60 protein-coding genes, 2 pseudogenes and 1 riboswitch (1 of these 63 only partly in view) are annotated in these 54,921 nt (G+C 64.8%); of the genes and pseudogenes, 43 read left to right on the forward strand and 19 right to left on the reverse strand.

Annotated features, from left to right (window positions below):
• A partial coding sequence (locus KVY23_RS01550) for a transposase (RefSeq protein ID WP_230555050.1) occupies nucleotides 1-597 on the forward strand: 597 nt, incomplete at its 5' end.
• A gap of 34 nt (nucleotides 598-631) precedes the next feature.
• On the opposite strand, the gene KVY23_RS01555 is transcribed toward KVY23_RS01550, so the two are convergent.
• Nucleotides 632-1,228 (reverse strand): hypothetical protein, encoded by a 597-nt coding sequence (locus tag KVY23_RS01555; RefSeq protein WP_230555051.1) that lies wholly within the window; start codon nucleotides 1,226-1,228, stop codon nucleotides 632-634.
• A 134-nt stretch (nucleotides 1,229-1,362) separates the two neighbouring features.
• On the opposite strand from KVY23_RS01555, the gene KVY23_RS01560 reads away from it, so the two are divergent.
• From KVY23_RS01560 to KVY23_RS01570, 3 genes are all read left to right on the forward strand, one after another.
• Nucleotides 1,363-1,779, forward strand: coding sequence for a DUF3151 domain-containing protein (locus KVY23_RS01560; RefSeq protein WP_075838420.1), 417 nt, complete (start codon nucleotides 1,363-1,365; stop codon nucleotides 1,777-1,779).
• A gap of 52 nt (nucleotides 1,780-1,831) precedes the next feature.
• Nucleotides 1,832-2,929, forward strand: coding sequence for an aromatic acid exporter family protein (locus KVY23_RS01565; protein WP_206509198.1), 1,098 nt, complete (start codon nucleotides 1,832-1,834; stop codon nucleotides 2,927-2,929).
• 72 nt (nucleotides 2,930-3,001) lie between these two features.
• Nucleotides 3,002-3,928: a cation diffusion facilitator family transporter gene (locus KVY23_RS01570; RefSeq protein WP_075838384.1), complete on the forward strand. Its 927-nt coding sequence runs from the start codon at nucleotides 3,002-3,004 to the stop codon at nucleotides 3,926-3,928.
• On the opposite strand, the gene KVY23_RS01575 is transcribed toward KVY23_RS01570, so the two are convergent.
• The 3 genes from KVY23_RS01575 to KVY23_RS01585 form a co-directional block, all read right to left on the reverse strand.
• The gene (locus tag KVY23_RS01575) at nucleotides 3,918-4,907 is read right to left on the reverse strand and encodes a GGDEF domain-containing protein (protein ID WP_206509197.1); all 990 of its coding nucleotides are present in this window, start codon (nucleotides 4,905-4,907) and stop codon (nucleotides 3,918-3,920) included. The two genes, KVY23_RS01570 and KVY23_RS01575, sit on opposite strands and share 11 nt — an antisense overlap.
• 63 nt (nucleotides 4,908-4,970) lie before the next feature.
• Nucleotides 4,971-5,438 carry a pyridoxamine 5'-phosphate oxidase family protein gene (locus KVY23_RS01580; protein WP_206509196.1) on the reverse strand — a complete coding sequence of 156 codons (468 nt, stop codon included), beginning with the start codon at nucleotides 5,436-5,438 and terminating at the stop codon, nucleotides 4,971-4,973.
• Between the two features lie 21 nt (nucleotides 5,439-5,459).
• Nucleotides 5,460-6,125 (reverse strand): hypothetical protein, encoded by a 666-nt coding sequence (locus KVY23_RS01585; RefSeq protein ID WP_206509195.1) that lies wholly within the window; start codon nucleotides 6,123-6,125, stop codon nucleotides 5,460-5,462.
• A gap of 198 nt (nucleotides 6,126-6,323) precedes the next feature.
• Here KVY23_RS01585 and KVY23_RS01590 point away from each other — a divergent pair, with 198 nt between their 5' ends.
• The 13 genes from KVY23_RS01590 (at nucleotide 6,324) to KVY23_RS01650 (ending at nucleotide 18,056) form a co-directional block, all read left to right on the forward strand.
• On the forward strand, nucleotides 6,324-7,619 hold the full coding sequence (locus KVY23_RS01590) for an adenylosuccinate synthase (protein WP_075838380.1): 1,296 nt from the start codon (nucleotides 6,324-6,326) through the stop codon (nucleotides 7,617-7,619).
• Nucleotides 7,620-7,935: 316 nt separating this feature from the next.
• Nucleotides 7,936-8,490 carry an alternate-type signal peptide domain-containing protein gene (locus KVY23_RS01595; protein WP_230555052.1) on the forward strand — a complete coding sequence of 185 codons (555 nt, stop codon included), beginning with the start codon at nucleotides 7,936-7,938 and terminating at the stop codon, nucleotides 8,488-8,490.
• 6 nt (nucleotides 8,491-8,496) lie between these two features.
• Nucleotides 8,497-9,048, forward strand: a complete 552-nt coding sequence (locus tag KVY23_RS01600; RefSeq protein WP_230555053.1) for a hypothetical protein — start codon at nucleotides 8,497-8,499, stop codon at nucleotides 9,046-9,048.
• Nucleotides 9,045-9,644 carry a signal peptidase I gene (locus KVY23_RS01605; RefSeq protein WP_230555054.1) on the forward strand — a complete coding sequence of 200 codons (600 nt, stop codon included), beginning with the start codon at nucleotides 9,045-9,047 and terminating at the stop codon, nucleotides 9,642-9,644. The genes KVY23_RS01600 and KVY23_RS01605 overlap by 4 nt, the downstream gene beginning before the upstream one ends.
• On the forward strand, nucleotides 9,641-10,147 hold the full coding sequence (locus KVY23_RS01610; RefSeq protein WP_230555055.1) for a hypothetical protein: 507 nt from the start codon (nucleotides 9,641-9,643) through the stop codon (nucleotides 10,145-10,147). Before KVY23_RS01605 ends, KVY23_RS01610 begins: the two co-directional genes overlap by 4 nt.
• On the forward strand, nucleotides 10,147-10,764 hold the full coding sequence (locus tag KVY23_RS01615; RefSeq protein WP_230555056.1) for a SipW-dependent-type signal peptide-containing protein: 618 nt from the start codon (nucleotides 10,147-10,149) through the stop codon (nucleotides 10,762-10,764). The genes KVY23_RS01610 and KVY23_RS01615 overlap by 1 nt, the downstream gene beginning before the upstream one ends.
• Before the next feature lie 2 nt (nucleotides 10,765-10,766).
• Nucleotides 10,767-12,413, forward strand: a complete 1,647-nt coding sequence (locus KVY23_RS01620; RefSeq protein ID WP_230555057.1) for a signal peptidase I — start codon at nucleotides 10,767-10,769, stop codon at nucleotides 12,411-12,413.
• Between the two features lie 93 nt (nucleotides 12,414-12,506).
• On the forward strand, nucleotides 12,507-12,917 hold the full coding sequence (locus KVY23_RS01625; protein ID WP_230555058.1) for an LGFP repeat-containing protein: 411 nt from the start codon (nucleotides 12,507-12,509) through the stop codon (nucleotides 12,915-12,917).
• Between the two features lie 244 nt (nucleotides 12,918-13,161).
• Nucleotides 13,162-13,794, forward strand: a complete 633-nt coding sequence (locus KVY23_RS01630; protein WP_230555059.1) for a SipW-dependent-type signal peptide-containing protein — start codon at nucleotides 13,162-13,164, stop codon at nucleotides 13,792-13,794.
• A gap of 3 nt (nucleotides 13,795-13,797) precedes the next feature.
• Nucleotides 13,798-14,430: a hypothetical protein gene (locus KVY23_RS01635; RefSeq protein WP_230555060.1), complete on the forward strand. Its 633-nt coding sequence runs from the start codon at nucleotides 13,798-13,800 to the stop codon at nucleotides 14,428-14,430.
• 16 nt (nucleotides 14,431-14,446) lie between these two features.
• Nucleotides 14,447-15,007 carry a signal peptidase I gene (locus KVY23_RS01640; RefSeq protein WP_230555061.1) on the forward strand — a complete coding sequence of 187 codons (561 nt, stop codon included), beginning with the start codon at nucleotides 14,447-14,449 and terminating at the stop codon, nucleotides 15,005-15,007.
• Nucleotides 15,004-16,407, forward strand: coding sequence for a hypothetical protein (locus tag KVY23_RS01645; RefSeq protein ID WP_206509187.1), 1,404 nt, complete (start codon nucleotides 15,004-15,006; stop codon nucleotides 16,405-16,407). The genes KVY23_RS01640 and KVY23_RS01645 overlap by 4 nt, the downstream gene beginning before the upstream one ends.
• A gap of 170 nt (nucleotides 16,408-16,577) precedes the next feature.
• A complete protein-coding gene (locus tag KVY23_RS01650; protein WP_230555062.1) occupies nucleotides 16,578-18,056 on the forward strand; it encodes a PLP-dependent aminotransferase family protein in 1,479 nt (492 codons plus the stop codon).
• A gap of 61 nt (nucleotides 18,057-18,117) precedes the next feature.
• Here the strand turns inward: KVY23_RS01650 and KVY23_RS01655 are convergent, their stop codons facing one another.
• Nucleotides 18,118-19,194, reverse strand: coding sequence for a CaiB/BaiF CoA-transferase family protein (locus tag KVY23_RS01655; protein WP_230555063.1), 1,077 nt, complete (start codon nucleotides 19,192-19,194; stop codon nucleotides 18,118-18,120).
• Between the two features lie 87 nt (nucleotides 19,195-19,281).
• Between KVY23_RS01655 and purT the strand changes: the two genes are divergently transcribed.
• Together purT and KVY23_RS01665 are read left to right on the forward strand one after the other, a co-directional pair.
• Nucleotides 19,282-20,496 (forward strand): formate-dependent phosphoribosylglycinamide formyltransferase, encoded by a 1,215-nt coding sequence (gene purT / locus KVY23_RS01660; RefSeq protein ID WP_268994634.1) that lies wholly within the window; start codon nucleotides 19,282-19,284, stop codon nucleotides 20,494-20,496.
• Entirely contained in the window at nucleotides 20,493-20,981 is a 489-nt protein-coding gene (locus KVY23_RS01665) for a DUF456 domain-containing protein (RefSeq protein ID WP_230555064.1), read from the forward strand. The genes purT and KVY23_RS01665 overlap by 4 nt, the downstream gene beginning before the upstream one ends.
• Here the strand turns inward: KVY23_RS01665 and KVY23_RS01670 are convergent.
• A complete protein-coding gene (locus KVY23_RS01670) occupies nucleotides 20,974-21,708 on the reverse strand; it encodes an amidohydrolase (RefSeq protein ID WP_230555065.1) in 735 nt (244 codons plus the stop codon). The two genes, KVY23_RS01665 and KVY23_RS01670, sit on opposite strands and share 8 nt — an antisense overlap.
• 66 nt (nucleotides 21,709-21,774) lie before the next feature.
• On the opposite strand from KVY23_RS01670, the gene KVY23_RS01675 reads away from it, so the two are divergent.
• Entirely contained in the window at nucleotides 21,775-22,644 is an 870-nt protein-coding gene (locus tag KVY23_RS01675; RefSeq protein ID WP_371829821.1) for an SMP-30/gluconolactonase/LRE family protein, read from the forward strand.
• 68 nt (nucleotides 22,645-22,712) lie between these two features.
• On the opposite strand, the gene KVY23_RS01680 is transcribed toward KVY23_RS01675, so the two are convergent.
• Nucleotides 22,713-24,074 carry an FAD-dependent oxidoreductase gene (locus KVY23_RS01680; RefSeq protein ID WP_230555066.1) on the reverse strand — a complete coding sequence of 454 codons (1,362 nt, stop codon included), beginning with the start codon at nucleotides 24,072-24,074 and terminating at the stop codon, nucleotides 22,713-22,715.
• Between the two features lie 173 nt (nucleotides 24,075-24,247).
• Between KVY23_RS01680 and KVY23_RS01685 the strand changes: the two genes are divergently transcribed.
• The 3 genes from KVY23_RS01685 to KVY23_RS01695 are packed head-to-tail and all read left to right on the forward strand — an operon-like array spanning nucleotide 24,248 to nucleotide 26,450.
• On the forward strand, nucleotides 24,248-24,775 hold the full coding sequence (locus KVY23_RS01685; RefSeq protein ID WP_206509180.1) for a hypothetical protein: 528 nt from the start codon (nucleotides 24,248-24,250) through the stop codon (nucleotides 24,773-24,775).
• 35 nt (nucleotides 24,776-24,810) lie between these two features.
• Nucleotides 24,811-25,224, forward strand: a complete 414-nt coding sequence (locus KVY23_RS01690; RefSeq protein ID WP_206509179.1) for a rhodanese-like domain-containing protein — start codon at nucleotides 24,811-24,813, stop codon at nucleotides 25,222-25,224.
• Nucleotides 25,221-26,450 carry an O-succinylhomoserine sulfhydrylase gene (locus KVY23_RS01695; RefSeq protein ID WP_230555067.1) on the forward strand — a complete coding sequence of 410 codons (1,230 nt, stop codon included), beginning with the start codon at nucleotides 25,221-25,223 and terminating at the stop codon, nucleotides 26,448-26,450. The genes KVY23_RS01690 and KVY23_RS01695 overlap by 4 nt, the downstream gene beginning before the upstream one ends.
• Here KVY23_RS01695 and KVY23_RS01700 read toward each other — a convergent pair.
• Nucleotides 26,435-27,544 carry an isochorismate synthase gene (locus KVY23_RS01700; RefSeq protein WP_268994635.1) on the reverse strand — a complete coding sequence of 370 codons (1,110 nt, stop codon included), beginning with the start codon at nucleotides 27,542-27,544 and terminating at the stop codon, nucleotides 26,435-26,437. The genes KVY23_RS01695 and KVY23_RS01700 overlap by 16 nt on opposite strands.
• Nucleotides 27,544-28,302: an HAD-IIA family hydrolase gene (locus KVY23_RS01705; protein ID WP_187346716.1), complete on the reverse strand. Its 759-nt coding sequence runs from the start codon at nucleotides 28,300-28,302 to the stop codon at nucleotides 27,544-27,546. The genes KVY23_RS01700 and KVY23_RS01705 overlap by 1 nt, the downstream gene beginning before the upstream one ends.
• A 135-nt stretch (nucleotides 28,303-28,437) precedes the next feature.
• Here KVY23_RS01705 and KVY23_RS01710 point away from each other — a divergent pair, with 135 nt between their 5' ends.
• The 3 genes from KVY23_RS01710 (at nucleotide 28,438) to fgd (ending at nucleotide 30,840) form a co-directional block, all read left to right on the forward strand.
• Nucleotides 28,438-29,376, forward strand: coding sequence for an NADP-dependent oxidoreductase (locus tag KVY23_RS01710; RefSeq protein WP_230555069.1), 939 nt, complete (start codon nucleotides 28,438-28,440; stop codon nucleotides 29,374-29,376).
• A 27-nt stretch (nucleotides 29,377-29,403) separates the two neighbouring features.
• A complete protein-coding gene (locus KVY23_RS01715) occupies nucleotides 29,404-29,751 on the forward strand; it encodes a YidH family protein (protein WP_230555070.1) in 348 nt (115 codons plus the stop codon).
• 75 nt (nucleotides 29,752-29,826) lie between these two features.
• On the forward strand, nucleotides 29,827-30,840 hold the full coding sequence (fgd, locus tag KVY23_RS01720) for a glucose-6-phosphate dehydrogenase (coenzyme-F420) (protein WP_230555071.1): 1,014 nt from the start codon (nucleotides 29,827-29,829) through the stop codon (nucleotides 30,838-30,840).
• 209 nt (nucleotides 30,841-31,049) lie between these two features.
• Here the strand turns inward: fgd and KVY23_RS01725 are convergent, their stop codons facing one another.
• Entirely contained in the window at nucleotides 31,050-31,559 is a 510-nt protein-coding gene (locus KVY23_RS01725) for a nitroreductase/quinone reductase family protein (protein ID WP_230555267.1), read from the reverse strand.
• Nucleotides 31,560-31,619: 60 nt separating this feature from the next.
• Between KVY23_RS01725 and pta the strand changes: the two genes are divergently transcribed.
• Together pta and KVY23_RS01735 are read left to right on the forward strand one after the other, a co-directional pair.
• Entirely contained in the window at nucleotides 31,620-33,695 is a 2,076-nt protein-coding gene (gene pta, locus KVY23_RS01730) for a phosphate acetyltransferase (RefSeq protein WP_230555072.1), read from the forward strand.
• Nucleotides 33,692-34,882 (forward strand): acetate kinase, encoded by a 1,191-nt coding sequence (locus KVY23_RS01735; protein WP_230555073.1) that lies wholly within the window; start codon nucleotides 33,692-33,694, stop codon nucleotides 34,880-34,882. Before pta ends, KVY23_RS01735 begins: the two co-directional genes overlap by 4 nt.
• Here KVY23_RS01735 and KVY23_RS01740 read toward each other — a convergent pair.
• Genes KVY23_RS01740 through KVY23_RS01750 form a run of 3 tightly spaced genes read right to left on the reverse strand, consistent with a single transcriptional unit; the run spans nucleotide 34,860 to nucleotide 39,504 of the window.
• A complete protein-coding gene (locus tag KVY23_RS01740; protein WP_230555074.1) occupies nucleotides 34,860-37,202 on the reverse strand; it encodes a serine/threonine-protein kinase in 2,343 nt (780 codons plus the stop codon). The genes KVY23_RS01735 and KVY23_RS01740 overlap by 23 nt on opposite strands.
• A gap of 14 nt (nucleotides 37,203-37,216) precedes the next feature.
• Nucleotides 37,217-38,200: a glutamate ABC transporter substrate-binding protein gene (locus KVY23_RS01745; protein ID WP_206509171.1), complete on the reverse strand. Its 984-nt coding sequence runs from the start codon at nucleotides 38,198-38,200 to the stop codon at nucleotides 37,217-37,219.
• Nucleotides 38,197-39,504 (reverse strand): hypothetical protein, encoded by a 1,308-nt coding sequence (locus KVY23_RS01750; protein ID WP_230555075.1) that lies wholly within the window; start codon nucleotides 39,502-39,504, stop codon nucleotides 38,197-38,199. The genes KVY23_RS01745 and KVY23_RS01750 overlap by 4 nt, the downstream gene beginning before the upstream one ends.
• A gap of 78 nt (nucleotides 39,505-39,582) precedes the next feature.
• Here KVY23_RS01750 and KVY23_RS01755 point away from each other — a divergent pair, with 78 nt between their 5' ends.
• Nucleotides 39,583-40,422 carry an NUDIX hydrolase gene (locus tag KVY23_RS01755; protein ID WP_230555076.1) on the forward strand — a complete coding sequence of 280 codons (840 nt, stop codon included), beginning with the start codon at nucleotides 39,583-39,585 and terminating at the stop codon, nucleotides 40,420-40,422.
• On the opposite strand, the gene thiE is transcribed toward KVY23_RS01755, so the two are convergent.
• Nucleotides 40,419-41,117 carry a thiamine phosphate synthase gene (thiE, locus tag KVY23_RS01760; RefSeq protein ID WP_230555077.1) on the reverse strand — a complete coding sequence of 233 codons (699 nt, stop codon included), beginning with the start codon at nucleotides 41,115-41,117 and terminating at the stop codon, nucleotides 40,419-40,421. The two genes, KVY23_RS01755 and thiE, sit on opposite strands and share 4 nt — an antisense overlap.
• Nucleotides 41,118-41,144: 27 nt before the next feature.
• A riboswitch (TPP riboswitch) is annotated at nucleotides 41,145-41,258 on the forward strand.
• Here thiE and thiO point away from each other — a divergent pair.
• From thiO to KVY23_RS01795, 7 genes are all read left to right on the forward strand, one after another.
• Nucleotides 41,258-42,310 (forward strand): glycine oxidase ThiO, encoded by a 1,053-nt coding sequence (gene thiO, locus KVY23_RS01765; protein WP_230555078.1) that lies wholly within the window; start codon nucleotides 41,258-41,260, stop codon nucleotides 42,308-42,310. (Overlaps the previous riboswitch by 1 nt.)
• Nucleotides 42,307-42,504, forward strand: coding sequence for a sulfur carrier protein ThiS (thiS, locus tag KVY23_RS01770; RefSeq protein ID WP_230555079.1), 198 nt, complete (start codon nucleotides 42,307-42,309; stop codon nucleotides 42,502-42,504). Before thiO ends, thiS begins: the two co-directional genes overlap by 4 nt.
• Entirely contained in the window at nucleotides 42,497-43,255 is a 759-nt protein-coding gene (locus KVY23_RS01775) for a thiazole synthase (protein ID WP_294635057.1), read from the forward strand. The genes thiS and KVY23_RS01775 overlap by 8 nt, the downstream gene beginning before the upstream one ends.
• A 133-nt stretch (nucleotides 43,256-43,388) precedes the next feature.
• Nucleotides 43,389-44,333, forward strand: coding sequence for an ABC transporter ATP-binding protein (locus KVY23_RS01780; protein ID WP_230555080.1), 945 nt, complete (start codon nucleotides 43,389-43,391; stop codon nucleotides 44,331-44,333).
• Nucleotides 44,333-45,130: an ABC transporter permease gene (locus KVY23_RS01785; protein WP_230555081.1), complete on the forward strand. Its 798-nt coding sequence runs from the start codon at nucleotides 44,333-44,335 to the stop codon at nucleotides 45,128-45,130. Before KVY23_RS01780 ends, KVY23_RS01785 begins: the two co-directional genes overlap by 1 nt.
• A 25-nt stretch (nucleotides 45,131-45,155) precedes the next feature.
• Entirely contained in the window at nucleotides 45,156-46,661 is a 1,506-nt protein-coding gene (locus KVY23_RS01790) for a M20/M25/M40 family metallo-hydrolase (protein ID WP_230555082.1), read from the forward strand.
• A gap of 31 nt (nucleotides 46,662-46,692) precedes the next feature.
• Nucleotides 46,693-47,499, forward strand: coding sequence for an adenylate/guanylate cyclase domain-containing protein (locus tag KVY23_RS01795; RefSeq protein WP_230555083.1), 807 nt, complete (start codon nucleotides 46,693-46,695; stop codon nucleotides 47,497-47,499).
• On the opposite strand, the pseudogene thiD reads toward KVY23_RS01795, so the two are convergent.
• Nucleotides 47,479-48,315 (reverse strand): annotated as a pseudogene (gene thiD, locus KVY23_RS01800) (bifunctional hydroxymethylpyrimidine kinase/phosphomethylpyrimidine kinase); the annotation flags it as partial. The gene KVY23_RS01795 and the pseudogene thiD overlap by 21 nt on opposite strands.
• A gap of 260 nt (nucleotides 48,316-48,575) precedes the next feature.
• On the opposite strand from thiD, the gene KVY23_RS01805 reads away from it, so the two are divergent.
• From KVY23_RS01805 to KVY23_RS01815, 3 genes are all read left to right on the forward strand, one after another.
• Nucleotides 48,576-48,902 carry a GNAT family N-acetyltransferase gene (locus KVY23_RS01805; protein ID WP_230555084.1) on the forward strand — a complete coding sequence of 109 codons (327 nt, stop codon included), beginning with the start codon at nucleotides 48,576-48,578 and terminating at the stop codon, nucleotides 48,900-48,902.
• A gap of 113 nt (nucleotides 48,903-49,015) precedes the next feature.
• On the forward strand, nucleotides 49,016-49,342 hold the full coding sequence (locus tag KVY23_RS01810) for a GNAT family N-acetyltransferase (RefSeq protein ID WP_075838355.1): 327 nt from the start codon (nucleotides 49,016-49,018) through the stop codon (nucleotides 49,340-49,342).
• A 100-nt stretch (nucleotides 49,343-49,442) separates the two neighbouring features.
• The gene (locus KVY23_RS01815) at nucleotides 49,443-50,048 is read left to right on the forward strand and encodes a hypothetical protein (RefSeq protein ID WP_230555085.1); all 606 of its coding nucleotides are present in this window, start codon (nucleotides 49,443-49,445) and stop codon (nucleotides 50,046-50,048) included.
• Here KVY23_RS01815 and KVY23_RS01820 read toward each other — a convergent pair.
• The 3 genes and pseudogenes from KVY23_RS01820 to KVY23_RS01830 all read right to left on the reverse strand — a co-directional run bounded on the left by KVY23_RS01820 (nucleotide 50,018) and on the right by KVY23_RS01830 (nucleotide 51,718).
• Nucleotides 50,018-50,818 carry an exodeoxyribonuclease III gene (locus KVY23_RS01820; protein ID WP_230555086.1) on the reverse strand — a complete coding sequence of 267 codons (801 nt, stop codon included), beginning with the start codon at nucleotides 50,816-50,818 and terminating at the stop codon, nucleotides 50,018-50,020. The genes KVY23_RS01815 and KVY23_RS01820 overlap by 31 nt on opposite strands.
• Nucleotides 50,819-50,893: 75 nt before the next feature.
• Nucleotides 50,894-51,100, reverse strand: a pseudogene (locus tag KVY23_RS01825) (GNAT family N-acetyltransferase); the annotation flags it as partial.
• A 24-nt stretch (nucleotides 51,101-51,124) separates the two neighbouring features.
• Nucleotides 51,125-51,718, reverse strand: a complete 594-nt coding sequence (locus KVY23_RS01830) for a peptide deformylase (protein ID WP_230555087.1) — start codon at nucleotides 51,716-51,718, stop codon at nucleotides 51,125-51,127.
• Between the two features lie 273 nt (nucleotides 51,719-51,991).
• Between KVY23_RS01830 and KVY23_RS01835 the strand changes: the two genes are divergently transcribed.
• The 4 genes from KVY23_RS01835 to KVY23_RS01850 all read left to right on the forward strand — a co-directional run bounded on the left by KVY23_RS01835 (nucleotide 51,992) and on the right by KVY23_RS01850 (nucleotide 54,830).
• A complete protein-coding gene (locus KVY23_RS01835) occupies nucleotides 51,992-52,321 on the forward strand; it encodes a DUF3263 domain-containing protein (protein ID WP_075838352.1) in 330 nt (109 codons plus the stop codon).
• Between the two features lie 45 nt (nucleotides 52,322-52,366).
• A complete protein-coding gene (locus tag KVY23_RS01840; RefSeq protein WP_230555088.1) occupies nucleotides 52,367-52,897 on the forward strand; it encodes a LytR C-terminal domain-containing protein in 531 nt (176 codons plus the stop codon).
• Between the two features lie 88 nt (nucleotides 52,898-52,985).
• Entirely contained in the window at nucleotides 52,986-53,696 is a 711-nt protein-coding gene (locus tag KVY23_RS01845) for a superoxide dismutase family protein (protein ID WP_206509226.1), read from the forward strand.
• Nucleotides 53,697-54,830, forward strand: coding sequence for a glutamate--cysteine ligase (locus tag KVY23_RS01850; RefSeq protein WP_230555089.1), 1,134 nt, complete (start codon nucleotides 53,697-53,699; stop codon nucleotides 54,828-54,830).
• Nucleotides 54,831-54,846: 16 nt separating this feature from the next.
• Here the strand turns inward: KVY23_RS01850 and mnhG are convergent, their stop codons facing one another.
• Nucleotides 54,847-54,921 carry the 3' portion of a monovalent cation/H(+) antiporter subunit G gene (gene mnhG / locus KVY23_RS01855; RefSeq protein WP_075838351.1) on the reverse strand. 252 nt of this gene lie beyond the right edge of the window, so 75 of the gene's 327 nt are visible here — the last part of the coding sequence; its start codon lies beyond the right edge, outside the window; the stop codon is at nucleotides 54,847-54,849.

Raw genomic sequence — 54,921 nt, forward strand, 5'->3', positions numbered from 1 at the left:
CTCAAATCCGCCGTCGTCAACGCACCAGAAACGATCCGGGAACAGCTACGCCCCCTCACCAGCACCACGCTGGTGAAGGCATGCGCACTCCTACGTCCAGGCACCGTCGCTCCAGGCGAGATAGACGCGGCAGTCAAGACAGCACTGCGATCGACAGCGCGACGAATCCAGTTCCTCGACCAGCAAATCAAGGCCCTCGAGGCGCACCTGAAAGTGCTCATCGACGCCACCGCCACAGGCCTGGTCACCACGTTCGGAGTGGGCTACGAGACAGCCGCGCAACTGCTCATCACCGTCGGCGACAACCCGCACCGCATCGCCGACGAAGCCGCATTCGCCAGCCTCTGCGGTGTCGCACCGATCCCGGCATCATCGGGGAAAACGAACCGCCACCGACTCAACCGAGGCGGCAACCGACAAGCCAACCGAGCCCTGCACATCATCGTCATGGCCCGCCTCAAACACGACCAACGCACCCGCGACTACCGCGACCGACGACTCGCCGAAGGCAAAACCAAACGCGACATCATTCGCTGCCTCAAACGAGCCGTCGCCCGCGAAATGTTCCAACTCCTCACCCACAAAACCACCGCTTGACACTCATAGGAGCATCACATGCGGCGGAGCCGCCTCAACAGACCTTCCACTCCTCATCGACCAACCGCAGGTCGAAGGTGCGCGGCGACTTCTCGCCTGGATTCGCCTCGGTATACGCCTCAACCTGGGCGATTGCGCTCTCGCCATTGATCTGCACGGCTTCCACTGCCTCGACGATCGGGATGTTTCCCTGCTCGACCGCAGCGCGATGGACCTCCGCGAAATCGGCGTCGGAAATTTCCCGGTAATAGGTTTGGAGATCCCCGCACGAAGACGTACGCAACGTCTCCAGATCCCCTGAGCTCAGCGCCTCGGTGAAGGACTCTATCGACGTCCTGATCTGATCCTGCGTCGTATCCTCGGCGCGGTCGCCGGAAAGATAGACCAAGCCTGCGACACCCACGGCAGCGAAAACCATCAGAGCGGCGAGAACCCCGCCGAGCCAACGACGGCTGACCTTCCCCTGCTCGGGAGCGCCGACCCGCTGCGGTGACGCTGCTGAGGAGGCAGACTGCGAACGAGCTGCCTCGCCTCGCGCCGGAATGCGCTGGGGGCCGACGGGCTGCTTCGGCTTCGCCCCGCTGACAGGCTGTTTCGACGCCGAGTCCGGCTTGTCCTGCTTATCCGACACCCTTGTGCTCCCAACTGGACGAGACGTCCTGGTACAGCTCTGCGAAGCACCGAGCCTAACGGCAGGACCGAGGTCTCTCGTCGCACCCGTGCGTCGGTGTCGCGGCGCGCGGGCGACGGGGCACAATGGTCGACATGACATCTTTCGGAGACCTGCTCGGACCACAGCCGACGCTGCTGCCCGGTGACGAGGAAGCGGAGTCCGCGCTGCTGGATCACAAGGATCCAGCAGCGGTGGCTGCGGACTACCCGACTGCGTCCATTGCCTGGGCGTACTTGGCAGAGGCGGCGCTCGAGGCCGGTCGGACAATCACGGCGTACGCGTACGCCCGGACCGGATACCACCGGGGACTCGATCAGCTGCGTCGCAATGGATGGAAGGGATTCGGGCCGGTCCCGTACAGCCATGAGCCCAACCGAGGATTCCTCCGCTGCGTCGCCGTCCTCGCCAAAGCCGCGCGGGACATCGGGGAGAACGACGAGTACGCCCGATGCCTCGACCTCCTGGAAGACAGCGATCCCAAGGCTGCGGAAGCGCTCGGCCTCGGCTGATCGGTCTCTCGCGGAGGGGCTTCGCCCGACCGCCCGGCGTGGACGAGCACGTATGCGCGCCGGCCGCGCCCGTCTGCAACTGTCATTGTTGCCGATCATTCAGTGTGCGCTCGCGGCCGGTGTCGCATGGTTCGTCGCCACCGATCTCGTCGGTCACGAGCGGCCGTTCTTCGCTCCGATTGCAGCGGTTGTCTCGCTCGGGGTGTCTCTGGGTGCCCGGACGCGTCGCTCGGCGGAGTTGGTGGCGGGCGTCACCGTGGGAATCGGCGTCGGCGACCTGATCATCTCCGCCATCGGCAGTGGGCCGTGGCAGATCGCGCTGGTCGTCGTGCTGGCGATGGCGACGGCGGTCTTTCTCGATGGTGGTCCGATCATCGCGATGCAGGCAGGTTCATCTGCTGTGCTCGTGGCAACGCTGATACCGCCGGGGGATTCGGGTGGCTTCGACCGCATGGTCGACGCTCTGATCGGCGGTCTCGTCGGGATCGCGATCGTCGCTCTGATCCCGACGCATCCGGTGTGGCGGGCTCGCAAGGACGCGGCGAACGTGATCGGAACGGCTTCGGAGGTGCTGCAGAAGGTCGCCGACGGGCTCGTCGCCAACGATCCCAAGCCGATCGAGGAGGCGCTGCGGAAAGCCCGTGCGACACAGTCCGATATCGACACGTTGCGGACCGATCTCAAGGGTGGCCACGAGATCGCCCGAATCTCGCCGTTGTACTGGGGTCACCGCAACCGCTTGGCGGGCTTGGCGAAGACTGCCGATCCCATCGACAACGCCATCCGAAATATCCGGGTACTCGCGCGTAGGTCGCTGACGCTGGTGCGTGACGACGAGATTCTCGATCCGCGATTGGTCGACGAAGTGGAGAAGCTGGCGCAGGCGATGGAGGTGCTGCGTCGCATGGTTCTCGCGGATCCGGGGGAGCAACCAGATGCGGCTGAGGCAGCCCGGGTGCTTCGGTCGGTAGCGTCCGGGGCCAAGGCGGAGTTGATCACCAACTCGGGGCTGTCGGCGACGGTGGTGCTCGCGCAGATTCGCTCCATCATCGTCGACCTGCTCCAGGTGGCGGGGTTGAAGAGGATCTCGGCGTTGGCGACGCTGCCGCCGACCGTCGAGAAGCCGAGTGTGGAACCGGACCTGTTCTGACCCCCTTCCATTGCACACATGCGCATGTACGCATATGGTGAAGCTCGGCATTCGACCGAACGAAGGGGAGTCATGGGCGCGGGGCACGGGCACAGTCATGGAATGACGGGTGCAGGCGGCGCGGCGCAGGCGTCGACCAAACGCATCCGCAACATGGTGATCGCGCTGGCGATACTCATCGCCTTCCTGGTGCTCGAAGCCACGGTGGCGTTGTGGATCAACTCGCTCGGCTTGCTTGCCGACGCCGGCCACATGCTCACCGACGTGCTCGGAATGTCGATGGGACTCATCGCGTTGCTGCTCGCCCGACGGGGGAGCGCCGCGGCTGCTCGCACGTTCGGATGGCATCGCGCCGAGGTGCTCACTGCCATCGCAAATGCCGTTCTGCTCCTCGGTATCGCGGCCTTCATCATGTACGAGGCGATCGACCGGATCGGCGACGCTCCGGACATCCCAGGTCTCGCGCTGATCCTCACCGCCACCGCGGGACTGCTCGCCAATCTCGTTGTCATCCTGCTCATTCGTGGCGACGCGAAGGACAGCATCGCAGTGCGCGGTGCTTACATGGAGGTGCTGGCCGACGCGGTCAGCAGCGTGGGAGTGCTCGTCGCCGGGATCGCGATGCTCGTTTTCGGCTGGACCTGGGCGGACATCGTCGTCGGCGTCCTGATCTCGCTGTGGGTCGTGCCCCGGGCGATCAAGCTCGCCGGATCGGCGCTGCGCATTCTCACGCAGGCCAGCCCTGATCATGTCGATGTCGAGGCTGTCCGCGCAGACCTCGCCGCCCTCCCCGGCGTGGTCGGTGTACACGACCTGCACATCTGGACGCTCACCACCGGAATGGACGTCGCGACAGTTCATCTCGAATGCGACGGAGCCGGCTCGGTACTGCTGGCACGGGCCAAGGCGGTGCTCGCCACCTACGGCCTCGATCACGCGACCGTTCAGGTGGAACCGACCGCTGAGGGGGCAACGTGCAGGGACGAGCTCACCTGGTGAATCGAGCGCGTTTGGCGCGGTACAGCTCCGCGTCCGCGCGGGCGAGGACATCGGAGATCGGCTCCTCGACGTCCGTCGACGTCGCCACCCCGATGCTCGCGTAGGGCAACGACGCGACGGTGGCGCGAACGAACTCGTCCACTTCCGCCGTCGACTGCTCGGTCAGAAGGGCGGCGAACTCGTCGCCGCCGACTCGTGCGATGACAGCGCCCTCTGGGGCCGATTGCGCCCAGGTCGCCGCCAACCCCACCAGCAACTCGTCCCCGGCGCGATGACCGTCGGTGTCGTTCACCGTCTTGAAATCGTCTACGTCGACGATCGCCACCGTCACCGGAACAGTCGACGCATCCTCACGTCGAGCGCGCAGGCCCGTGACCGCATCTGCGGTGGCGATCTCCCACCCGGCGCGGTTGAACACTCCTGTCAGCGGATCGGTGCACGACGCTGCGATCAGCGCTTTCGTGACGGTGCCGAACGTTTCCGCCGCTGCGAAGACAGCGACCGCGAAGATCAGGTAGGTGATCGGATAGACGGGCGCCGGTGACCGCAGCACCGCGAGCAGCACCAGCGCCACGAGGATCCCGACCAGGATGCGGGCATCGCGGTCGCGATGAAAGGCGCGGATGTACATCGCCAGAAACATCGCCGCGATCAGGCACGGGAATTGCGCTGCCGTGAGTACATGGAACGCCATCACAGCCGGCGTCGCCAGCATCGCTGCGGCCAACGCGACGCCGTGCCCGGCGGTCGTGCGGGGACGCATCCACAACATGAGGACACCGATGACACCCAGGCACAGCGCGATCACCCCGCCGGTGATGTCGGCAGTGACTCTGTCGCCGTGAGGCAGGACCGTCGCCACCACTCCTGCTCCGTACAGGAACGTCGTCGCACAAAGAAACTGCATCAGAAGCCGTGTTCTGAGCCCAGCGATACCGTGCACCGATCCCGGGTGCAGAACTTTGTCGAACAGGCGCATACGTTCAGCCTTCCAGGGTTAGCCTTCCCTGTCCTCGCCAGGTCGGAGTGATCTTTCCGATGCTCACCTGGTGAAGGACTGCACCTGCGCCCCCGGCCGCCACAGTTCGATCTGCATGTGATCGTCGACGAGCGTCGTCAGCACGACTTCGGCGATGTCGAGATCGAACACGTGGTACGGGGTCAACTCGGGCGGAGCGGCGTCGAAAATCCGCTGTAGTTCGTCGGGATCGGTCAGCTCGACGGCAGTGCCGGAGAGCTTCGCGTCGCCGCCGTCCATGGTGTGGTGGCCAGGATTGCTGTGCAAGGCAAAGCGTGGATCGCGCTGCAGGTCAACGGCCTTGAGTGCGTTCGGCATCGAACCGAGCCGCAGCAGGCCGTTGTCGGTGAACTCCACCTCGGTACCGCTGACGCGGGGAGATCCATCCTTGCGAAGCGTTGCCAGCACGTGATGCTTGTGTGCTTTCAAGCGTGCAGCCACAGCCGCTGACATGGCGGGCGCCGCAGTAGCGAATTCTGTCCAGGTAGCCATGGAATCAGTATCGGCTTTCCTTCACCGGACCAGTAGCCATTCCCGATCGTGTCGGTAGAACGTCGACCGCTTGACCTCCCGATCGCCGGGAACTCCGTCGCGGACGAGGTGCGCGGCGACGGCGCCCAGTTGCATCGCCCGTCCTGCAGTCCATCGACGACCGAACAACGTGCGGCGTCCGGTCAGGCGCGCTTCGAGACCTGGCATCTCGGGCGTCGGCATCACCTCGACGCCCGTGGCGTTGCCACGGAACAACTGCGTGTCGTCCACGTACGCCTCGCCCTCGAGTGGCGCGCCGGAAGGGCCGTTCACGACGGCTCGGCCCACCACGGCCACACCCGCGTCGTCCCGAATGAGTGGTAGGGGTTTTGCGGTGCCGGTCATGGCGACTTTCGCGGCTCGCGAACCGGTCCCGGTCTTGTAGATGTGGCTTGCCGTGGTGGAGTGCTCGGGCACGAATGCGACCTCGATATGCAGGCGCTCGGTACGCATCAGGCGCGTCAGCAGTGCCGCGAGGGACGCGTCGTCACCCAGCACGATGACCCGCGGATCAGAGACGGTGCCGACGGTGGAGAACAGGGCATCGCATTCGTCGTTGGTCGGAACCGTGGAGGCGGGGGTGACCGGAACGTCCGTCAGTGAGATGGGTATCGGCGGGTTTCCGCATTGCAGGACGAACGGTGTCACTGGGCCGACCTCGGGTGCCGACTGCGTCGTTCATGCGTCTGTCTCACAGTGCTCCCCCATAGGTGCTTGCGGTCGTCACCACCGTAGCGCCATGACCGGTGCACTCTCCCCTCGGCTAGACTGACGCCCCGGCCTGCCTGAACGCCTGGCAGCAACCTGCGCCAGTTCATTGCACGAGAAGAAACACCAGGAGAGTACATGCCGGCGATAGTCCTGATCGGCGCCCAGTGGGGCGACGAGGGCAAAGGCAAAGCCACCGACTTGTTCGGGGAGCGACTGCAGTGGGTGGTTCGCTACCAGGGCGGCAACAACGCCGGCCACACGGTCGTACTTCCCAATGGAGACAAGTACGCACTGCACCTGATTCCCTCGGGCATCCTGACGCCCGGTGTGAAGAACGTCATCGGCAACGGTGTCGTCGTGGATCCGGGTGTGCTGCTGACCGAACTTGCGGGCCTCGAAGAACGTGATGTCGACACCTCGGGTCTGCTGCTCAGCGCCGATGCGCACCTGATCATGCCGTACCACGTAGCCATCGACAAGGTCACCGAGCGCTTCCTCGGGGCCAGGAAGATCGGCACCACCGGACGCGGTATCGGGCCTTGCTACCAGGACAAATTCGCTCGCGTGGGCGTCCGTGCCGCGGACGTGCTGGACGAGAAGATCCTGACTCAGAAGGTCGAGGCCGCTCTCGAGTTCAAGAACCAGGTGCTCTCCAAGATCTACAACCGCAAGGCCCTCGATCCGCAGCAGGTCGTCGACGAGGTGCTCGGCAATGCAGCCAAGTTCAAGCATCGCATCGCCGATACCCGGCTCGAGCTCAATCTCGCTCTCGAACGTGGCGAAACTGTGCTGTTGGAGGGCTCGCAGGGCACACTTCTCGACGTCGATCACGGCACGTATCCGTTCGTCACATCCTCGAACCCGACGGCAGGCGGTGCGGCTGTCGGTTCCGGTATCGGACCGAACAAGATCACGACGGTCCTCGGCATCCTCAAGGCCTACACGACGCGCGTCGGGTCGGGTCCGTTCCCGACGGAGCTGTTCGACAACTCCGGGGAGTATCTCGCCAAGCAGGGCGGTGAGGTCGGCGTGACGACCGGCCGCGCTCGTCGCACCGGATGGTTCGACGCCGTGATCGCCCGGTACGCGACCCGCGTCAACGGCATCACCGACTACTTCCTGACCAAGCTGGATGTGCTCTCGAGCCTCGACACCGTCCCGATCTGCGTGGCGTACGAGATCGACGGCGAGCGGCACGACGAAATGCCCATGACGCAGACCGGTTTTCATCACGCCAAACCCGTGTACGAAGAGATGCCCGGTTGGTGGGAGGACATCTCCGGTGCCCGCACCTTCGAAGATCTCCCACAGAACGCGCAGAACTACGTGCTGCGGCTCGAGGAGCTCGCGGGTGCGCACATATCGTGCATCGGCGTGGGCCCGGGACGCGACCAGACCATCGTGCGACGGGACATTCTCGGTCCCCAGTAGATAGCACAGCGCAGACAGCACAACGCCCCGAGGCTCGTATGCCTCGGGGCGTTGTGCTGCGTGGACCATCTCAGGGGCTGACTAGGGTCTTTTGGCACGTTACAGATGGCCAAAGGATGTCACTTTGGGTTGGTTAAAGTCCAGGTAAAAGAACTATTGGACTTTTACCCTGTTTTTGCTAACGGATTCCTTTCGCTTCCCGAAACAATGTGTGTCGCACACAGTTGCGTTGGCCCACGAAAGCCACCCACTACCCGTCGGGTAGTTCACACCCGGCCCGGATATGCAGGGCCGAATCCAAAGAGAAGAGATGCTCATGAACAAAGCAACCAAGGGCGCCGTCGCTGCAGGCGCAGCCGCGGTGCTACTACTCGGCGGATTGGGATCCCTCGCGCTGTGGCAGGACACCGAATCCGTCGGCGGCGGCGCGATCAATTCCGGCGAGCTGAACTTCGAGCCAACCGGTACGCCCGGCGTCTGGACCGATATTTCCGAGGGTGGATCGGTCGTTATCGGGGCCGACCCGTCCGGCTACCTGATCGTCCCCGGTGACATCCTGACCTACACCAACAGCTACACCGTCAACTCGGCGGGCGAGAATATCGAGGCCACAATCACGGCCGACTTCACGCAGGTCACCGGCGACCCGGCTCTGGCTGCGGCGCTGAACACCACGGTGGCAGTCGACGGCGGTGCCGCCCTGCCGAACGGTTCTGCGGTGGAGCTTCCGCTGACCTCGCCCACACAGACCATCGCCGTCACCGTCACCATCACGTTCGACCAGGCGACGACCGATCTGGTGGCGCAGAACGAGACCGTCAATTTGAATGCGTTCACCCTGACGCTCGACCAGGTTCGACCCACTCCGTAACTCGAAGTGGCAATCAGGCATGGTCGGTACTGGGCACTGGCAGCAGCGTCCGTCGTCGTGGTGGTCTACGGATCAGCACAGACGACGGGCGCGCTGTGGCGCGACGAAGTAGCCGTCGCAGGCGGCACGCTCAACTCCGGCACGTTGGACATCAAGGTGGGTCCGGACGGCGCCGAGGTCGACGACTACGTGCTCGCGGCGCTCGGTTCGACGAACCTCGGCCCGAACGGCTCCTCGCAGGCCCCCCTATCGATACGCAACGCGGGGGACGTTCCCTTCGACTATCGACTCCAGGGCTCGACGGTGACGGGTGCGGTGCCCCTCACCCTGACCGCCACCCTCGTGTCCACGGTGGGAGATTGTCCAGCAGTAGGTGCACCGACGGGCCCGGTGACCGTCCTTTACACCGGCAACGCGCAGGGCGCGCAGACCCTGGACACGAGAGCGCTGGCCCCCGGTGCCAACGAGGTGTGGTGCTTCCACGTCGCCGTTGGTGCCGATCCACCGCAGGACCAAACATCGACAGTGAGCTTTTCGTTCAGAGCGGACCAGGCATGAGCACCGACGACACCGACGTGATTCCCGTCGTCAAGGGTGATGAGGAGGACGGGCACACCGGTGCATGGTGGTGGATCAGTCGCATCGTGTCGTACACCCTGCTGGCTGCGATGCTGACCATTCTGGCAGCCACCGTCGTTGTCCCGCGGGTAACCGGTTCGACGCCGTACACCATCCTCACCAGTTCGATGAGGCCCACGTATCCGCCCGGCACCCTGGTCGTCGTGAAGCCAGTGGATCGCTCCGAGCTCACTGTCGGCACTCCCGTCACCTACCAGATTCGGTCCGGTGAACCCGAAGTCGTGACCCACCGCATCGTCGCAACCCAATTCAGCGGCGATGGCATCACGACCTACATCACGCGCGGGGACAACAACGGGTCCGACGACGAGAACCCGGTTCGATACGGGCAGATCCGCGGGAAAGTCTGGTACTCGATGCCCTACCTGGGCTATGTCAACAACTGGCTCAACGGCGAACAACGTCGCATCACGGTCACCGTCATCGTCATCGGCTTGGGCGCCTACGCGCTGTACATGTTCGTTGGCGCCGGCAACGACTACCGGAAGCAGCGTCGTGAGTCGCGGGCGCCATGAAGAGGAACACCGCAGTTCTTGTTATCGTCGCGCTCGTCGCGATCGTGACACTGGTACTCATCGGTGCCGGACCCTCGCGTCCGTCCCCGACCGTGAGCTTCAGCAGTGACGGTCTGACATGGTCTTCGAGTCTCCCGAACCCTTTGTTCGACAAGAGAATTCGGTGGGTACCCGGCGACAGTCGAACCAGTACTTTCCACGTCTTCAACGAAACCGATCGCGGCGGGAATGTCCAGATATTCGCCACGAGCTCGAACCCCGCCTTCGTCGAGGCTCTCGAGGTGACCATCGACCGTGCCCAGGTGAACGTTGCCTGCGCTTTCGTCGAGGTCCTGCCCCATGAGAAGAGGCGGATCGATACGACCGTCGCCATGGCAGTGAACGCAGGCAACGGCACTCAGAATTCCTCTGCGGATCTCGATTTCGTGGTGCAGTGGGACAACGAGAACGCGTGCTCGATCGGCGCCGGCCAGAACGACAATACGGAAGGAGTGCAGCCCTGATGGCGCGCCACAGTAGTGACGGTAGTTTCGCGCCGAGGACAATGCTGCGCCGCATCGGGACCGCGCTCATCGGGGCCCGCGCCCGCGCCATCATGTCGATCGGCATCGTTCTCGGTCTCGGTGCTGTGGGAACGCTTGCCGCGTGGTCGGATACCTCCTCGGCAACCTCGGGCGCATTCACGACGGGGACAATCGACATCAAGGTGGGCGACCCGGCGGTCGATAACAATCCGCCCATTTTCGCAACCACCTTGACCAAGACCGACATTCTTCCGGGCGAAACCGTGAGTGCACCCTTGCGGGTGACCAACAGTGGCACTGTGGGTTTCACCTACACGATCGCGGCCTCGACGAACAACGGCACACTCGGCGCCTTGCTGAACACCGCCGTGTATGCCGATACCGCATGTACCGGAACTCCGCTCAGCACGATCACGGGCTTGACCGTCGCCACCCAGAATTTTCAATCCAACTCGGTTGCGCTATCCAGGCCGATCGGTGCCGGTGACCCGGCGGACAATCTCTGCTTCTCGGTGACCATGCCGAGCACCGCGACAGCCCCGGCGTCACCGATCACCGGAACAGTTACCTACTCACTCCTAGCGACGTCGGTGTAGTCATGTCGAACCACACATCTCCTACTGTCGCCCACACCAGGCACCGCCGTCGAAAACTGGCGCGCGAGATCGCCCTCACTGGTGGGGCTCTCGCGGGCTTGCTCTGCGTGCTGATCGCCTTGGCAGCAATCATTTTCGGGATCACACCGCTCGTCTTCCGATCGGGATCGATGTCGCCGGCGATCGAGACCGGCGCCCTCGCCATCAGCAAGGAGACGCCCGCGACCGAGGTCGCGGTGGGCGACATTGTCAACGTCACCAACGCATCAGGCGACGGGATCACCCACCGCGTCGTCGACATCGGCGCGGTCGGTACCGACAGTGTCCAGCTCATTCTCCAAGGCGACGCGAACACCGAAGCGGACGCCGAAACCTACATCGTCGACGAAGTCGGCCGCGTCGTGTTCAGCGTCCCGAAACTCGGATACGCGGTGACGTGGTTGAGCGGCCCGGTAGCCGTCTTCCTCGGTGGGGTGTTCGTCGGTGTCCTGATCATGATCGCCTGGCGACCCAGGGCTGACGAGGACCGAGACCGCGAGGACCGAGGTACGGACGAGCCTGGTGGGCGAGATTCCTCTGGTGGGCACAGCAAGGCCTCGCTCACGGTGATCCTCGCGATCGGGACGATCGGGGCACTGGGTCTCGCCGGAACCAACCCTCCCACCACCCTGGCGGCATGGAACGACCCTGCGACCGCGACCAGCGGAACCTTCACGACTGGCCTGCCGCCGGTTCCGGTGCCTGGAGACCCGACGTGTGTCGATAGAGCGGGCTCCTTCGGTGTGGGCGCCTACGTGACGATGTCGTGGGCGCCTCCGCCGGGATCGGGCTACACCTACCGATGGACGATCACTCGGCTCGGGACAAGCATGCCACCCCACACGGTGACGATTGCATCTGCTGATGTGCACAATGGAACCTGGTTCGAGACCCTGACCGGCACCTGGACCTTCACCGTACAAACGGTGTCCGGAACCCGGGTATCGGCGCCGAGCCGGGGTTTCACAGTGACGATGACCCTGACGACCTCGGTCTTCAACCTGTTTCCCGCCGCGCGATGTGGAGCTCTGGCTCCCGACTCGGCTCCGGCAGCGGCCCGACTCGCGCCGGAGGAACTGTCGAGCTCATCGACTACCTCGTCGACTACCTCGTCGACAACCTCGTCGACTACTTCATCGACTACCTCGTCGACGGCCACCGAGGCTCCGAGTAGCACACCAGCGCCATCGAGCACCTCGGTCGCACCCGTAACTACGACGGAGGTGCCCACGACCGAGCCACCCACGACTGAATCGCCTGCCGCACCGGCGCCGGAAGCGTTGCCTGACACGACAGAGGCCGCGCCTGCCGACTTGATCTCTCCGCAGACCTCACCCTCAGGGTCCTCGGTGGCGCAGGTCGTCGATATCGGCGGTTCGCCGACCCTGCAAATCATCGACAGCGCGGGTGCCGTGCAGTACAGCGCTCCGATCACGTCGAGCCCGGAATACGGGTACGGCGTGGTGTGGGCCTCGGGGGACCAGCTCTGGCTCCTCGGGCCAGACCAGTTGGTGCGGCTGGACGAAGCAGGGTCGGGGTGGACGCGCACTGTCGTCGACGCTTCGGCGACCGACGAGATTCCTGCGGATATCGCGGCTTTGCTGAATTGAGGTCACGTTTGGGGCAATTATCATGAATTGTCGTGGCGGCAATCGCAGATTTGTGGACAATAGTGGTCACACAACGCGCCGAAAGGTCCTCCGATGACTGCTTCATACAACGGTCTCGAAGTATTCGGATATCAATTCGATCGCTTTGCTTACGAACATTCGTGGATCGGTGAGCAAGTCGGTGAATTCATGCTGGGTCCGGGTGGAGGCGGGATGCTCGAGTACCGTCGAGCCACGGTGTTCGCTCTACCGGACGGCGGCGCTCACGAGGTACACGGAGAGATCCTCGCCTGGTACCTCGGTCACGGTGGGCCGTACGGTGAGCTCGGCTATCCGATCAGCGACGAGAAGCCGACGCCCACCGGATACGGGCGCTACAACCTCTTCCAGCACGGCGCAATCGGGTGGATGCCTGAAAGTGGAGCATTCTTGATCGGACAAGTCGCTGAGGGGGATGCCCCGGAAGACGCCGCCGACGACTCCCGTCCCGTTTTGGTCGGCTGAAAAAATCCGCCGGTTCGGTATGTGACCTCATTGCGTAATTGATGTGTGCAAAATCGGCGTCGATCAGATCCAATTCCTGCATTGACCCGATATTGGCAATCATGCAAGAAAAATTGCTTTAGTCATTTTGATAACGTTTTGGTGATTCTGGTTTGACCGGCGAAAAGTGCGCTTTACGCTCCGGTGGCCGGTTCGGTTGGCAACAGGTGTGACCGTGAATCATTCAAGCGAAAAGAGTCGGGCAATGACCGATCAACCACAGAATCTCAACAGACGACGCAAGGTTCGCGCCCTCCTCGCCGGAGGGCTGGTGCTCGGCATCGGAGCGGCCATCACTCTCGCCGCGTGGACCGACAACGTCTTCGGAAACTCCGACTTCGCCACGGGCGACGACGCCTGGAACATCCAGGCAGACTTCACACCTACCGGGGCCGGAACATGGATCGAAGCCGATGTATCACCCGGTGAACCCTTCACCTTCCCCGCCACGAGACTGGACCTCACACCGGGAGACACCGTGTACGCGCCGGTCGCGCTTCGGCTCGAGCCCGGTCAGACGTTGGACGCCGCAGTCACGCTGAACGGCGCCACCGGTGGTACGACCGATCCGGCTCTGACCGCAGCGTTGCGCTACACGGTGACCCAGGGCGGCACCTCGACAGACTGCACCGCGGGAACGCCTGGTCCGACAGCGCTTGTCACCGATGCGGTGCTCACCACAGGTAGCGTCGCCAACGCGATCACCCTCGTCGCCGACGCGACACCGGTCAATCTGTGCTTCGCAGTGACGCTTCCAGCGGGCTCGCCGAACACATTGTCCGGCCTTGCAACGGGTCAGGTCGTGTGGGAATTCGTCGGCACCTCGGTCACGCCTTAGCGCATGGCATCGGTACGCCAACGCCAGAGGAGGGCGCTGGCAGCGGGGGGAACCGTTCTCGGCATCGGAGCGGTACTCGTCGCTGCCGGCTGGACCGACACAGTGCTGGGCAGCACCGAATTCGCGACGGGTTCGCAGTTCGGAATCGAATCCAGCGTCGACGGCGGTTCGATGTGGTCCTCACACCCCACCGGGGCACCCAACCCGCTGGCATTTACGACAACAGCCACTGGAATGATTCCCGGGAGTGTAGTTTTCGCACCCGTCGAGTTGCGGACGGAGGCCGGATCGGCCGCAGCCTCGGTGACATTACAGGGCGCGGCGTTCTCGGGATCTGGGGTCGGGAGTCTCTCCGTTGCGCTTCGGTACCGCGTGGTGCGCGAGTCCGCCGGCTGTGATGCTGCAGCGTTCACCGGCAGTCCGAACTACGTGGTGGGTAGCGGTGGACCGGTGTCGTTGGACACCTCTGCACCGGTCGCCTTCCCGCTGCCTGCAGGGGCCGGCCCCACCCTTGCCGGGCCGGCGGTGCCGCTGTGCTTCGAGGTCAGCCTTCCTGCAACGCAGGAGAATTGGACCGACGCGACTCTGCAGAGCAAATCGCTCGTCGCCAACTGGCCCTTCGAGGGCACGTCCTAGAACCGAGATGGGAACAATGACTCCCGAGACGAATCACACGAAGCAGCCGCGACGCTCCTGGTGGGGCATCGCGGGCGATGTCTTCCTCAACACACTCGCCGTCGGCGGGATCATCTGTATTGCCCTCGTCGCGTGCGCGTTCGTCTTCAACATCACGCTCATCATGTTCAAGACCGGCTCGATGTCGCCGGCGATTCCCGCGGGTTCGCTTGCCGTGGTGCGTGCTGTTCCGGCGGACTCCGTCGGGGTCGGCGATGTGGTCACCGTCGATCGCGAGGGAATGCTACCGGTGACCCATCGAGTCGTTGCGACGGAGACGATCGAGGAATCCGGGATCACAGTGCTCGAGCTCAAGGGCGACGCCAATGCGCAGGCCGACCCTGGTTTGTACCAGGTCACCGAAGTGCGCACGGTTCTGTGGTCGATGCCTGGTCTGGCGCGCGTGATCGTCTACTTCTCCAACCCCTACGTCCTGGGGCTGATCACGTTGTCCATGGCAGGTCTCGTGGTTGCGGTCTTCTGGCCACGCGAAGAGAAGGGAAGCGACAGCCTGGAAGAATCGCAGACGCGCTCATGAACCTCGATCGTCGGTGGCCGATCCTGATGCTGACGCTGCTGGTGTTCGCTGCACTGGTCCCCGGGCGACTCCTGGTGTCCGAGACCGAGGCCGCATGGACCGATTCCGAGTATGTCGCCGGCACCGTCGGTTCCGGTACGTGGGAGAACAGCGGCTATGCACGTTCGATATCGGGCCGGTTGTCCGGGGTCAGCGGCATCTCCATTGGGCTTCTGGGTAATCCGCTGCCCTGGAACGGCATGCAGTCTCTACGAAGCGACGCGAACATCGGCACCTCGCGGTCGACGAGTGCGGGCCCGTATCAGACTGGGAATCTGCTGGCGGTTAACGGCCTTGCATTCGAATCCTCGGCCACGGGACCACTGGCGCCGTCTGCACCGATCACCGGGTCGTCGTGTGCGCAATTTCTCTCGAGTGGAACTCCGGACCACTGCGCGCCGGTTAACCCTCTTTCTTCTGCCGAGTCGGCACTGACTGCTGCGCGCCTTCGTATCTCGATTCTGGGTGTGCTCGGTCTCGGAGCATTCAATGTGGACGTCATCACCGTGACCCCAGCTCGGCAACTGACTGCATCGGTCGTGTGTGATCCGATTGCCGGAACGAGTTCGGCGACTCCTCCAGCATCGGCAGATGGATTGGTGCAGATAGGAACCAGGACGTTCGCCGTGCCCGCTGCCGGTGGTGTCACGCCGATCTCGTTCACCGAGAACAATGGTCGGGCTCGCTTCGATCTGACCCTGTCTAGTTCCGTTTCCGCGGCCGGTGCACCCGAGGGCTTCTCCAAGCTGACGCTGAGTGGGACCGCAACTGCGTTGGGTCTGTTGGGACCGGTTTTGGAACTCGGCTTCACGTTGAACCTGGTATCGGCCGAATGCGGTCCAGGATCTCCCGCCGCGCTGCCTTTGGCCGCTGTCGTCTCCGCCAGGACATTCGACCAGCCGACGGAGGAAGAACTGACCGAAGCTCAGACGGCCGAGGTAGAGACGACTCCTGAGCCCACATCAACCACTGAACCCACATCAACGACCGAGCCCACAACAACGACCGAGCCCACAACAACCACTGAGCCCACAACAACCACTGAGCCCACATCAACGACCGAGCCCATCGAACCCCCACCGACCACCGACTCTCCACCCCCTACGACATTGTTCACTGGACCAGCCGAGGGAAATGTCGAGTCCATGACATTCGAGGATGGCCTCGTGTGCGCAGTGCCGGAGGACGCGGACTACGCGGGCACAATCGATCTCACGTGCAGTGACGGTTCGTCGATCAGCGCGACCGGTTCGGCACTGAGCCCGGATGCGGTTGCGGCTGCGACCGTCGACGGAGTGTGGATGCCCGTTCTGACGCCGGGTGGGATCGCTGAGCCGGTCTCGGTGGCGTCGCGGGGGTGAGTGTTTGCGGGTGAGTGCGTGCGGGAGTGCACACAAATCGACCTCGGAGGGCCGGATGTGCCTGTGCAGCCATACCTGTGTGCAACCAAGCACGGCGCTCCCGCAAAGCAAGTCCACTGAGTCGAAACTGGATTTGGTCAAGCGTGCCAGTGGTCCGGATAATGAAGTCCATGGCTACTCGGGTACTCAATGCGTCGTCGCTGGCACGCGATCTGGGACGCTGGCAGCCGGAGGTCGAGGATGCGTCCGGTCGGCGTCGAACGTCCAGGCCGACGTACCGAGCGCTCGCCGACGGGATTCGCCTGCTCATTCACGACGGTCGAATTCCGCTGGGGGTGGGCTTGCCGAGCGAGCGTGATCTGTCGGCGGCTCTGGATCTCAGCCGGACCACCATCACCTCCTCGTATGCGGTGCTGCGTGAAGAGGGCTATCTGATCAGCAAGCAGGGTGCACGGAGCACTGTCGCGCTGCCGACGAAGGCCGAAGCCAACCGGCCCGCCGTGCAATCGCGCAACACCAGTGGCCCGATCATCGACATGAGCCACGCCGCGATGGCCGCCCCCACCGAGGCGATGATGGCGGCGTACCAGTCTGCGATGCACGCGCTGCCGGCGTACCTGTCCAATCACGGCGTGGAACCCGTCGGCATCGCGGTGCTACGTGAAGCCGTCGCGCGACGCTTCGTCGAACGTGGCTTGCCGACGACGGCCGGCCAGATCATGGTCACCTCCGGCGCCCAGCAGGCCCTGCGGCTGCTGCTCGGCACGCTCATCTCACCGGGCGATCGCGTTCTCATCGACCACCCGACGTACCCCAACGCGCTCGAGGCGCTCCGGCGGATCGGCGCGGGGCCGGTGCCGGTGCCGATCCGCCCGGTCGGCGACCCCTGGGATCTCGACGGAATCCGGAGCGCGGCACGGCAGACGGCATCGAAAGTTGCCTACATGATCCCCGACTTCCACAATCCCACCGGACGATGCCTCGACGACGGTGGACGCAGCGAACTGGCGAGGATCGCGCGGGAGACCTCGATGACGATGATCGTCGACGAGACCATGGTGGATCTGTGGCTCGACGCGCCGCCACCGCCCCCGGTCGCGTCGTACGGGCGAGTGTCCGGCACCGATATCGTGACGATCGGGTCGGCGTCCAAGTCGTACTGGGGTGGTCTGCGGATCGGCTGGATACGCGCCAATCCGGCGCTGATCAGCCGTCTTGCCGGTTCGCGAGCGGGGCACGATCTGGGAACCTCGGTGATGGATCAGCTTGCCGCAGGCTTCCTGCTCGAGGATGCCGACGCGATCCTCGACACCAGGCGCGACGAGCTACGTGAGCGCCGTGACGTACTGGAAAGCGCTTTGGCGCAGCATCTTCCGGACTGGACGTATCGTCGGTCGACCGGCGGCATGTCCTTGTGGCTGCAGCTTCCGGCTCCGGTGTCGAGCGCACTGGCCGCCACCGCACCGACGTTCGGGGCAGTGCTCGCCGCGGGTCCGCGCTTCGGTGTCGAAGGTGCTTTCGAGCGGTTTCTTCGTATGCCCTACACCCGAGAGCCCGCCGAGTTGACCGCGGCGGTCGCGGCGACGGCGGGTGCGTACCAGGCGCTCGCACCGAACACCGACGCCGAGCAACCCGCCCTGGTCTTCTGACGTTGTGAGTGGAAATGCATAGCCCGCTATGCATTTCCACGCACATGCGGCGGAGCCGCCTCTAGCGCCAGAGCGACTCGGCGTCCGCTGCGGTCGACGGCGGTGCGGTGGGTGTTCCGTTGGCCGTACGCGAGAATCGCGGCGCCGGGCGGTGCTGGGTGACCCCTCCGATGTCGATGAGGGTGCCGCGCTCCTTCAGGTGCACCTGCTCGGGTGCCTCGGCGAAGGTCAGTACCGGCGAGACGCAGGCATCCGTGCCGTCGAAAATGGCCGCCCACTCGTCGCGCGTCTTGGTCTTGAACGTGGTGGTGAACAGCTCACGCATCTCGGGCCAGCGTTCGCGTTCGCCCTGGCCGGGAGTGGTTGCGGGGTCGAGTTCGAGGAGTCGGAGCAACTCGGCGAAGAACTGGGGTTCGAGTGCGCCGACCGCCATGTACTTGCCGTCGGCGCTTTCGTAGGTGTCGTAGTAGGGCCAGCCGGTGTCGAGCATGTTGACACCACGCTCGTCCGACCAGGCGCCGACGCCGCGCATGCCCCAGATCATGTGCGAGAGTGCCGCCGTGCCATCGACCATGGCGGCGTCCACTACCTGGCCCTCACCGGAGGTCTGACGCTCGAACAGCGCGGCGAGGATGCCGAAGACAAGGAACATCGAACCGCCACCGAAGTCGCCGACCATGTTGAGCGGCGGTACCGGCCGCTCACCCTGCCGTCCGATGGCGTGCAGAACACCCGTCACCGAGATGTAGTTGATGTCGTGGCCCGCGGCCGACGCCCATGGCCCTTCCTGGCCCCAGCCGGTCATGCGGCCGTAAACGAGTCGTGGATTACGAGCCAGCGCGTCCTCGGGTCCGAGGCCGAGACGCTCGGTGACGCCGGGCCGGAATCCCTCGATGAGAACATCGGCGCGCTCGATGAGCCCGAGCACCTTCTCGATGTCCGTCGGGTCCTTCAGGTTGGCCTCGACGATGGTGCGGCTGCGCAGCTGCTGGTCGTGCGGAGAGATCTGACCGGCACGCTGAACGCGGACCACATCGGCGCCGAGATCGGCCAGCAGAAGCGCTGCGTGCGGACCGGGTCCGATGCCCGCTAGTTCGACGACGCGCAGTCCTGTCAGTGGTCCACCGCTACTAGACACGTTTCCTCGTTCCGGTCAGGCCGACTTCGATGAGATCGGGTTGTGAATCGAGGTTAACTTGCGGAGGGGAGCGGGCATGACGGGGGCATGGATAATGAGCGGGTGAGCGCAGCAACGGAACCAGCACGCATCGGTACACCACTGACCCCGGGGGCTACGCGAGTGATGCTGCTCGGCGCCGGCGAGTTGGGCAAGGAAGTGATAATCGCCTTCCAACGGCTCGGCGTCGAGGTGATCGCAGTCGATCGCTACGACAACGCCCCTGGCCACCAGGTCGCCCATCATGCGTTCACCATCGATATGAGCGACCCGGAGCAGCTTCTGGCGCTGATCGACGCGCAGCAACCCGATTTCGTCGTGCCGGAGATCGAGGCCATCGCCACCGACGCGCTCGCGGAGGTCGAGGAGAGGGGTCGGACCGTGGTCATCCCGACGGCGCGTGCGACGCAGTTGACGATGAACCGAGAGGGAATCCGACGGCTCGCCGCCGAAGAGTTGGGCCTACCCACGTCGCCGTATGCCTTCGCTGAATCGTTGATCGAGGTGGAGAACGCCCTCGGCGCCATCGGCTTCCCTGCCGTCATCAAGCCGGTGATGTCGTCCTCGGGCAAGGGTCAGTCGGTTGTCCGCGGCCCCGAGGACGTCTCCGCTGCGTGGGACTACGCGCTGACGGGTGGGCGTGTGGACCTGGGCCGCGTCATCGTCGAGGGGTTCGTCGACTTCGATTACGAGATAACACTTCTCACCGTTCGATCTGCCTCCGGGACCGAGTTCTGCGAGCCCGTCGGGCACCGTCAGGAATCTGGCGACTACGTCGAATCGTGGCAGCCGCAGCCGATGTCGGATGCCGCTCTCGCTGCCGCGCAGGCAGTCGCCGAGAAGATCACCACCGCACTCGGTGGCCGAGGGCTGTTCGGCGTCGAACTGTTCGTCAAAGGCGATGACGTCTACTTCTCCGAGGTCAGCCCACGCCCCCACGACACCGGGCTGGTCACGCTACGGACGCAACGCTTCTCGGAGTTCGAATTGCACGCCCGCGCCATCCTCGGTCTGCCAGTGGACACCACACTGATCTCGCCCGGAGCCTCCGCGGTGATCTACGGCGGAGTCGACGCGGAAGGCATTGCCTACGAAGGCGTTGCCGACGCGCTGGCGGTACCGGAGACAGACCTACGGTTGTTCGGCAAGCCGACGAGCTTTGTGCGTCGACGGATGGGGGTGGCGGTGTCGACGGCGAAGGACATCGAGACCGCCCGCGCTCGCGCGACCGAGGCCGCGAGCAGAGTCCGTCCCGTCACGTGAGTGTGCTGGGCGAGGTTCTCGTCGCGCTGGCCATTCTTGTCGGCCTCGTCGGGATCGTGGTGCCGATCCTGCCCGGCACCATCCTCATTCTCGGGGCGATCGGTGTGTGGGCGTTTCTCACCGGCGGCTCCGTCGCCTGGGGGACATTCGCGATCGCGGCCGTGCTGCTCGTGCTCAGCGGTATCGTCAAGTACACCTGGCCGGGCCGTCGGATGAAGGACGCCGGAGTCCCGACGCGCTCCCTCGTCATCGGCGGGCTCGTCGGCATCGTCGGGTTCTTCGTGATTCCGATTATCGGGTTGTTCATCGGCTTCATCGGCGGCACGTACGTCGCCGAACTGCCCCGGCATCGCGCAAATCATGCTGCGGCGTGGCGGTCGACAGTGCACGCCACCAAGGCAGTCGGACTGTCGATCCTGGTGGAGTTACTCGGCGCGCTGCTGGCGAGTGGGGTGTGGCTGGGGGCCGCGCTCTTCCTCAGGTGACGCGATACCAGGCGCGGGCATTGCCGTCGAGCACTGCGGGCAGATCCCCGCCGACCGCTTCGGCGACCAGGTCGAGATCGGATTCCTGGAACGGACGGGGGGAGCGAGTACCGGGCAGGTCGGTTCCGAACATGAGCGCCGACGGATTGACCGCGTGAATGTGCTTCATGGTCGCGACGATGTCCATGTCCACCCGGCCGAAGCCGGAAGCTTTGACCCTCGCTCCGCGGTCGACCAGGTCGAGTAGGTAAGACAAGCCCTGCGAGGACATCCCGAGGTGATCGATGCTCACGGCGGGCAACCTGCACAGAATCGGTTCGAGCGAGAGCAGCATCGACGCCTCGACGTACAATTCCGCGTGCCACCCGACCAGATCGTGCACCCGCCGGGCCAGAGAAGTGAGCATCTGCACGTCGGTGGCGCCGCGCATGAGATTGAGGCGGATCGCCCGGACACCAGCGCGATCGAGGCCGATTATGTCCTCGTCGGATATCGCCGGATCGAGCTGGGTGACACCGACCCATCCGTGCCCCAAGGTCTGCAGTGCGGAGAGCAGGAAGTCCTGGTCGGTGGTGTGGAAGGACGCGCTGATGATGGCCCCTCCGGTGATGCCGAGCCCATCGGTGTCGCGTTCGTAGTCGGCAATCGTGTACGGCTCCGGCTGGTATCCCTGGTTCTCCACGAGAGTGAACCTCGGATCGAGGATGTACCGATGGGCGTCGAACACGCCCACAGTTTGCCAGCTGCGCGGTTTCGGCACCTCGGGGCCCTGTCCGATGTTTGAATGCGAAGCATGAAACCCGACGTCACCGTCGTACTCGACGGATACACATATTTCGAATGTCCACGCTGGCACGACGGCCGAATCTGGGTGTCGGACTTCTACAGTCACCGAGTCATCTCGGCGCAGGCAGACGGATCGGACGTCCGCGTCGAAGCCGAGATCCCGCAGCAACCGTCGGGACTCGGGTGGCTGCCGGACGGCCGACTGCTGGTGGTGTCGATGCGCGATCACACCATCCTCCGCCGCGAGGACGACGGCTCGCTCGTCGTGCATGCAGACCTGTCCGCCCACGTGAAGGCCAACCTCAACGACATGCTCGTCGACGACCGTGGGCGCGCGTACGTCGGCAACTTCGGCTTCGATCTGATGAACATGGCGACGCCCGATACCGCCGACCTGATTCGGGTCGATCCGGACGGTTCTGTGCGAGTGGTGGCCGAGGATCTGTACTTCCCGAACGGCATGGCTTTCACCGGCGACGGTGAGCTTCTGGTCGACGAAACGGTAGGCAACCGCATCAGCGCTTTCGCGGTGCGTCCCGACGGATCACTGGGGGAGCGGCGTGATTGGGCGAAGTTCGCCGAACTGCCCGATATGAGCGATATGGCAACGGCGCTCGGTCAGCTCGTGGTCGCGGCCGACGGCTGCTGCATCGATACCGATGGATCTCTGTGGGTGGCCGACGCCCTGGGCCAGCGAATCGTGCACGTCGAACCGGGCAAGGGCATCGTCGATCAGCTGGAGTTCGACACCGGTGTGTTCGCCTGCGGATTGGGTGGTGACGACGGACGCACCTTGTTCGTCTGCGCTGCGCCCGATTTCAACGAACACCAGCGCAAGGTCGAGACCGAGGGAAAACTGCTGGCTGTGCGCGTGTAGGCGCTACGCGCATGTGAGTGGTTTTACATAGCCCGCTATGTAAAACCACTCACATGCAGCGGAGCTGCCTAAGCCTTGTCCGGCTCCGACGCCTTGAGCATGTCGTGGCGTTCGACGACCTTGACGCGTTCGCGGCCTTCGGGTTCACCGAGGGAGCGTTCGTGGGCGTCGAGGCGGTACCAGCCGTCCCAGGTGGTGAAGGGGACCTGTTTGCCTTCGAGGAAGTCCGTGACAGCCCGCTCGGCGGGTTCAGCGGCGCCGTCGAAGGTTGGTGCGTCCTCGAGGAGGCAGGCGACGGTTTCGTTGGCGTCACCCTTGGTGTGACCGATGAGGCCGACAGGTCCGCGCTTGATCCAGCCGGTGACGTAGGTGCCCGGCACGTGCGCACCGTTTTCCTGCACGCGTCCGGCTTCGTTGGGGATGGTGCCGGCTTGTTCGTCGAAGGGGAGTTGGCTGATGTTCTGGGAGAGATAGCCGACGGCGCGGTAGACGGCTTGAACGTCCCAGGTGTTGTAGTTGCCGGTGCCCTTGACGTTGCCGGTGCCGTCGAGTTCGGTGCGTTCGGTGCGTAGGCCCGTGACTTTGCCGTCCTCGCCGAGGATTTCGGCGGGGGATTCGAAGAAGTGAAGGAACAGTTTGTGGGGTCGGTTGCCGGCGTCGCGAATGGCCCAGTCCTGCAAAGTGTTGGCGACCATATCGACCTGCTTGGAGCTGCGACGGGCATGCTCGGAGCCCTCGTCGTAGTCGATGTCCTCGGGGGCGACGATGACTTCGATGTTGGGTGAATGGTCGAGTTCGCGCAGTTCGAGGGGGGTGAACTTGGCCTGTGCCGGTCCGCGGCGACCGAAGACGTGGACTTCGGTGGCCTTGTTGGTCTTGAGGCCCTCGTAGACGTTGGCGGGGATCTCGGTGGGGAGAAGTTCGTCGCCGGTCTTGGCCAGCACGCGGGCGACGTCGAGAGCGACGTTGCCGACGCCGAGGACGGCGACCTTTTCGGCGTCGAGTGGCCAGGTGCGGGGAACGTCGGGGTGACCGTCGTACCAGGAGACGAAGTCGGCTGCGCCGTAGCTGCCATCGAGGTCGATGCCGGGGATGTTCAGTGCGCGGTCGGCGTTTGCGCCGGTGGAGAAGATGACGGCGTCGTAGAAGCGGCGGAGATCATCCAAGGTGATGTCGGTGCCGTAGTCGATGTTGCCGAGGAGGCGGACCTGCGGCTTGTCGAGGACCTTGTGCAGGGCGGTGATGATGCCCTTGATGCGGGGGTGGTCGGGGGCAACGCCGTAGCGGATGAGGCCGAAGGGCGCAGGCATGCGTTCGAAGAGGTCGATGCTCACGTCTGTGTCGGACTTCATGAGGGCGTCGGCGGCATAGATGCCGGCTGGTCCGGCGCCGACGATGGCAACGCGGAGAGGACGAGTCTGGTCAGTCATGTGCAGCGAACTACCTTCGTCGATGGCAAGTGCGGACACCCCAGCATAAATTAAGTGTTACCTGATCTGGGCTGGCGGGCCAATGTTGACTCTAGTGCCCGTGGTGCCCTGCCGACCCGAGACCGTCAACCCCGGCGAGCGGCGCCTCGGGGACGGGAGGGAAGATTGCACCCATGGCGTCGTGGCGGGAGCGAAGAGAGCAGTGGATCGAAAGCCGTGAGGAAGCGCAGAACAACGCTTCCGCAGCGGCTGCCGAAGCAGGGGAGCGACGCCCGGCCACCGCGTGGCCGTTCCTGATCGCCGTCGCAATCGTCGTGCTGGTGCTCGGCGCTGTTGTCATAGCGTCGAGGGTTTCGCCCGCGGAGAACAACGTCACCCAGGCTCAACTTCTGACGGACAGCATCTCCGATTTCGTCCGAGCGCAGAACGAGGGCGACGCTGATCTACTGCGCCGGGCTACTTGCGAGGCGCAGGTGGCGCGGTTGATACCGGGCAGCGACGCTGATTACTCCTCGGCGCGGGCGGACGAGGTGGCCGAGAACGGGAAAATGGAAGTCGACGGTGTGCCGACCGGCTACGAGGTGAACGGTGACCGCGGTCTCGTCACGGTTACCACGAGATTCGACGAGACCGACGCGACGTCGACCGAACAGTGGCGATTCGTTCGCGTCGACGAGAACTGGCTGGTGTGCAATGTCTGAGTTGTCGATATTGCCGGGTGTGGAAGGCTGAAGCAGTGACTTACGCAGGTGACATAACGCCGCAGGCGGCGTGGGAGCTTCTCCGCGACGATCCCGACGCGGTTCTGGTGGACGTGCGCACCCACGCGGAATGGCAGTACGTGGGCGTGCCGGACACGTCGTCGCTCGAGCGCCCGACTCATCTGATCGAGTGGGTCCGCTACCCGGATGGCGCCAGAAACAACAACTTCGTCGACCAGTTGAAAGCGGCGGGCGTCGACGGCCACCGCCCAGTGGTGTTCCTGTGCCGTTCCGGGCAACGGTCCATCGGTGCCGCCGAAGCTGCCACGGCCGCCGGAATCGGGCCGTCGTACAACGTTCTCGACGGGTTCGAAGGTGCGACGGACGCCGACGGTCACCGCGGCGCTGTCGGCTGGCGGGCGGTCGGCTTGCCCTGGAGGCAGTCATGACCGAGAAGAAACTTCCGCATGGCGGGGGCTTTTCGAAGCCGCTGCCCGAGGGCGTCGGTCAGGGAACGCTCGGGGTTCGCGGTGGGCTCATGCGTTCCGGTTTCGACGAGAACGCCGAGGCGTTGTATCTGTCGTCCGGGTTCGTCTACGAGAGCGCCGGGGCCGCTGAGCAGGCGTTCACCGGTGAGATCGACCACTTCGTCTATTCCCGCTACGGCAATCCGACGGTCAAGATGTTCGAGGAGCGGTTGCGGCTGATCGAGGGCGCGGAGGCGTGCTTCGGCACCTCCAGCGGTATGTCCGCCGTCTTCACGGCGCTCGGTGCGCTACTGAAGTCCGGCGACCGTCTGGTGGCCGCGCGCAGCCTGTTCGGTTCGTGCTTCGTCGTGTGCAACGAAATCCTTCCCAGGTGGGGCGTCGAAACCGTGTTCGTCGACGGCGAGGACAACGCGCAGTGGGAGGAAGCGCTGTCGGTTCCCACCACGGCGGTCTTCTTCGAGACGCCGTCGAACCCGATGCAGTCCCTCGTCGATGTCGAGCGCGTCTCCGAGTTGGCCCACGCAGCGGGTGCGACGGTGGTGCTGGACAACGTGTTCGCGACGCCGTTGCTGCAGCGCAGCCTCGAACTCGGCGCGGACGTGGTGGTGTATTCCGGTACCAAGCACATCGACGGTCAGGGCCGGGTGCTCGGTGGTGCAATCCTGGGCTCCCGCGAGTACATCGATGGTCCGGTTCAGACGCTGATGCGCCACACCGGTCCTGCGCTCAGTCCGTTCAATGCGTGGACGCTGCTCAAGGGACTCGAGACGATGCCCGTACGAGTTCGGCACGCGACGGCGTCGGCGCTGGAGATCGCGACATTCCTCGAGCAGCACCCCGGGGTGTCCTGGGTGCGTTACCCGTACTTGGCCTCACATCCGCAGCACGAGTTGGCGAGGAAGCAGATGAAAGGCGGCGGAACCGTCGTCACCTTCGCGTTGGAAGCATCGGAGGGTGAGGGCAAGAAGCGAGCCTTCGAGCTGCTCGACGCCCTGCGCATCATCGACATCTCCAACAATCTGGGCGACGCCAAGTCCCTCATCACCCACCCGGCCACCACCACACACCGCGCCATGGGACCGGAAGGCCGTGCAGCGGTAGGGCTCTCCGACAGCGTGGTGCGCATTTCGGTCGGCCTGGAAGACACCGAGGACCTCATCGCGGATCTGGTTCAGGCGCTGGGATAACCGAACGCGGCGAGGATGGTGCGGAACTTCGCTGTCGTCTCGGCGAGTTCGGCGTCGGGGTCGGAGGCCTCGACGATGCCCCCGCCCGCTGTGGCGAGGCCCGTGCGGCCATCGGCGGCAAGTTCGATTCCGCGTATCGCCACCATCCATTCGCCGTCACCGCTCTGATCGGTCCACCCGACCGCCCCTGCGTAGAAACCCCGAGGCCCCTCGATCCGGGCGATCGCGTCCATGGCGGCGCGCCTGGGCACGCCCGCTACGGCCGGGGTCGGGTGCACTGCGAGCGCGAGGTCCAGCGCAGTGATGGCGGGGTCGTGGAGTTCACCGGTGATCGGCGAGCTCAGGTGCCACAGCTGCGGAGTGCTGCTGAGCTGCGGGATGTCCGGCACGTCGATTCTGCGGCACATGGGCCCCAGCGCAGAGAGGATCTCGTCGACGACGAAGCGGTGTTCGGCCTGATCCTTCGCGCTGGCCGCCAGTCGGTCGGCGATGGCGGCGTCCTCGGCCGGGTCGTCACTGCGCGCTGCGGTTCCGGCAAAGGGATGGCAGGACACCGTTGTGCCGCGTTTTCGGATCAGCAGTTCCGGGCTCGAGCCGACGAGGAACTTCCCGTCGTAGTCGGGCCCGGCGGCGGACAGGTCTGCTGCGTAACCGTTGCCGAGGGGGTCGGTGCGCACCAGTTTTTCGAGTAGAGACAGGGGATCGATGGTCGAGTCTGCGTCGAGGCGCAGTGACCGCGCGAGCACGACCTTCTGCGCGTCACCGCGCCGAAGCGAGGAGACGAGTGCCCGCACCCGCTCCACATGCACCGCGCCAGCAGGTATCCGATCACCGATCCGCACCTGAGGCAGCGGCGGTAGAGACAGATCGGGCTGCCATGGCCCGTCGGACCCACGCAGTTCGACGGGCCGCCACAACGCAATCGGGCCGGTCACGTCGAAGGGCAGAGCGCCGACGACGACTTCGCCGGCCCGGACTGCGGCAACGGCGTCGGGGAGCGAGCGATATCTGCATTCGACGCCGCGCCCCTCGATGCTGTACCCGGCACGCGAAAGTACGAACGACGGGCGGTCCACCGGAAAAGCTCGTGGCATCAGAAAGGCGACTGGGTGCGTCCGACGAGGTCGGCGACGGAATTGATCACCTTCGTCGGCCGATACGGGTAGTTCTCGACGGACTCGATCGTGGAGATGCCGGTCAGCACGAGGATGGTCTGCAGGCCCGCTTCCAGTCCGGACAACACGTCGGTGTCCATGCGATCACCGATCATCAGGGTGCTCTCGGAATGGCCGCCGATCGCTCGCAGCGCCGACCGCATCATCAGTGCATTGGGTTTGCCGACGTAGTACGGCTCTTTCCCGGTGGCCTTGGTGATGAGCGCTGCGACCGAGCCGGTGGCGGGAAGCGAACCCTCGCGTGAGGGTCCGGTGGCATCGGGATTGGTCGCGATGAAGCGCGCACCCTTTTCGACGAGGCGGATGGCGGTGGTGATCGCCTCGAACGAATAGGTCCGTGTTTCGCCAAGCACCACGTAGTCGGGATTCGAATCGGTCAACGTGTAGCCGATGTCGTGCAAGGCCGTCGTGAGACCCGATTCGCCGACGACGTAGGCGCTGCCGCCGGGACGCTGGTTGCCCAGGAAGTTGGCAGTCGCCAGTGCAGAGGTCCAGATCGACTTCTCGGGAATGTTGAGGCCGGTCCAGGCCAGCCGGGCGCGGAGATCGCGCGGCGTCCGAATGGAGTTGTTGGTCAGCACGATGAACGGCGTGTCGTGTTCCTGGAGTTCGGCGAGGAACACGTCGGCCCCAGGTATGAGGTGGTCTTCATGGACCAGGACGCCATCCATGTCCATCAGATACGTCCACTGCTGCGGTTCGTCCGGTGAGCTCACTCCACCATTGTGCGCTACGCGAGCTCTCGCCGGTCGTGCACCGGTGAGAGCTCGCGGATCGGGAACATCCGACCTACCGAATCCGTTGAGCAGCTCATGACACGAGTAGCGGTGGCAACAGCTTTCGGAGGTCCCGAGGTACTACGCATCATCGACCGAGAGGTGGGCAGTCCCGGGGCCGGTCAGGTCCTCGTCGATGTCCGAGCCATCGGCGTCAATCCCTTCGACTACAAGGTGTACAGCGGATCGTTCGGGACGGACGAATCCACCCTTCCGCTTTCGTTGGGCAGCGAAGCAAGTGGCGTCGTCACCGCGGTCGGCCCGTCGGCAACGGGGCCGGGTGGCCCGATTTCGGTGGGGGACGAGGTCATCGTCTCGGGTGTCAAAGGTGCCTACGCCGAGGAACTGCTGGTATCGGCAGATTCGGTCGTGCCGAAGCCTTCTGATCTGACATGGGAGGCTGCCGCCGGCCTGTTCGCGGCCGGTGGAACTGCGTTCGACGTCCTTGCCGTGACACAGGTGAGCGCCGGTGACACAGTGCTCGTGCACGGCGCTGCGGGTGGCGTCGGGTCCATCGTCGTGCAACTTGCCCGTGCCCGAGGCGCCCACGTCATCGGCACCGCGCGGGCGATCAATCACGACGCGCTTCGCGCGTACGGCGCCGAGCCGGTCGAATACGGTGACGGTCTGCTCGAGCGGGTACGCGCCCTCGCAGCGGAAGGTGTCGACGCCGCGATAGACACAGCGGGCACTGACGAAGCCGTCGACGCCTCGCTCGAATTGGTACCGAACAAGGCGCGAATCGTGACGATCGTGGCATTCGGTCGCGCGGAGGCCGACGGCTTCCTGTCGGTCGGTGGGAACGCAGAGAGCGGTGTCCGTCGCAGGAATGCGCGATTGGAGCTGGTGAAGGCCGCCGGCGCGGGCGATTTCACCGTGCCGATCGCCAAGACGTTCCCGCTCGACGAGGTCGCGCTAGCGCACCAGGAGCTGCAGTCCCAGCACCCGCGTGGCAAGTTCATCCTGCTGCCCTGAGATGTGGGCACGGTGCATCATGGTGGAGTGACAGACGATCCTTCCACTCGCCCGGACGAGCGGTTCACCCTCGCCAGCGAAAGAACCTTCCTCGCATGGATGCGAACTTCGCTGGGCCTACTGGCCGCCGGTGTCGCGGTTCTGCATCTGGTGCCCGACTTCAGTACCAGCTGGGTCAGGACGACGCTCGGACTGATCCTGATACTGATGGCCGCATCGGCATCGATGATCGGGTTGCGTCGGTGGCTCCAGGTGCGAACGGCGCTCCAATCAGGCGCTCCGATGCCCGAGGCGAAGGAGCTGTGGCTTTTCGCGGTCGGCATCGGCGGTATGGCGGTACTGGCCGCGGTCGTGACGGTGCTGGGTATCGAGTGAGAGGTCCGGTGCAGATGCGTGCCGGGCTCGAGTGCACAATCGAAGCAACAGTGACTTTCAACGAGGGAGTAGCGCGTGGCACAGGCTCTGAAGCTCGGGTACAAGGCGTCGGCTGAGCAGTTCGGTCCGCGTGAACTCGTCGAACTCGGCGTACTCGCCGAACAACACGGCATGGATTCGGCGACGGTCAGCGATCACTTCCAGCCATGGCGCCACGAGGGTGGGCACGCGCCGTTCTCGCTGGCCTGGATGACGGCCGTCGGCGAGCGCACGAAGAACATCCAGCTCGGCACCTCGGTGATGACACCGACCTTCCGCTACAACCCGGCAGTCATCGCGCAGGCCTTCGCAACCATGGGCTGCCTGTACCCCGGACGGATCATGCTCGGCGTCGGCACCGGTGAGGCACTCAACGAAATCGCCACCGGATACAGCGGCGAATGGCCCGACTTCAAGGAGCGGTTCGCCCGTCTGCGCGAGTCGGTGCGGTTGATGCGTGAGCTGTGGCTCGGGGACCGCGTCGATTTCGAGGGCGAGTACTACACCACCAAGGGCGCATCGATCTACGACGTTCCCGACGGCGGCATCCCCGTCTACATCGCGGCCGGCGGTCCCGTCGTCGCGCGCTACGCGGGGCGGTCCGGTGACGGATTCATCTGCACCTCGGGCAAGGGCATGGAGCTCTACACCGACAAACTCCTCCCCGCCGTCGAAGAGGGCGCAGGCAAGGCCGAACGCGACTCCGGCGAGATCGACAAGATGATCGAAATCAAGATCTCCTACGACACCGATCCAGAACTCGCGTTGGAGAACTGCCGCTTCTGGGCCCCGCTGTCACTGACGCCGGAGCAGAAGCACTCCATCGAAGACCCGATCGAGATGGAAAAGGCCGCCGACGAACTCCCGATCGAACAGGTCGCCAAGCGCTGGATCGTCGCCTCGGATCCCGACGAGGCCGTCGAGAAGATCAAGCAGTACACCGATGCGGGCCTGAACCACCTCGTCTTCCACGCCCCCGGCCACGACCAGCGGCGCTTCCTCGAACTATTCCAGCGCGACCTCGAGCCGAGGCTCCGCAAGCTGGGCTGACCCCGCCCCGCCGGTACCCCGCCCGGCCGGCACCCCGCCCGCCCGGCATGAATGGGCCATTGCAACGGTTAGACGGTTGCAATGGCCCATTCATGCCGGAAGCGGGATGCCGGAAGCGGGATGCCGGAAGCGGGATGCGGCGAAGCGGGATGCCGGAAGCGGGATGCGGCGAAGCGGGATGCGGCGAAGAGGGTGCAAAAAGGCCCGGCTCAGGCCGCGGACAAGGCGAACATTCGCATGTCGCGGTCGGTTCGGTTCTTGTACTCGCCGTACACGCGCACCATTTCGTTGAAGGCGTCGTAGATTCTGACCTTCTCGGCGCCGGTCACCGGGGTCGCGGTGACGGGAATCTTTTTGCCCCCGATGGCGACGGTGGCGCGCGGTTCGGCGAGCAGATTCGATGTCCACGCTGGATGATGCTGCTGCCCGAAGTTGCTGCCGACTACGTAGAGCCGATCGTTCTCGCGGTAGTACAGCAACGGGGATGTCCGCGGCTGGCCGGACTTGCGGCCGGTCGTGGTGAGCAGTATTACGGGCGCCGCGATGGGCCCGAGGACGGTGAAGCGTCCGTTCGAACGTTCGAGGAGCTTGCGGTCGATGCCTGCCAGGTTGCGGATCACCCAAGATCCGGGTTTCGTCGCTGCGAATGCGATGGCGGGTTTACGGATGAAGCTGGATTCGCTGCCCCAGCGGACGTCGGGAAACGGTGATTCGGCCATGGTTGTAGCTGACTCCAGCGCATCACTGTCTGTCAACATCGAACCGCTACGCTGACGGGCATGGCCGAGCCAGCATCGAGCATCTACATCGCCTCTCCTGAAGGCGACACCGGAAAATCGACCATCGCTCTCGGGGTGCTGCAGATGTTGTGCGCCTCTGCCGCCCGGGTCGGCGTCTTCCGGCCCATCGCGCGGTCCTCGACGGAGACGGACTACATCCTCGAACTTCTCATCGATCACACGACGGCGGATCTGTCCTACGAACAATCACTCGGTGTCTCCTACGAGGCGGTGCATGCCGATCCCGACGCCGCGCTCGGCGAGATCGTCTCTCGCTTCCACGACGTCGCGTCGCAGTGCGATGCGGTGGTCATCGTCGGCAGCGACTACACCGATGTCGGCAGTCCGAGCGAACTGGGCTTCAACGCGCGCATCGCGGCGAGCCTGGGTGCACCGGTGCTACTGGCGCTGCGCGGGGCGGACAGAACTGCCGACGAGGTCCTCCAGTTGGCGCAGCTGAGTCTGTCCGAGCTGCACAACTACCATGCGCACCTCGCTGCTATCGTCGCCAATCGGTGTGATCCGGAGGCCCTGGACGAGATCACCGCTGCGCTGGAACCATTGGGTGTACCAGCGTGGAGCCTGCCGGAGATCCCGCTGCTCATGGCCCCGACGATGGCCGAGTTGCTCGAGGCGGTCCACGGCAAGCTCTACAGCGGTGACGTGGAACTGATGCAGCGAGAGGCCCAGCGCGTCATGGTCGGTGGCATGACCGCCGAGCACATTCTCGAACGGCTCACCGAGGGCGTCGTCGTCATCGTGCCGGCGGATCGGTCGGATGTTCTGCTGGCACTGGTCAACGCCCATGAGGCCGAGGGCTTTCCCTCTCTGGCAGGGATCGTCATGAACGGCGGCATCGAACCGCATCCGGCAATTGCTCGCCTCGTCGCCGGACTGGGTCCGAGGTTGCCGATCCTGACCACCGAGCTGGGCACCTTCGACACCGCCTCGGCTGCGGCGAAGGCGCGCGGGCGGGTGGCGGTGGGTTCGCAGCGCAAGGTCGACACTGCCCTGAGCCTGATGGAGCAACGCGTCGACGCCCGGACACTCCTCGATCGACTCGAACTGGAAATTCCCTCGATCACCACTCCGCAGATGTTCGAGTACCAGCTCATTCATCGTGCTCGCGCCGACCGCAAGCACATCGTGCTCCCCGAGGGCGGCGACGACAGGATCCTCCGCGCCGCGGGTCGCCTGTTGCAACGACAGGTGGCGCAGTTGACCATCCTCGGCGAGGAAGGCCCGATCCGCAGGCGTGCAGCCGAACTCGGAGTCGACCTCGACGGGGCGCAGGTGCTCGACCCCAAGACCTCGGACTATGCCGAGGAGTTCGCGGCCGAGTACACCGAGATTCGCAAGCACAAGGGCATGCGCATCGAACGGGCCCGCGAGGTCATGTCCGACATCTCGTATTTCGGAACCATGATGGTGCACAAGGGCATCGCCGACGGCATGGTGTCCGGCGCCGCGCACACCACGGCGCACACCATTCGCCCGTCCTTCGAGATCATCAAGACAACAGATGGCGTCAACACCGTCTCGAGCATCTTCCTGATGTGTCTGTCGGATCGAGTTCTCGCCTACGGGGACTGTGCGATCGTGCCCGACCCCACGGCCGAGCAGCTCGCAGACATCGCGATCTCCTCGGCGGCCACGTCGGCGCAGTTCGGGATCGAGCCACGCGTGGCAATGCTGTCCTACTCCACCGGGGATTCTGGTTCCGGCGTGGACGTCGACAAGGTCCGCGAGGCAACCCGGCTGGTACGGGAGCGCAGCCCGGAATTATTGGTGGACGGGCCTATTCAGTACGACGCGGCGATCGAGCCGTCGGTGGCGAGGTCGAAGCTGCCCGACTCCGTCGTCGCCGGACGCGCGACAGTGTTCATTTTTCCGGACCTGAACACGGGCAACAACACGTACAAGGCGGTCCAACGGAGCGCTGGTGCGGTGGCCGTCGGCCCGGTCCTGCAGGGCTTGCGGAAACCCGTCAACGACCTCTCCCGTGGTGCGCTGGTGGAGGACATCGTCAATACCGTTGCCATCACCGCCATTCAAGCGCAGGGCATCGCGAAATGAGTGTGCTGGTAGTCAATTCGGGGTCGTCGTCGGTCAAGTTCGAGCTGGTCGATCCCGATTCCGGTGACTCGATCGCCGCCGGACTGGTCGAGCAGATTGGTGAACTGCAGGGCCGTGTCGTGCTCGACTACCGCGGTGAGACCATCGAGAAGCGTCGGGAGATCGCCGACCACGCCGTTGGGCTGGCGGTGGCCTTCGAGATACTTGCGGGCGCTGGAGTCGAACTCGGCGCCGATGTCACTGCGGTCGGCCATCGCGTCGTACACGGCGGTGACGTCTTTCACGAGCCGACGCTGATCGACGAGAAGGTGCTGCAGCAGATATCGGATCTCAGTTCACTTGCACCGTTGCACAACCCGCCGAACGTGCTCGGTATCGAGGTCGCCCGCCGACAGCTGCCGAATGTGCCGCATGTCGCGGTGTTCGATACGGCGTTCTTCCACTCGCTGCCCGCGGCCGCATCGACCTACGCCATCGACCGCGAGATCGCGAAGAAGCACCACATCCGCCGGTACGGCTTCCACGGCACCTCGCATCAATACGTCTCGCTGCGGGCCGCCGAGTTCCTGGGCCGCGAGGATCTGAATCAGATTGTCCTGCATCTGGGCAACGGTGCGTCTGCGTCGGCGATCGAAAGCGGAATCCCGATCGACACCTCGATGGGGCTGACACCGCTCGAAGGTCTCGTCATGGGTACGCGCTGTGGAGATATCGACCCCGGTGTCGTCATGCACTTGCGGCGCAGCGCCGACATGGATGTCGATGCGATCGACGAGCTCCTCAACCGGCGGTCGGGCCTCGCGGGCCTCACCGGGGTCAACGACTTCCGCGAGCTGGGCAAGCGTATCGACGACGGCGACGCCGACGCGGTCCTCGCCTATGAGGTCTACATCCATCGCCTCCGCAAGTACATCGGTGCCTACATGCTCGCGCTCGGAAGACTCGATGCCATCATCTTCACCGCTGGGGTCGGTGAGAACGCCGCCGGGGTTCGGGCGGACGCGCTCGCGAATCTTCGAGGTTTCGGCATCGAGATCGACCCGGAGCGAAATATGATGCGCAGCAAGGAAGCTCGCGTCGTATCGACGGAGGGTTCGGCGGTGACCGTTCTCGTGATTCCCACCAACGAGGAACTCGCCATCGCGCGTGCAGCGCAGAAGCTGGCTAGAACAACGACTGGGGTCTGATCGCGTTCGCCAGATCGACCAGCGTGTAGCGATGCGCTCGGTCGGTGGCGTTGCGGGCGAGTGCACGCAGGCCCGTCTCGGTCCCGGTCCGCAGGCCGTGTTCGGTGAACGGTACGCCCAGGATCGGTTCGCGTTCGGCCTCGACCGCGTGACCGGAACGAACCCAGTCCATCGCCATCGCCAATACCAGCGTGCGCATCTGCAGAGCTCTCGGTTCCCGTCGCGGCAACATCGCGACACGCCTCGCGGCCTCTCGGAAGTCTGACTCCTCGAGATCGGGTGCCGGCCGGTCCATCAGTAGCGTGAGCACACTCGTCATGCGTGCGACGGAATAGTGCCGCGAACTGATCGGAACCTGATCCAGGACGGCGACGGCCCCGGCGGGGTCGCTGCGATACATCATCTGACGGGCCAGGCCGAACGCGGAGCTGACGACGGCGCGGTTGGTCCGCCAGACCGATCGATAGTACGTCTCGGCGCACACACGCCATTTCTCGTGTTCCTCGGCCGAGGGGAGAATGCCCTCGGTGATCAACTCGGCGCTGGCAGCGAGCGCGATCTTCGGTGCCAACTCACCGGGGAGGGCGTCGAGTACCTTCTCGAAATGCTTCGAGGCGGCGACGAATTCATTTCTCGAGAGGTCGAGAAGGCCGGCGTACCACTCGACCCGCCACGGATCCGGACCGTCGGTCTGCACCTGCGCGAGCACCGACTCGGCCGTACCGAAATCGCTCAGGTCGATGTGTGCCTTGACCTCCGCCAGGGTGATCTCGAGGCCACCGGAGGAACCGTCGGCGAACCGTTCGATCCCGTTGCGTCGCGCGTGCGCCAGAGAATCGAGCGTCTGCTGCGGCTCGCTGTGTACGGCAGCGGCGAGCAGCGGCGCACTCGGATCGAGGGGGTCGACCAACGGGACCGGCAACGCGGCAACCACGTCGCGGGCGTTGATCCGGTCGCCGCGCACCTTGCCGTCGACGTACGTGTCGGTTCGCCCGACCGATTCCTCGGTGCCGAAGGTGGTTCGCGGTGGACTGAACGCCGTCGACAGGCCGGGCCGCTCGGTGCCCGTTTGCAGCGCCAGGATCTCGCGGAGCACACCTGTCGCCTGGCTGGCCAGAATCTCCGCCGACGCAAAGCGCTGCCTGGGATCGAGGTTGGTGGCACGCACGAGCAGACGATGGAACGACGGATAAATCCGCAGCACCTCGTGATCGTCTGGGGACGGAATGCCCGGCGCGTACTTGCCCTTGGTCGAGGGCATGTCGAGCGTCAGAACAGCCAGGGTACGGCCCGCGGTATAGATGTCCGACGCCACCGTCGGGCCGGTCTCGACGATCTCGGGAGCCTGGTAACCGGCTGTGCCGTAAAGGAATCCGTAGTCCTCCACCACTGCGACCGCTCCGAGATCGATCAGCTTGATCTGATCGTCGGTCACCATGATGTTCTCCGGCTTCAGGTCGTTGTAAACCAGACCGATGGAATGCAGATATGCCAGCGCGGGTAGGACTTCGAGCACGTACGCGATGGCCTGCTCCGCGGGCATGCGGCTCCCGTCGGGGCGAGCGGACAGAATATCGCGCAGCGAGCGGCCACCGACGTACTCCATCACGATGAAGCCGATCTTGGTTCCATCGGCGCGTGACTGCTCGACGAAGTTGTAGATCTTCACCACACCCGGATGCGCCACCTCGGCGAGGAACTGACGCTCCGCGACCGCGACAGCATGCGCCTCGTCGTCGCCGAAATGCAGCAGTCCCTTGAGCACCACCCAGCGGTCGCTGACGTTGCGGTCGATAGCGAGATAGATCCAGCCGAGGCCGCCGTGAGCGATACATCCCTGCACCTCGTACTGACCGGCCACCAGGTCGCCGCGCTCGAGCAGGGGAGAGAAATCGTACAGCGATCCGCAGTGCGGGCACGTGCCCGAAGGCTGATCCGGTTGGCCGTCATCGCTGCGACCGACGGGCGAATTGCATTTCCAGCAGAATCGCTTCCGCTGCGGCACCGCCGGATCGGACATCACCGCGGTAGCCGGATCGACCGGGTCCACTCTGGGGATCTCGACGAGGCCTCCGCCGAGCCGTCGCTTGGTGCTCGTGCGACGCGATCGATCCGACCGCGTGCGTCCCGACGTGCGCGTTGAGCGAACCGGCGACGGGGCGGTGGCCTGGGTGCGGTCGGAGGGCTCGGTGCGTTCGGTGGCCTCGGTGCGTTCGGTGGCCTGGGTGCGTTCGGATGCCTGGGTTCGCTGGGATGCCTCGGTCCGAGCTGCCGGCGCGGTGGCGGGGCCGGTGGGGGTTTCTGGATCTCGGATGCTCATCTGTGCCGCTCCCGTCAGTCCACGTACTGCGGTGACGGAGGGCCGGGAGAGCTACCCATGACGGCAAGCCAGCGGTTGTAGGACCTGTTCCAGGTGCCGTCGGCGCGGATGCGCTCGAGGGTGCCGTTCACGAACCGAACCAGATCGTCGCTGTCTTTCGCGATGCCGACGCCGTAGGGCTCGGGGCTCAGACTTTCACCGACGATCTCCAGGTAGGGGTCCTGGGCAGCGAGACCGGCGAGGATGGTGTCGTCGGTACTGATGGCGTCGACCTGCCGTTGCTGCAGCAGCACCAGACAATCCGACCACATCGCCGCCGTGAGGATCTGTGCAGTCGGCACGATGCGCTGCAGCCGGCGAAGCGAGGTGGTGCCGTCGACCGCGCACACGCGACGATTGGCCAGATCCGCAACGCCTCTGACCCCGGACCCGCGGACCGCCAGAACTCGATGCTGCGCTTGGAAATACACCGTCGAGAACGACACTTCCTCCTTGCGGGCGCACGTGATGGTCATGGTCTTGACCACCACATCCACCGTCGACTCCTGCAGTGCTTCGATGCGCTCGGCGGAGGTGAGGATGCGGAAGTCCACGCGGTCCGGATCGCCGAAGAGATCGCGTGAGATCTCGCGGGCGATGTCGACGTCGAAACCCACGAGTTTGCCCGTCATCGGATCGCGAAAGCTGAACAGGTTGCTGCCGGTGTCGAGGCCGACCGTCAGACGTCCGCGCTCGCGGATCGCGTCGACCGTCGGAGTGGGCGGCGCATCCTCGGGCGCGATTCCGGCCGGCGTCGGGCGCAGACTCGCGGTCGGCCGCTCGCACTGGACTTCCGGGGAATCCGCCGCCGGTGCGGTGGTCACCGGACCGGCCCCGTCTGGAAGAGGAGGTTCGATGTAGCTGCGGTCCGGTTCCGGTGGCAGCGCCTCGGGGGAAACACAGCCGGCGACGAGAACGCCGACGAGTACGAGGAGAACAAGCGACAGCAGACGGTTCACAGGTACTCACGCAACCTCGGTATGAGTCCGACGATCACTGCCCCCGCGGCGGTGATGGTCAGAATGACTGCACCCGAATCCAATCCGGTCAACGCCGTCTTGGCGAGCTGGACGTTGGCACGTAGGTCTGTTCGGGCCTGATCGATGCCGTCGGCAAGCATGTTGTCCAACGCCGCGAACTGGACGCCCGAATCGGCGATACCGCTACCGGTGGCAATGGTGACTGCGGTGTTGAAATCGCCGATGGCCAATGCGTCTTCCACACGGTCATGCGCGTCTTCCCACATGATCAACACATCGGTCATCGCATTGCTGCCGTCGAGCACCTCCCGCAGACTCTGCGTGTTGGTGTCGAATTCGAGGTTGTATTCGCGCGTATCTCCGCGCCGAACCAGGTTGAGAGTCTCGTCGGATCGAGCCTGCTGCGCGAGAATGAAGCCGGTGGTCAGATTCTGAAGCGGTGCGACGCCCTTGTTCAGCGCTCGATCGGTGGCCGTCGCCGAGATCAGCCCGGCCACGAGCATCCAGCCGAGCAGAATCGTGATCAGCCCCGTGGCGGTCAGGAAGCCCAGATTCAGAGTGCGATGGGTGCGTCGGGACAGATACACCTGGGCGAGAACGAGCAGCACCAGCGTCAACACGATCAGGGCGATGGAGAAAACCGGGGGATGGACGAACCGTTCCTGATCGGCCGACACCCGTGCTGCCTGCTCCTGGTAGAGCCCTTCGGCGCTGGGCAGCAGCGAGGTCTGCATCAGCGTCGACGCCTCACCCAGGTACGAGGACGCCACAGGGTTGCCGCTGCGGTTGTTCGAACGCGCGGTCTCGATCAATCCGGTGTATACCGGCAACGCCGCGCCGATCTCCGTCAGAGCGACGAGGGCTCCGTCGTCCGCGTCACCGAGACCCCCGGATGCGCGGATCAGCTCGCTGCCTGCCTCGCCGATGGCCTGGGTGTACCTGTCGCGGACTTCCTGCGGTTCGAGACCGCCGGAGATGAACGCGGTCGACGCGGCGGCGTCGGCCACCGACAGGGAACCGTAGAGATTCTGGGCGGAGTTGGCGAACGGTTCGGTCTGCACGAGAAGCGTGTCGAGCGTTTCGGCGCGATCGGCGAGGGCTACCGAGGTCACCACACCGGCGACCACCGAGACCACCGCCAAGAGGGCCCCGAGCAGGATCATGCGAGCAGGAGTCGAACGTGCCACGCGGCGCAGTTCTTCGCGGCGCGGGTCACGCTCCGAAGCCGTAGCTGCCGTCGTGGGAGGGACGGCAGCAGTTGGTGTAGTGCCGACCACGTTCACAGGTGCGAGCATATAAGTTCTCCCGGGCCGCACGTACGTGGAACGCCTCTCTCGTGTGGTTCACCTATGGTGGTCGGTATGCGCGGCGATGGTGACGGGTGGGTGGTCGGGGAGAACGGCACACGGCACTGGGGCAAACACGGCGCAGCCGGTCTCCTCCTTCGCGCGCCTGCCCCTGATGGTGGGCCGACGGTATTGCTGCAGCACCGGGCGCTGTGGAGTCACCAGGGCGGCACCTGGGCGTTGCCGGGCGGGGCCCGCGACTCGCACGAGAGCAGCGCGCACGCCGCAGTTCGGGAGGCACACGAGGAGGCCGGGATCGGCCTCGAACACCTGCGGGTGCGAGGTGAGATGATCACCGCGCGCGTCGAGAGCGGATGGTCCTACACCACGGTCTTCGCCGACGCCGAAGTGCAGCTCGATACGATCCCCAACGGCGAAAGCGTCGAACTGCGCTGGGTTCCCGAGGACATGGTCGATCAGCTGCCCCTGCATCCGGGGTTCGCGGCGAGCTGGCCGACGCTGCGCACCGAGACGTTGCGTGTGCTGCTGGACACCGCCAATGTGCTGGGCTCGCGGCCCGACGGGTGGTGGCGCGATCGAAGCGGTGCCACCGCAGCCCTGCTGTCCTCACTCGCCGCGGCGTTGCCCCGGACCGTCGAACTACCCGGCGGCGGTTTCGGATGGCTATCGCAAGTGGAAGCAGTGCTGGAAGGCGAGGCGCGAAATGCCCGATTCGAAGACGGCCGCGTGCCGTTGATCCATGCGTCGGGCAGCGGAGACGACGAACTTGCGCGACGGGCACACGACGGCGGCACCCGCACCGCCCTCGTCACTGCCGACCGTGGCCTACAGCAGCGACTGCCGACCGACGTTCGGGTACTGTCGCCGTCCACAGTGCTGAGCTGGCTCGGTTAGCGTCGCGGGCGCAGAATCTCGGCCAACTCGCGCGCTGCGGCCTGCGGATCACGGGCCTGCGTGATGGCCCTGACCACGACGATTCGATCGGCACCCGCCGCGAGCACCTCGTCGACATTGCTCGCATCGATACCCCCGATGGCGAACCACGGCCGCGTCGGCGCGGCCTCGGCCGTGCTGCGCAGCAGGTCGAGCCCGGCGGCGGTCCGATTGGGTTTGGTGGGCGTCGCCCAGACCGGGCCCGTCGCAAAGTAGTCGACTCCATCTTCGATGGCCGCAAGACTCGCCTGGTTGCGGTTCTGTGTGGAACGGCCGATGACCACGTCCGGGCCGAGGATACTGCGGGCGTAGTGAACAGGAAGGTCGCCCTGCCCGAGATGCAGCACGTCTGCGTTCGCCGCCAAGGCCAGGTCCGCTCGGTCGTTGACGGCCAACAGCGAACCGTGCCGTCGCGTCGTCGCCGACAAGACAGCCAGCGCGGCGAGCTCGTCCTTGGCTTCGAGCGGACCGAACTGGCGCTCGCCTGCCGAATTCTTGTCGCGGAGCTGGATGATGTCGACGCCACCGGAGAGGGCAGCCTCGGCGAAATGGGCCAGATCGCCGTGCTCGCGCCGGGCGTCGGTGCACAGATACAACCGAGCCGACGCCAGACGTTCGCGTGCCGACTCGTTACGTGAGCTCTGAGTGGGTTGCACACCGCAAACGGTAGTCTGTCGGGGAGTTCATGAATACACGGGAGTCCTGGGGTTCGCGGGGCTGAGAGTGGACGCGCTACGTCCTTACCGTCAACACCTGAACCGGATCATGCCGGCGCAGGGAGTGAGGTGGTGTGTAGATGTTGCCGACACTGGCGGTAGTCGGAGGCGGTGTGATCGGGCTCGCCGTGGCCGTACGTGCCGCACGTGAGGGTTGGTCGGTACGGCTCTACGATCCTGCGCTCGGATCCGGCGCGTCATGGGTGGCCGGCGGGATGCTTGCCCCACTGTCCGAGGCATGGCCGGGTGAGCATCGACTGCTCACGCTCGGCGCGCACTCACTGGAGCGGTGGCCGGAGTTCGGGCGCTCGCTCGGCACAAACGTGTTCACCGCGAGCGGGTCGCTCACCGTCGCACTGGACGCCGCAGACGCGGCCGATCTTCGCACCGTCGCCGAATTTCTGGGGCAGCAGGGGTTTTCGGTCGAGATGCTCTCGCGGGCGCAGATACGGGAGCTCGAGCCTTCGCTGGCGCAGAACATACGCCTCGCCATCCACGCGCCCACCGAACTGGCCGTCGACAATCGTGCGTTGGTGACGGCGCTGCGCGAGGCGGCATCGCAGGTGGAGTTCTTCGCCGAGGAGGTGACCGATCTCGAGGCCATCAACGCCGATCAGATCGTGGTCGCTGCAGGCGCGAACACCGCCTCGCTGCTGGCGGGGATGCCGGTTCGAGCGGTCAAAGGCGAAATTCTGCGGCTGCGTCGCCGACCCAGCGCACCGCCGCCGCCGACCCGCACTGTCCGGGGCAGCGTCCACGGCCGACCGATCTACCTCGTCCCGCGTGGCGACGGGTTGGTCGTCGGCGCGACACAGCACGAAACAGGTCGAGACACGCAGGTCACCGTCGCGGGTGTCCGAGATCTGATCGCCGACGCGGAACGTTTGATGCCCAGCATCGGCGAATACGAACTGCACGAGTGCTCGGCCGGGCTCCGACCCGTCAGTCCCGACGGACTGCCCGTCATCGGCAGGATCTCCGATCGCGTCATCGTCGCCTCCGGGCACGGACGCAACGGAATCCTGTTGACACCCATCACCGCAGACTCGGTATCGGCACTCCTCGCCGGCGACGTACTCCCCGAAGCAAAAGCCGCCGACCCTTCGAGATTCGAGAAAGTTGCACACCCATGATCACAGTGAACGGTGAAGACCAAGTTCTCCCCGGCGACCTGACGATGCGCCAGTTGCTCGAACACCTGTCGGTGCCGGAGAAGGGCATAGCCGTCGCCGTCGACGGAACAGTCCTGCCGAAAAGCCGGTGGGACCTCACCACCGTCGAAAAAGGCTCGAAAATCGAGATACTGACGGCGGTGCAGGGTGGTTGAACAGTTGATCATCGCTGACCGCACCTTCACGTCCCGGCTCATCATGGGCACCGGGGGAGCGGCGAACCTGGCGGTGCTCGAAGAAGCCCTGCTCGCCTCGGGTACAGAGCTGACCACCGTGGCGATGCGGCGCGTGGACTCGGCCGGGGGAACTGGTGTGCTCGATCTGCTCCGCAAGCTGAACATCGCGCCGCTGCCCAATACGGCGGGATGTCGCGGTGCGGCGGAAGCGGTGCTGACCGCGCAACTCGGCCGCGAGGCGCTCGACACCGACTGGGTCAAGCTCGAGGTCATCGCCGACGAGCGGACCCTGCTACCCGACGCCATCGAACTAGTTTCGGCCGCAGAGCAACTGGTGGACGACGGCTTCAAGGTGCTGCCGTACACGACGGACGACCCGGTGCTGGCGAAACGACTCGAGGACATCGGTTGCGTGGCCGTCATGCCGCTCGGTGCTCCTATCGGGACGGGTCTGGGCATCTGTAACCCGCACAACATCGAGATGATCGTCGAGGCAGCAGGGGTGCCGGTGATCCTCGACGCCGGCATCGGGACCGCGAGCGATGCAGCACTGGCCATGGAACTGGGATGCGACGCGGTGTTGCTCGCAACCGCCGTGACCCGTGCCAAGGATCCTGCCCTGATGGCGTCGGCGATGCGTCATGCGGTATCGGCGGGCTTCGAGGCACGTCGGGCCGGGCGGATTCCGAAGCGATTCTGGGCGCAGGCCAGCTCGCCGGAGGCGCCGTAGCCGCATGTGCGTGGAAATACATGACAGGACACGTATTTCCACTCACCTAGGGGTTGGGTCATCCCAAAGGATGACTCAGGTCGCGACTCGCGGGCGATGTGCGCAACCCCTGCCATAGGGGACAGTGAGCGCCATGATCGAAGTAAAGGGACTGACTAAACAGTTCGGTGCCACGAAGGCGGTCGAGGACCTCACCTTCACGGTAAAACCGGGCATAGTGACGGGCTTCCTCGGACCCAACGGTGCGGGCAAGTCGACGACCATGCGGATGATCCTCGGATTGGACCGCCCCACCAGCGGTACAGCATTGATCGAGGGCAAGCCGTACAACCAACTCAAGCAGCCACTGCGTACCGTCGGAGCACTCCTCGACGCCAAGTGGGTGCACCCCAACCGTTCGGCGAAGGCGCATCTCGAGTGGATGGCCGCCTCCAACGACATCCTGAAATCGCGTGTCGACGAGGTTCTGCGGCTGGTCGGCCTGACCGATGTCGCGAAGAAGAATGCCGGCGGGTTCTCCCTCGGCATGTCGCAGCGTCTCGGATTGGCCGGTGCCCTGCTGGGCGATCCGAAGGTGTTGCTGTTCGACGAGCCCGTCAACGGCCTCGACCCCGAGGGTATCGTCTGGATTCGAAAGTTCATGCAGCGGTTGGCAGCTGAGGGTCGTACCGTTCTTGTCTCGAGCCACCTGCTGTCCGAGATGGCGCAGACGGCCGAACACCTCGTCGTCATCGGGCGAGGAAAGCTCATCTCCGATTCGTCGGTGCAGGAGTTCATCGATCACGCGTCGGAGGCATCGGTGCGGGTCCGTGGCCCGCAGCTCGACGCGCTCCGCAGCGCCCTGACCTCCGCCGGACTCACCGTCCGAGAGCCGGGAATCACCGAGGAGCTCCAGCCGACCCTGGTGGTCACCAACTCCACGACCGATGCGATCGGCGAGATTGCGGGTAGAGCAGGTCTCGTGCTTCACGAATTATCCTCGCAGAGAGGCTCTTTGGAGGAAGCATTCATGAAGCTCACCGGTGACGACGTTCAGTACCACGGCGCAGGCGCCGAGACAATGGGAGGTGCACTCTAGTGGGTGTCCTGACAGCAGAACGCATCAAGATCACCTCCACGAAATCGCCGTGGTGGTGCACCATCGCCGTAGTCGTGCTCGGGCTGGGCCTGGCGGCGATCGTCGGCTTCACCTCCAAGTTGGGCCTCGACTCCTACAAGGACGAACTTGCGCAGGGAAATACGCCAGATTTCGAGCCCTTCATCCCGTCCGCTTTCGAGGCAATAGGTGCAGGTGTCGGCGGCTTCGGAGTCATGGTTCTCATGATCCTGGCGGCCCTGACGGTCACCAGTGAGTACCGGTTCGGAGTCATCCGGACGACGTTCCAGGCGATTCCGAATCGCAGCTCCGTGCTGATCGCAAAGGCCTTGCTGGTCGGTGTATTCGGCTTCGTTCTCTCCTTCATCCTGGCGATCGGCGCCCTGTACCTGTCGCGAGCACTCGCCGGCGACGAAGCGGGCGCGCTGCTCAGCCTCGATGTCGACGGCACGTGGCGAGTTATCTACGGCACCGCGATCCTGGCATTCCTGCAGATCGTCGTCGCAGTGGGCGTCGGTGCGCTGCTGCGGCAGTCGGCAGGCGCTATCGCGCTACTGTTGCTGTGGCCGTTGGTGATCGAGAGCCTGTTCGCGCTCTTCGGTTCGTTCGGCCGAGCAGTCCAACCGTTCCTTCCCTGGATGAACGCCGGATACTTCCTCGGTCAGGACGGCGGGGTCGACTTCCACTGGGGTCCCATCGGTGGTCTGATCTACTTCATCGTCTTCACCGCGATCGTGTTCGGGGCCGCACTGCTGGTCACCAATCGCCGCGACGCGTGAGCTGTACTGCGGTTAGGGTGCATCCATGCCGCCAATTTCCAAGTCGGGGATGTCCCTGATCGCAGGTTTCGCAGTCGGTGCTCTCGTTCTGGCCGGTTGCTCCTCGGCCCCGGAAGAATCCGGGGCTGAGGAGCAACCGGCCGTTTCCGTTCCTACCCCGGTCGCGATCGCAGACGGCCCCGGCCTGGCCGATGCGATCACCGAGGACGCGATGGTGGCCCATCTCGAAGAGCTCGAGGCAATCGCGTCCGCACACGACGGCAACCGAGCTGCGGGCACGTCCGGTTACGACGCCAGCGTCGACTACCTGCGGGGCAAGCTCGAAGCTGCGGGATTCGAGGTGCAGACCCCCGAGTTCGAGTTCGACCAGTTCTCGGTCGAGACCGAGTCGTTGTCCGTCGACGAGCAGGACGTGCCGGTGGCGGCGCTCACGTACTCGCCGTCCACCTCGGACGCCGGTCTCACCGCACGTGTCCTGGCAGCGCCGACGGACGATTCGCCGGGCTGTGAAGCAACGGATTACGACGGTCTCGACGTCTCCGGTGCCATCGTCGTCGTCGATCGCGGGGTGTGCCCGTTCGGTACCAAGCAGGCCGTCGCGGCCGATCTCGGCGCGGTCGCGGTGGTTGTCGTCAACAACGAGCCGGGGCCACTCGACGGCGCCACCCTCGGCGACGCGGACATCGCGCAGATCCCCACCGGCGGCGTCAGTCAGGAAGACGGACCAGCCGTCGCCGCGGCACCGGAACTGACGTTGACGCTGGACACCGAAACCGTCACCACGACGAGCCGGAACGTGATCGCGCAGACCAAGACTGGTGACACCGATAATGTCGTCGTTGCCGGGGCGCACCTCGACAGCGTGCTCGAGGGTCCGGGTATCAACGACAACGGCACCGGCGTCGCAGCAGTGCTGGAGTCGGCGCTGCAGCTCGGCGCGGAACCGGATGTCACCAACGCCGTGCGTTTCGCATTCTGGGGCGCCGAGGAGCTGGGCCTCGTCGGTTCGAGCAAATACGTCGAATCTCTGTCCGAGGAGGACGCGTCGAATATCGCGCTCTATCTCAACTTCGACATGATCGGTTCTCCGAACGCCGGCTACCTCGCATACGACGGCGATGACTCAGACCAGGTCGGGGCGCCCGCGGGCCCGACCGGTTCGGATGCGATCGAGCGGATGTTCGTAGAACGATTGCAGGCGGAAGGAATCGCTGCTGGCGGCACCGACTTCGACGGACGCTCCGACTACGGGCCGTTCATCGCCGTCGGGATCCCGGCCGGCGGGGTGTTCAGCGGCGCCGACGATGTGAAGACGCCAGAGCAGGCCGAGGAATGGGGCGGCATTGCCGGCGAGGCGTTCGACGAGAACTATCACACCCCCGAGGACACCCTGGCCAATGTCGATCGAGAGGCGCTGGCGAGAAATGCGTCGGTGGTGGGTTTCGGTATCGGGACCTACGCTCAGTCGGTCGACGGCCCCAACGGGGTCCCGGTGGACGAGGGCCGCATCGCGGCTCGATCGGGACAATGATTATGTGTAACTTTCAGTTACGCTTGTTTTCATGAACCCGCACGTGGCGTCGACGGTCGAGTGGATACGCGCTGTCAACCGTCGCCCCGCGGTGGTCGATGTCATCCGTCGAGTCCGGCGCGTACTCCCCGGTGATCCGACGTTCGGTGATCCGCTGTCCATGGCCGGGCCTGGGTCGGCACTGGCGGTCGCACGCGTCGCGGACAGATTCCTCGACGACGAACCCGGCGCGACCCGCGAGTTCGGGCTCGGCGCCCTGCAGATCTGGCAGGCGGTTCTCGAACGAACCGGCCGCGGACACGGCGAACGCGATGTCACCATCGTCTTCACCGATATCGTCGGGTTCTCGACCTGGTCGCTCGGCGCCGGAGACGCGGACACGCTGACCCTGCTCCGCAAGGTCTCAAAGGCTGTGGAACCGGCGGTCGCTGCCGGCGGTGGTCACGTCGTCAAGCGGCTGGGCGACGGCATCATGGCGGTGTTTTATCACCCCGACAAGGCCGTCGAAGCGGTGGTGACGGCTCGTGCCGCGCTCGCCCGAGTGGAAGTGAACGGCTACACCCCGACGATGCGCGTGGGCATCCATACGGGCAGTCCGCGCCAGATCGGATCCGACTGGCTCGGGGTCGATGTCACCGTCGCCGCGCGGGTGATGCAAGCGGGCGGGAACGGCAACGTGATGATTTCGCACACCGCCCTCGACGCGCTCCCGGAAGGAACACTGGAGGAATTAGGGCTGACCACCCGGCCGTATCGGCGTGGGTTCTTCGCGCCCAAGCTCAGCGGTGTCCCCGAGGACCTCAAGATCGTCCGATTGATTCAGACGCCAGAACGGTGAAACCGGGCCGTGCCCGGCGCCCAGGTCGTAGGACGCGGCGAGGCAGCGCGTGACCCATTCCTTGCCGAACGCGACAGCCTCGGGGACCGAGTATCCGTGGGCGAGTGCGCATGCGATGGCCGCGGCCAGTGTGTCCCCGCCGCCGTGGTCGTTGCCGGTGTCGATGCGGGGGCTGGTGAACTCGAGGAATCGATCACCGTCGAAGAGGATGTCCGTGCTGGTCTCCGACGTGCGCAGGTGCCCACCCTTCACCAACGCCCATTGCGCACCCAATGCGTGCAGCGCCTGCGCTGCGTGGTGCGCGGTGGCGTCGTCGACGACGTCGATGCCGGTGATCAGTCGCACCTCGTCGAGATTGGGTGTCACGAGCGTTGCGATGGGAAAGAGGGTGTGACGGATGGCGTCGAGTGCCTCGTCGTGCAGAAGCGGGTCACCGTGCATCGATGCGCAGACTGGATCGACGACGAGTGGAACTGGCTGGTCTCTGCCGATGCCGACGTCGGTGCACACCGCTGTGACGGCCTCGATGATCGCGGTGGAGGCGAGCATGCCGGTCTTCGCCGCGCCGACGCCGATATCGCCCACCACCGAGCGAACCTGGTCGGCAACGATCGTCGGCGGGATCTCGTGAAAGCCGCTGACGCCGACGGAGTTCTGTACGGTCACCGCCGCGACAGCGACGCATGCGTGGACACCGCACAGGGCCATGGTGCGACTGTCGGCTTGAATGCCAGCACCCCCGCCGGAGTCGGTACCGGCGATGGTGAGCACGCGCAGAGGCGTCGAGCCGTGCGGGGCAAGCGGTAGAAACTTCACGAGAAGACAGTACGGCAGGGATGTCCGGTGCGGCCACAGATGCTTGTTCACCGATGAATGTTGTTGCATCACAACGGCGATGATTGGCGACTGTGACACTTACCAGTCGTGATGTTGCATCGAGGTTGCGAACCTACGGCACCGAAGGTTTGTCGCTGCAAAAGGGTGACAAGCATGCGGTTCACATGTTTAATAGTGGTGTAGGTCACATAACGATCACGACGCTTCGACCCAACTCTCTACATGTAAGGAGGTGACCCATGCTTGCCGGTACACCCAGTGCTGACGTTTCCATCAATACCGACCAGAATCGATTCGAGTTGCGGCTCAACGGTGATTTGGTGGGAATCGTCGGATACTACGAAGTCGAGTCCTCGGCCAAACGCGGACCTCGGACTCACGTCGTCTCGTTCATGCACACTGTTGTCACCGAGGACTTCGGCCATCAGGGACTTGCTGCCATCCTCGTGCGGAGGTCACTGGACACCGCCCGGTCGTACGGCTGGAAGGTCAAGCCTGTGTGCACCTACGTTCAGCGTTTCCTGGCCGCGAACCCTGATTATGCGGACATCGCTGTTCCCTTGTAGTCGGGGGTTGCCTGGTTCTGCTCGTAACGGTTGCAACTCGACGTGGCTTCGAATTGCTATCCAATTTCGCCAATTCCTTCGGTCCCTCACTGTGCCGGTGTAGTCATAGTGACATGGATCACACATCCTTGGATCTCTCGTCGCCCGCTGCGTTGGCTGCTGCGGTTCGCATCGAGGACAACGTCACGCACAGTAGGTTCGATCTCTTCGTCGCCGACGAGCTGATCGGCATACTCGGGTACCGCGACGGCGAGGACGGGGCTGTGGCTTTTATGCACACGGTTGTCGTCGAGGATTACGGAGACCGGGGATGGGCCGGCGTTCTCGTGCGTGGTGCGCTCAATACCGCGCGTGATCGTGGCTGGCGCATCGTTCCGATCTGCACTTACGTGCGTCGATATCTCGCCCGCCATCCGGAATTTCTCGATCTGGTGGCGTGACGCGGCATCGAAACGAGAGCGCCGCTCTTGCTTTGAGGGTCGCCGCAATGAATACTGCTCTTTGGTGAGAGCGCTGCTCTCCTGACGAGAGGGTGTATCCATGTCAGACCGAAAGACCACATTCCTGCTCCTGATCACCGGCGTTCTGTTCGTGATCTATCCGGTGTTGCGGCCGTACTCCACCGAAACGGGCACCGCCGGCGCCGATGCATTCGCCTCACCGCTGTGGATAGCTGCCCACGTCAGCGCGATGCTGGGCTTCATCGCATTGGCATTGGTCGTCAGAGCCATGCAGGTGGGCCAGTTCGCGGAGTCGGCGACGTGGATCGGCGTCGGCCTGCTGCTTCCCTACTACGGCGCCGAAACCTTCGCACTGAACGTGCTCGGCGTCCGCGCACAGGAAACGGGCGATGTCACCCTCGTCGACCTGGCTGAGCCCATCAGATACGGGCCTGTCCAGGTGACCATGTTCGGTTTGGGGCTCGTCGCGATCGCAGTCGGGGTCATCGCTCTCGCCCGGGAAGTCGCTACGTGGCAGGGGTGGGTCTTCGCCGCCGGGTTCGTGCTGTTCCTGCCGCAGTTCTTCGGTCCGCCGTGGATTCGCGTCGCCCACGGCCTCCTGATACTCGTTGGGTCTGTGGCGCTCGCGGTGAAGCTCGCGCAACCGAAAGCGCGTCAGGAAATCTCGACGATCACCGGTGCGTGATCGCTCGCGCCCTTGCCCTTGCGCTCCTCACGGTCGATAGAAGCACCGGACACACGTGGGGTGAGCGCCGGAGAGGTCAGGGCCATGTCGATCCGCAGGCCCTGCTTCTTTGGAAAGCGCAACTGGGTGTAGTCCCAGTAGGTGAATGTCCTGGGCTCCGGCGTGAATTGACGCGTCAACTCGCTGAAACCGATCTCCTCGAACGAGGCGAACGCATCGCGCTCCGGCTGCGAGGTATGGGTCTTGCCCTCGAACAGCGCCGGATCCCACACATCATCGTCGGTCGGGGCGATGTTCCAATCGCCGACGAGCGCGATCTGCGCCTGCGGATCGGCCGTCAGCCACGCCTGCGCGTCGGCGCGTAGCTTCGCCAACCACTCGAGCTTGTACGTGTAGTGCGGATCGGCGAGGTCGCGGCCGTTGGGCACGTACAGGCTCCAGATTTGGATGGCGCCGCAGCTCGCGCCGATCGCCCGGGCCTCGCGCACCGCCTCGATCTCGGGATCCTTACTGAACCCCGGCTGATCCTCGAAGCCGACCTGCACGTTCTCGAGTCCGACGCGCGAGAGCAGAGCCACGCCGTTCCACTGACTGAGGCCGACATGCGCCACCTCGTAACCCATCTCAGTGAATCGCTCGTACGGAAACTGCGTGTCCTTGCATTTCGTTTCCTGCATCGCCAGCACATCGATATCCGAGCGCAACAGCCACTCGACGATCCGATCCTGACGAGAGCGGACAGAATTCACGTTCCACGTAGCCAATCGCACGGACGCCACCTTAGGCGCTTCGCGCATGTGAGTGGAAATACGTGTCCTGCTATGTACTTTCACTCACATGCGGCGGGTGCGGATCGGCCTCGGGCCGAGCGCCTTCAGCGCCACCACCCGATCGCGGGCGATCTGGACGACCCTCCCGTCCCGTGCCCGCACCGCGACCGACTCCTCATCGGAGGAGATGAGTTCACCGATGATGTCGGTCATCGGATGGCTGGACCCGGGCGGAAGCCGGTAGCGCAGCGTGACCCTCGTGCCCGCTGGAATCGCCCCCACTGGAACTCCCCCGGCCGCAGCCACTCAGTCGTCCTCGTGGCCGAACGGGTCGCTGACGGTTCCCGGTATCCACGACAGGCCCGGCTTGCCCCACCCTGCTCGCTTGATCGCCTTCTTCGCGGCGCGGGCATTGCGTCCGATCAGCACGTCGACGTACAGGAAGCCGTCGAGGTGGCCGACCTCGTGTTGCAGCATGCGGGCAAAGAAACCGGTGCCTTCGATCTCGACCGGCTCGCCCTTGGCGTCGGTGCCTCGCACCCGCGCCCAGTCCGCCCGCCCCGTCGGATACTGCTCCCCGGGAACGGACAGGCATCCTTCTTCGTCGTCATCCGGGTCCGGCATCGTCTCGGGGATGTCCGACGTCTCGAGGACGGGGTTGATCACCTCGCCCGTCCGGCGGATCATCTTTCCGTCGGGGCCCTCGTCCGGGCAGTCGTAGATGAACAACCGCAGTGGGATGCCGATCTGGTTCGCGGCCAGCCCGACGCCGTTGGCGGCGTCGAGTGTCTCGTACATGTCAGCAATGAGATCGGCGAGTTCGGCGGGCGTTTGTGTGACGGGTTCGGTCGGGGTGTGGAGGACCGGGTCGCCGACGATCCGGATCGGAAGAATTGCCATGGTCGACAAGAATAACGGCGCGCGATCGAGGACACTGCACTCGGTGAACCCGAACGAGATGCACGCGACTCGCCGCGCCTACCGCAGGCGGCGTGCGCGTCGTATGCATCATGGTTGAATAAGGGCCGAAACACACGTGTGTAATTCGTGTCGGATACCCGCCTCGGCGGGTGCGTCGATGCGAATCTGAGGGGGGCCGGCATGGCGGCAGAGGCAGCATGAACGCACAGAAGACGGATCCGCTGATGCGGGTTCGAGAAGTCGAGGAGTGAGATGGACGGCGCAGCAGCGCGTGACCAGAACCAGTCTCAGCAGTCCGACAAGGCCACCAACGTCAATGAGGTCGGCGAGGACGGTCTCACTCGGCGTGAGCACGACATCCTGTCCTTCGAGCGCCAGTGGTGGAAGTACGCCGGCGCCAAGGAAGAGGCCATCAAAGAACTCTTCTCGATGTCCGCGACCCGCTATTACCAGGTCCTCAATGCTCTGGTGGACCGACCAGAAGCCCTCGCTGCCGATCCGATGCTGGTGAAGCGACTACGAAGGCTGCGCGCCAGCAGGCAGAAGGCCCGAGCGGCCCGCAGGCTCGGCTTCGACGTCTGAAGGGTTTGGTAGGGGCAGAGTTTCCATCAACTAGTGTCTTCGAGTGTGAGCAGTCCCAATCCGGAATCGTCCGGCCCCCCGCTCCGCGCACTGGCAATGGTGTTGATATCGCTGGCGATTCTGTTCGCAGCGATCGGTGCATTGTCGTTGAGCGGCTCGGACAGCGACAGCGAAGAAGCAGCTCCCGACGCGACGAGTGAGGTCGCCGAGGGGCCGGACGGCCAAGGATCAGGGTCTGCAGCGTCGGCGCCGCAGGCCCCAGCGGCCTCGGCCACCCCGGAACCGGAGGCCAGTGTCGATCCGTCGGATGTCGATGTGCTTGTGCTCAACAACAGCAACGTCTCGGGGTTGGCGGCGGACACCGCATCGACTCTGACGGCCCAGGGATGGACGATCGTCGAGACCGGCAACTACGTCGAATCACAGATTCCTACGACGACCGTCTTCTACGGCTCGGCGTCAAGCGCGCAGGCCGCGGCGCAGGAGATCGCCCAGCAGCTCGGTGTGAGCGCCCAAGCCGCCCCGGCCACGGTCTCCGCGTACAGCGACGGTGTAGTCGTCGTTGTCACCGAATAGCTCCCGCTATGACCGAATGAGTCAGTACTACCGGGCATAGTTATGATCGACGCACACGCCCAGCCTGCCCCACGAAGGAGCACTTTTCATGGCACCGAGCACCACACCCCGATCGGCGACTCGCTCCCTGCGTTTTGCGGCACCGGTAGTCGCCGTGGCGGCATTCGGCTTGGTGGCGTGCGGCGCCCCGGAGACGCCATCGGACGTGCCCGGCACGACGCCCCCGGTATGGACCGGTAGCGAGGACCCGAATGCCTCGGCAGTCGAAGCCGACGCTCCCGTGGGCAGCCGGGCATCAGAGAGCGCGATCACCGCAGATCTCGAAAGCGCAGACGGCAACACCGTCGGCACGGTGTCGATCGTCGAGGATGGCGACCACCTGACGATCACGGTCGAGGCCGAGGATATGGAACCGGGCTTCCACGGCATGCACATCCACACCGTCGGCGTATGCGAGCCGAACTCGGTTGCCCCCGCAGGCGGCGAGCCCGGCAACTTCCTGTCCGCCGGCGGTCACCTGCAGCTCGACGGCCGCACCGAGTACCCGTCGAGCGGCGATCTGACATCGTTGAGGGTCGGCGAAGACGGCACCGGGATGCTCGTCACCACCACCGATGCAGTCACTCTCGACGATCTGCGTGCCGACGGCGGCCGGTCCCTGCTCATCCACGAGGGCCCGGACAACTTCGCGAACATCCCGCCGCGCTACACCCTTGCCGACGGTGCTGCAGTGCCGGACGAGATGACCCTTATGACCGGTGATGCCGGCGGACGGGTTGCTTGCGCGGTCCTGGAATAAGTGAACGCTCCGCGGATCCACTTCGACTCCTCGCTTCGTCCGACGCTCGGTGTCGAATGGGAAATCGCGTTGGTGGACAAGACTTCCCTCGACCTGGTCAATTCCGCTGAAGAGGTGATGGCCGGAGTCACCGAACTCGCCGGGGCGCAGACGCCGCGCGTGACGAAGGAACTCCTGCGCAACACCGTCGAACTCGTCACAGGAGTGTGCGACAACGTCGGTGAGGCCATGGACGACCTCGGCGAATCGCTCGAGCTGGTACGCCGGGCCGCGCACCCGCTCGGTATCGATCTCTTCTCCGCCGGAACACACCCGTTTGCGGAGTGGTCCACGCAGGTGCTGACCAGGTCACCCAGCTACGACGAGTTGATCGCACGAACCCAGTGGTGGGGACGTCAGATGCTCATCTGGGGAGTGCACGTGCACGTGGGTGTGTCGTCTCCGGACAAAGTGTTCCCGATCCTCAACTCGTTGCTTCTGCAGTATCCCCACCTGTTGGCGTTGTCGGCTTCGTCGCCGATCTGGGCTGGCTCGGACACCGGATACGCCAGCAATCGCGCACTGATGTTTCAGCAGCTGCCCACCGCGGGCCTTCCGTTCCAGTTCGAGAACTGGGGTCAATTCGAGGGTTTCGTTCGCGATCAGATGAAGACCGGCGTCATCGAGCAGTTGGGTGGTTTGCACTGGGACATCAGGCCGGCCCCGAAGTGGGGGACCATCGAGGTCCGCGTGTGCGACGGCGTGTCCACTCGGCGTGAGCTGGCGGCGCTGATCGCCCTGACGCACTGCCTCATCGTCGATCTCGACGCACGCCTGGAAGCGGGGGAGCAGCTTCCGAGCATGCCGCCGTGGCATGTCCAGGAGAACAAGTGGCGCGCCGCCCGATACGGACTCGAGGCCGAGATCATCCTGGACGCCGATAGCAACGAACGTTTGGTCACCGACGATTTGAACGATCTGCTCGAGAAGCTGACTCCGACGGCTGTGCGCCTCGGGTGCGCTGACGAGTTGGCCTCGGTCGCCGAGATTCCGCGGCGCGGCGCGTCGTATCAGCGTCAGCGGCGCGTTGCCGCCGAGTCCGGCGGGAACCTGAAGTCCGTCGTTGCGTCCTTGGTCGCGGAGCTGCGTTCGTGACGCAAGGTCGTGCGGCTCAGTTCTCGGGCTCGTTGACGATCCTGAGGCCGTCGCGGCCACGCTGCTCGCGGTAGGCGGTGCGCCCCACGTT

The organism is Rhodococcus sp. I2R, assembly GCF_020889545.1.
Lineage (GTDB): Bacteria > Actinomycetota > Actinomycetes > Mycobacteriales > Mycobacteriaceae > Rhodococcoides.

What these genes read in the sequence shown, in the direction of transcription:
- KVY23_RS01810 (WP_075838355.1), top strand. Translation starts at nt 49,016, where the DNA reads ATGGATCACACATCCTTGGATCTCTCGTCGCCCGCTGCGTTGGCTGCT.
- KVY23_RS01610 (WP_230555055.1), top strand. Translation starts at nt 9,641, where the DNA reads ATGAAGAGGAACACCGCAGTTCTTGTTATCGTCGCGCTCGTCGCGATC.
- thiS (WP_230555079.1), top strand. Translation starts at nt 42,307, where the DNA reads ATGATCACAGTGAACGGTGAAGACCAAGTTCTCCCCGGCGACCTGACG.
- KVY23_RS01625 (WP_230555058.1), top strand. Translation starts at nt 12,507, where the DNA reads ATGACTGCTTCATACAACGGTCTCGAAGTATTCGGATATCAATTCGAT.
- KVY23_RS01700 (WP_268994635.1), bottom strand. Translation starts at nt 27,544, where the DNA reads ATGCCACGAGCTTTTCCGGTGGACCGCCCGTCGTTCGTACTTTCGCGT.
- KVY23_RS01740 (WP_230555074.1), bottom strand. Translation starts at nt 37,202, where the DNA reads ATGAGCATCCGAGATCCAGAAACCCCCACCGGCCCCGCCACCGCGCCG.
- KVY23_RS01835 (WP_075838352.1), top strand. Translation starts at nt 51,992, where the DNA reads ATGGACGGCGCAGCAGCGCGTGACCAGAACCAGTCTCAGCAGTCCGAC.
- KVY23_RS01575 (WP_206509197.1), bottom strand. Translation starts at nt 4,907, where the DNA reads ATGCGCCTGTTCGACAAAGTTCTGCACCCGGGATCGGTGCACGGTATC.
- KVY23_RS01830 (WP_230555087.1), bottom strand. Translation starts at nt 51,718, where the DNA reads ATGGCAATTCTTCCGATCCGGATCGTCGGCGACCCGGTCCTCCACACC.
- KVY23_RS01590 (WP_075838380.1), top strand. Translation starts at nt 6,324, where the DNA reads ATGCCGGCGATAGTCCTGATCGGCGCCCAGTGGGGCGACGAGGGCAAA.
- KVY23_RS01560 (WP_075838420.1), top strand. Translation starts at nt 1,363, where the DNA reads ATGACATCTTTCGGAGACCTGCTCGGACCACAGCCGACGCTGCTGCCC.
- KVY23_RS01675 (WP_371829821.1), top strand. Translation starts at nt 21,775, where the DNA reads ATGAAACCCGACGTCACCGTCGTACTCGACGGATACACATATTTCGAA.
- KVY23_RS01615 (WP_230555056.1), top strand. Translation starts at nt 10,147, where the DNA reads ATGGCGCGCCACAGTAGTGACGGTAGTTTCGCGCCGAGGACAATGCTG.
- KVY23_RS01695 (WP_230555067.1), top strand. Translation starts at nt 25,221, where the DNA reads ATGACCGAGAAGAAACTTCCGCATGGCGGGGGCTTTTCGAAGCCGCTG.
- KVY23_RS01640 (WP_230555061.1), top strand. Translation starts at nt 14,447, where the DNA reads ATGACTCCCGAGACGAATCACACGAAGCAGCCGCGACGCTCCTGGTGG.
- KVY23_RS01815 (WP_230555085.1), top strand. Translation starts at nt 49,443, where the DNA reads ATGTCAGACCGAAAGACCACATTCCTGCTCCTGATCACCGGCGTTCTG.
- KVY23_RS01780 (WP_230555080.1), top strand. Translation starts at nt 43,389, where the DNA reads ATGATCGAAGTAAAGGGACTGACTAAACAGTTCGGTGCCACGAAGGCG.
- pta (WP_230555072.1), top strand. Translation starts at nt 31,620, where the DNA reads ATGGCCGAGCCAGCATCGAGCATCTACATCGCCTCTCCTGAAGGCGAC.
- KVY23_RS01795 (WP_230555083.1), top strand. Translation starts at nt 46,693, where the DNA reads ATGAACCCGCACGTGGCGTCGACGGTCGAGTGGATACGCGCTGTCAAC.
- purT (WP_268994634.1), top strand. Translation starts at nt 19,282, where the DNA reads ATGGATAATGAGCGGGTGAGCGCAGCAACGGAACCAGCACGCATCGGT.
- KVY23_RS01650 (WP_230555062.1), top strand. Translation starts at nt 16,578, where the DNA reads ATGGCTACTCGGGTACTCAATGCGTCGTCGCTGGCACGCGATCTGGGA.
- KVY23_RS01755 (WP_230555076.1), top strand. Translation starts at nt 39,583, where the DNA reads ATGCGCGGCGATGGTGACGGGTGGGTGGTCGGGGAGAACGGCACACGG.
- KVY23_RS01705 (WP_187346716.1), bottom strand. Translation starts at nt 28,302, where the DNA reads ATGGACATGGATGGCGTCCTGGTCCATGAAGACCACCTCATACCTGGG.
- KVY23_RS01605 (WP_230555054.1), top strand. Translation starts at nt 9,045, where the DNA reads ATGAGCACCGACGACACCGACGTGATTCCCGTCGTCAAGGGTGATGAG.
- KVY23_RS01570 (WP_075838384.1), top strand. Translation starts at nt 3,002, where the DNA reads ATGGGCGCGGGGCACGGGCACAGTCATGGAATGACGGGTGCAGGCGGC.
- KVY23_RS01805 (WP_230555084.1), top strand. Translation starts at nt 48,576, where the DNA reads ATGCTTGCCGGTACACCCAGTGCTGACGTTTCCATCAATACCGACCAG.
- thiO (WP_230555078.1), top strand. Translation starts at nt 41,258, where the DNA reads ATGTTGCCGACACTGGCGGTAGTCGGAGGCGGTGTGATCGGGCTCGCC.
- KVY23_RS01735 (WP_230555073.1), top strand. Translation starts at nt 33,692, where the DNA reads ATGAGTGTGCTGGTAGTCAATTCGGGGTCGTCGTCGGTCAAGTTCGAG.
- KVY23_RS01620 (WP_230555057.1), top strand. Translation starts at nt 10,767, where the DNA reads ATGTCGAACCACACATCTCCTACTGTCGCCCACACCAGGCACCGCCGT.
- KVY23_RS01790 (WP_230555082.1), top strand. Translation starts at nt 45,156, where the DNA reads ATGCCGCCAATTTCCAAGTCGGGGATGTCCCTGATCGCAGGTTTCGCA.
- KVY23_RS01635 (WP_230555060.1), top strand. Translation starts at nt 13,798, where the DNA reads ATGGCATCGGTACGCCAACGCCAGAGGAGGGCGCTGGCAGCGGGGGGA.
- KVY23_RS01580 (WP_206509196.1), bottom strand. Translation starts at nt 5,438, where the DNA reads ATGGCTACCTGGACAGAATTCGCTACTGCGGCGCCCGCCATGTCAGCG.
- KVY23_RS01630 (WP_230555059.1), top strand. Translation starts at nt 13,162, where the DNA reads ATGACCGATCAACCACAGAATCTCAACAGACGACGCAAGGTTCGCGCC.
- KVY23_RS01725 (WP_230555267.1), bottom strand. Translation starts at nt 31,559, where the DNA reads ATGGCCGAATCACCGTTTCCCGACGTCCGCTGGGGCAGCGAATCCAGC.
- KVY23_RS01680 (WP_230555066.1), bottom strand. Translation starts at nt 24,074, where the DNA reads ATGACTGACCAGACTCGTCCTCTCCGCGTTGCCATCGTCGGCGCCGGA.
- KVY23_RS01845 (WP_206509226.1), top strand. Translation starts at nt 52,986, where the DNA reads ATGGCACCGAGCACCACACCCCGATCGGCGACTCGCTCCCTGCGTTTT.
- KVY23_RS01595 (WP_230555052.1), top strand. Translation starts at nt 7,936, where the DNA reads ATGAACAAAGCAACCAAGGGCGCCGTCGCTGCAGGCGCAGCCGCGGTG.
- KVY23_RS01565 (WP_206509198.1), top strand. Translation starts at nt 1,832, where the DNA reads ATGCGCGCCGGCCGCGCCCGTCTGCAACTGTCATTGTTGCCGATCATT.
- KVY23_RS01685 (WP_206509180.1), top strand. Translation starts at nt 24,248, where the DNA reads ATGGCGTCGTGGCGGGAGCGAAGAGAGCAGTGGATCGAAAGCCGTGAG.
- KVY23_RS01645 (WP_206509187.1), top strand. Translation starts at nt 15,004, where the DNA reads ATGAACCTCGATCGTCGGTGGCCGATCCTGATGCTGACGCTGCTGGTG.
- KVY23_RS01710 (WP_230555069.1), top strand. Translation starts at nt 28,438, where the DNA reads ATGACACGAGTAGCGGTGGCAACAGCTTTCGGAGGTCCCGAGGTACTA.